Here is a 57,671-nt window from a genome sequence, read left to right as displayed (position 1 = left end):
TGTAAGTTCCATAAATCATACCTACTGTACTAAAGTTAGCAAAAGAAGCTAAAAATGTTGTTGCAACCGCAATCGTATGCGGTTGTAAAGACTTTAAGTTTGATTTTAAATCCATCATTGCAACAAATTCATTCGTCGTTATTTTGATCCCCATTAGTTCAGCTACATACATAGCATCACTGCCTGATAAACCGAGTAAAAATGCAAATGGACTAAAGATAATGGAGAAGATTTTTTGAATTGTTAAGCCTGTTACAAAAAAACTTAAAATCCCGTTTAAACATGCTGTTAAAGCTACATAACCAATTACCATAGCTAAAATAACGATAACCATATTCATCCCGACTAACATACTGTTTGAAATAGTAGAAAAGAAATCCTTTTTTTCATGTTTTGAAGGTGTATATACCAAATCATCTTCTTTCGTCACTTCGACAGGATTTAAAACATTGGCTAAAATTAATGCATTAATACAGTTTAAAGGAATGGCACTGAAAATATATGTTGCCGGCACCATAGATAAATAAGCACCGAGAATGGATCCGCTGACGCTACTCATACTCATAATTCCAAAAGTCAACAAACGATTTTCTTTTAACACAGATAATTGATCACGAACAACCGCAAGTGCTTCCGTATTTCCTAAAAACATCATTTGAATGGAAAAGAAGCTTTCTAGCTTTGGTAAACGAGAAATCTTTGAAATAATTGCACCTACTTTATCAATAATCCAAGTTAAGATTCCGAAATAAGATAGAATATCGAAAAAAGTAATAACAAAGATGATAGGAAGTAATGCACTAAAGAAGAAATCAATGTGTGGACTGTCCATAGCTGAAGGAAATGCAAATCGAATACCTTCATTCGCACATGATAGTAGCCAACTGAAAAATGACGCAATTTTATTAATGATAATACTGCCTAATTTTGTGCCTAACATAAACCACGTAATAAAAAGCTCCAATATGATGAGAATAACGATTGGTCTCCATTTTATTTGTTTTTTATTAGGCGAACATAGGAAAACGATTAAGATTACAATGAAAATCCCTAACATATTCAATATGAAATGCATGTCAACAACTCCTTGAGGCTTATTATTTGTATATAAAAAAGCCTCTATTCTTCCAAATTTGGATTATGATCAGAAGTTATGAAGAATATAAATTATGTTTGGGATCCATGTATTTTAATTTGCTTTATTTTAAGCAATCGCAGTAATTATAAAACAATTAGCTATTTTCAATTGTTTTGTTGCATGTTAAACGTAAGCAAATTTAAACATCGCTTATAAATAAGAACGATGAGTTGGCCATGAACCTTGAAGTTTCCGAAGCTGTATAATTTGTCCTGTATGATAAGCATCGTGTAAAAGAATATTCATATATTGTTGCCAAATTGGTAGAGAAGGCTTTGGTTGATCTAGTTCTGCTTCTTGAAAAGATGTTAATGAAGATTGTAAGGCATCATGTACTTGAAGCGTTCGTTTCACTGTTTGCTGCCAAGCGTCATCATCATTAGGTCCACCTTGGATAAACGTCTCATCATTATTTTGTGGAGCAACAAATGTGTCATCTTCATGTAAGCGGGAAAGTAGGCGCTCTTTAAAGATTAATAAATGGTTCACATTTTCCCAAATCGTATTACTGGCAGCACCTTCTGGTTGCCAACATGCTTGTTCAGCGGTAAGATTCTTTAAAGCTTCTGATATTGGTGGGTACCATTCTTCTTCGTAAAAAACTTGTTGGACTCCATTTTGCAACATTTCTTTTCTTCCCATTCGTATAGCCTCCTGTTTATTTTTCTTAATAAAATCAATTCTCTTTTCTCTTTAATAAACCTTCTCTATAGCTGAACAAGAGAAGGAAATGCAACGTATAACAGAGCCATTAAAAAACTTCATTTTTAATAATCAAGGTTTTAATTGAGTCAGAATGAAAAAGAGTATAAACCTTTTTCTATTTGCTCATTGATTAAAGCATTTTTTAAAGTCGCAATATAGTTCTAAAAATATAGAAGGATAAATTCGATAAAAATAGAATTTAATATATAACAAACAAGGAGGGGATGGAATGGAAGTCTTTCACGTAACGAGTAGAAAGAGGGAGACATACAACGTTCAAATGAGATATTCGATACTTTTCGAATGCGCGCTTGGCATTGCAGCGATTACTCATAAAAGGTTAATTGATACACTTGAAAAGTCTCAAAGTGAATGGGAAGAGATTAAACAATCATTAACAAAAGAGATGAGAGAGCAATTACAGTTTGTAGAAGAACATAATACGTGGAAAGCGTTGCTTCAGTTGTTGTATGAAGAGGATTTTCAGGATTTATCGCAGTTTCATGCTAAAATCGATTGGCTTTCAGAAGAAGATTTCAAGTATATATGTTTACCGTTTTTAGGAGAGAAGTACCAAGAAAAAAGAACTTTAGCGGCAAGTGGAAACGTAACTGCAATACATGAACTAATGAAACTGACACAAGAACATCAGTTTTTCTCTACTTATATTCGTTTTATATGTGATGTTGATGTACAAGTGCTGAAAGCCCATTTAATCGCTGTTATGACAGGTTGGTATGAGAGCGTTATTAAGAAAGAGGAAGAAGAAATACTTGCTATATTCAAACGCGACTATGAAGCAAAGAATGAAATGAATAAAAAAATGAAACCGGAAGAGTTTGTCGAGTGGGCCACTGGTGGAGTGAACTATATGCCAGAGCCAAGTGTTCATCACGTACTTCTTATTCCGCAAGTGACGTATAGACCGTGGAATATTGAAGCAGATATTGAAGATACGAAAGTGCTTCATTATCCAGTTGCGAATGAAAGCATTCATCCTGAAGATCCGTTTGAACCAAATTATTTTTTAGTTCAAAAGCATAAAGCACTTGGGGATGAAGCAAGATTACGCATTGTAAAAATGTTGTTTGAAAAAGAACGTACATTGCAGGAAATTACAGAAAGATTGCAACTTGGTAAATCGACAGTACATCATCATTTGAAACTTTTACGTGCAGCGAAGTTAGTGGATATACATGACGGGAAATATGTATTAAGAAAGAAAGCAGTACAGTCGTTAGCGAAAGAATTAGATGCGTTTTTAAATAGATAATATGCAACAAGAATGTACATAAAGGGAGGAATTTAAGAGAAAAGTTGGTGTATGAAATTGAAAAATGTATTGAGAAATCGTTGGTTCTTTTTTATGTGGATTGGTAGTGCAATCTCAGAATTAGGAGGGGGTTTCGGAACGTTATGTAATTCAATTCTAGTATATGAGTTAACAGAATCGGAAATGGCTTTAAGTAGTATGTGGCTATTATATTTCATCCCATCACTCATACTGCAATTATTAAGTGGCCCATTTATTGATAAATGGAGTCGGAAGTGGATTATGATTTTTTCACAATGGATACGAGCGTCCGTATTCTTATTACCTTTGGTGATGCTAGTTTCAGGTAGTATAGAAGTTTGGCACATTTATGTTGTTCAAATAGTAGTGGGACTTATTACACCGCTTTATACACCTGCAAGTCAAGCAATTACACCGAGCATTGTAAGGAAAGAACAACTTCAAGATGCAAATGCGTACATTGATGGAATGACTCGCCTTATGATGTTTCTTGCGCCGGTATTAGGCGGAGTAGTCATTCATTTAATTGGAACAGAACTTACATTAGCTTTCGTATGCATGTGTCTATTTGTTAGTGGCACTTTCTTACTTTATATAAAAGAAAATAGAACAACACAACCCATTCGGAAAACGTGGCTAGAACAATTTCTTCACGGTTTTACATATTTTTTCACAAAACCAATTATCGTTTGGCTCTGTATATTTTTGACTTTCGTGCAATTTGGAGTAGGGGTAACGATGGTTACAAATCTTCCCTATATAAAAGTCGAGTTGTCCGCTGGATACGCGGAGTTTGGTTATTTTATGGCCGGATTCCCACTTGGCTATGTAGTTGGATCCATACTAGTTGGTAAAGTAATATATAAAAGCCGGCGTGTACTTATGCTTGGAGGATTGTTTATAGGGGGACTCACATACATTTCTTTAGGGTTTAATCATAGTATTGTTATAGCGATAATAATTGAAGTAATAGCAGGTGTTTGTATTGCATTTTTCAATGTTCATAACACAACGATATGCCAACAATCAGTCCCGAACAATATGATAGGACAAGTATTTTCAGTGCGATTATTTTTCATACGATCCGCTATGCCGTTAGGTGTGTTATTAGGAGGAATATTGAGTGAGGTGTGGGGAGTTAGAGCACTATACTTTATTATCAGTTCAATAATATGTGTTACTTCTTTAATAGGAATATTACTTCCGTATTTCAAATTTTTAAATGAGGCAATTGAAGAGAAATCAGCATGATTCAAAAAATTTAAACTTTATAATTGAAAATAATTATCATAATCAACTATAATAGAAGAATACTAGTATTCGTATTACAAAGAGGGAGTGGGATATATGTTTATTGAAACGAAAACATTTACAGTAAAAGAAGGTACATCAAATATAGTTGTAGAACGTTTTACTGGAGAAGGTATTATTGAAAAATTTGAAGGCTTTATCGATTTAAGTGTTCTTGTGAAAAAAGTAAGACGCGGCGACGAAGAAGTAGTCGTTATGATTCGCTGGGAATCTGAAGAGGCTTGGAAAAACTGGGAAACTAGTGAAGAACACTTAGCTGGACATAGAGCAAGCCGTGGTAAACCAAAACCAGATCATATTATTAATGTGGATCATGCGGTTTATTATGTGAAATCATCGAAAGCGGCTTATCAGCAGTCGTAATATATATGTAAAGGTAGAGGATATTTGTTTATTAATAAACAAATATCCTCTTTTTTGATTTATAGTAAAATATGGATGTGATATATGTTTATTTGTTTAGTTATAAATGGAGGTAAATGAAGTGAAAAGAATATTAATAATGGCAGCTTTAGTAACGACATTATTATCAGCGTGTAGTAATAATAATGTGAAAGAAGAAGTATCTAAGAATGAGGAAGAAAAACGTGAAAGCAGTGCAAAAATAGTAGAGCAGAAGGAGTATATCGTTATTGATAAGAATTATTATGAAATATTTCTAAAAGATGCTAGCTCAAATAAAGAAGATAGTGTGAAAGTAAGTTTAAATGATTTAAATCCAACAAAATGGAAGGCACCTGTAAGAAACGGTATCCCAGATATAGGTGATCATATCTCTTTGGAAAAAGAGGAGGGCAAATACACACCTACATTAGTAAAAGATCTTGTTGGTGAAATAAAGTATGATGGTACAATTAAATATAAAATTTTAGAAGCAACTAATAAATCAGTAAAGTGGTTACCGCTAAATAAAGAGAACGATGGAGGGGTTGTTCCACCAGAGATGGTAAAAATAGTGAACGCTTCGAAAATAAAAGCTGGAGACATTGTAACCATTCAAGATAAAACAAAAAGCAGTAAAGACGCAATTGTATATGAACTGACAATTGTTGAATAAGTATGTAGAAGATTAAAGGGATAAGAGAAGTAATATATATAGGTAACGAATAACTCTATAATAATGTGTTTGGAGGTTACAAATGTTAGAAGCACAAATATTTATTAAACATGAACAACATAAAAAATTAGTGAAAACAATAGTAGCTGAAATCTTATCTATAGATAAGATAACTGGATGTATGCTCATCGGATCTGTCGCAAGAGGTGACGCATATCCTGATTCGGATTTAGATTTCTATATTCTTTTAGAAGACGGACAAAAGAAGAAATTTCATTCTGAAACGAGAGAAGATATTTTAGTTGAATATAAGAGTGCGGATTTTAATCTAATACAAGTAAACTTTAAAAACAATCCGATGGAACTATACTCATTTTTAGAAGGGGAAATTTTGTTTGATAAGAGCGGTGAGTTGAAAAAGTTAAAGGAAATAGCTACATATGAATTTGAAAACTATCGTGTTTCTAACGACAAAGTGAAAGGCATTTCTCATTGGTTGCATAGTTCGTTAATTAAAATTCAATCTGCTTTGAAAGCAAATGATGAGTTAAAGGCTTCATACATAGTTCATACGTCAACTTGGACATTGTTAGAAGGGATATGGGCTGTTAATAATAAGCCAGTACCTCCAGCTGGGTCTGTTTTAAGGTATATTCAAACGTTGCCGAATAAGCCAATTCATTTAGATGAGTTACTTAATAAACTATTTTTAGGAAATACAACAGAGCGCATCCCTTCAGCAAATTTCCTGATTGAGTGGGTTTTACACAATATGACAACTAAATAATGAGGCTATTTTATATAGGTAAATTAATATTTCACGTCGAACGGTTGATGTAATTACAGTCATAAAAAACGTTCTAGGCTATGAAGAAAAGTATTAGACTATAAAGCATAGTCTTAGACGGAACGCTTGAATATCTTACCTTACATATTTAAGTGTTATGAAAATGAGTCTACATACCCTCTGATTAAAAGGAGATGAGTGAATGAAGTTAAATCATTTGAATTTATGTGTAGATGATTTATCAGAAGCGAGACATTTCTTTGAAACATTTTTTGATTTTCAATTTTTGGAGCAAAAGGGAAAGGCACTAGTAGTGATGAGTGACGAAAGTGGATTTATACTTGTGCTGAGCGATCCAAAAGCATTTAAGGGGAATAAGGAAGTTACGTATCCAGAAGCTTTTCATATTGGTTTTTTAGTGGATACTTCAAATGAAGTTGATCAAGCATATAATCGTTTAGTAGCTGGCGGCATTGAAATAGACAAGGAACCGTATGGGATGAGAGGTAGTAGTTATGGTTTTTATTTTTCAATGTTTAATGGGTTATTAATTGAAGTGTCTTGTCTTGACTATAAAGATGGTAAGAAAGCTCGATAGCAATCAATAAGAGAAATTGAATAGTGCAGTACAGTGATATAAATAGGAGGTTACCGCTATGACATCTGTATTTAAAGATATGGCGTTCCAGCTGAGAACGGAACGACTCGACCTGAATATGTGGGAGGAATCCGATGCAGTCTGGCTTAGAGAACTAATTGGTGAACGTGGAGTGGAAATGCCAACCGTTGAATCTGTTCGTAACGATCTTATTGAGAAGCGCAAGAAAGCAGCTGAAAATGGTATTTCTCTTCTCACTATTCGTAGACGAGACGAAGGCGATTTCATCGGTTACTGTGGCTTAATTATCGGTCGTTCTACGCTTGAAGAGCCGGAGATTGCATACGAGTTGTTCCGCAGTGCTCATCGCATGGGATATGCGACAGAGGCAGCATCAGCGGTGCTAGAGGCTGCGATTGCTACGGGACGCCAAAGACTTTGGTCAACTGTAGGTGCTTGGAATACTGCATCTTTCCGGGTATTAGAGAAGATAGGATTTAAGCGGCATCACAGTACGTTTGGTGAACGCGGTGAGATTGTTTGGAATGTACGCGATCTGTAGAGACCTGACCAAATTTGAAATAATAAGAAATGTAAAAGAAAGCCCATATGTTACATATGGGCTTTTCCTTATTATAGTAAATATTGATTTTGTATTTATTTAAGTGTAATAGTCTATCTATTACCTTAGTTTTTTACATCATCATATAATTCCAGCGCCTCTTTCACATTCAATCCATTCTTCACAATACCATGAATCGCTTGAATCATCGCAGCAGGATGTTCAGATTGCCATATGTTTCGGCCCATATCTACCCCGATTGCGCCTTCTTGCAGTGCGTTGTACGTAATGTTTAATGCGTCTTCAATGGAATCTAGTTTTGGTCCACCAGCGATTACGACTGGGGCAGGGCAAGTGCTTGTGATTTTTTCGAATCCTTCGCAGTAGTACGTTTTAATAATGTCAGCACCCATTTCAACGCATACACGGGAAGCGAGTGCAAGAAAGCGCGCTTCTCGTTTTTGTAGTTCTTTTGCAACTGCGGTAATGCCGAGTACTGGCAGACCATAATTGTGAGCTTCTGAAACTACATTTGCGAGATTTGTAACTGTTTGTGTTTCATAGTCTGATCCCACGAAAACAGAAACGCCGACGCCAATTGCATTTTGTTTCACTGCTTCTTTTACAGGGGTAACAATTGTTTCATTCGCTAAATCTTTACCGACGACAGTCGCGCCGCCTGATACACGCATAACCATCGGTGTGCGGCAGTTTTCAGGAATACAGGAGCTAAGTACACCTCGCGTTAAAAAGAGGGAATCTGTATAAGGAAGTAAGTTTTTGACGGTCTCAAGTGGCTGTTCAAGCCCGTGAATTGGTCCTAAAAAGTAGCCGTGATCTATCGCTAACATAACCGCTCTGCCATCAGGTAAAATAGTATTTAATCGATTTTTAAATCCCCAAGTCATTTGAAATCACTCCTTCGTTAATGTTGGATTTTCCGTTTGAACCGTATCTTTATTTGGTAAATGTGGTGACTTTATAAAAACAGCTTTAAAAGGTTTGTCAGAATGGTTAATCAGATAGTGAGATTCATGAGGGCGAACTTGCAGGACATCACCCTGTTTAATCGGAACTCTTTCGTTATTTACATAGAAATCTATTTCACCTTCTAATGCATAAAAGACTTCTTCGCACGTCGTATGATAGTGATTTTGAAACTCTTGCCCAGGCTGAATAACAACAAGGCCAAGATCAATATTCGGCCCTTGTATTAAATATTTCGGCCCGTTATCACCGAAGCGATAGGAGAAATCATTTTCATTCGCTTTTAACATATAGTTCACTCCTTTATGTAATGTGTTACAGTGCACCAGGTGCAATCCACATATGAGTAGTAAGTCCTTTATCAGCTAAAGCGAGCTGACTGTCATACACAGTTTTCCATGTTTCATAGAACTCCTTATATAATTCGTGATTTTCAGTAATTGGCTCGAATGTGTGCTCCCACTGTATAAACTGTTCAGCGGTTTCTTCCATTGAATTATATATTCCAGCACCAACTCCAGCAGCAATCGCAGTTCCTAAAGCAGCTGCTTCTTTCACAACTGGTACTTTTACAGGGATACCGAGTACGTCTGATAGAATTTGTGGCCATAGTTTCCCTTTAGCGGCACCCCCAGCAAAAACGACTTCAGAAGGGAATGTCCCTGTGAGATTTTCTATTAATTTTAAGTTGCCAAGTGTAACAAAGGCGGCATTTTCTTCAATAGCACGGAACAGTTCTTTTTTTCCACATTTGTCAGCGTCTAAACTTAAATTTAAAAAGGAAGGTGCGGCATGACGCCAAGAAATGTAGTTCATTACGTTTGAAAAAGTAGGGATAATGCCATATGAGCCGACAGGTACATCATTCGCTTGTTCTTCTAATAATTCATAAGCATCTACACCAAGTTTGTCAGCAAGTTTCTTTTCCTCTTGGCAAAAAGCGTCTCTAAACCAGCGCATAACAAGTCCTGGGAAAAAGGCAATCGTTTCATATTGCCATAGGTTCGGAACGACGTGACAATTTACCCGAATCGCAACATGTGGATCTGGTATCGGCTCTGTAACATTCATCTCTTGTTGCCAAAAACTACCTCCGCATATTAATGTTTGATTAGGCTTCACGACTCCCGTTCCGAGTGATGCCATTTGAGCATCTCCGCCCCCGGCGACGATAGGGATTCCTTCATGTAATCCGGTTAATACTGCACAATCTTTTGTAACATTACCAATCACAGTGCCAGCTTCATTTACTTTTGGAGAAAAAGGCAATATGATATCGCATTCTTTAGCGATATCGTTATCCCACACTCTATTTTGTAAATCAAAAATACCAGACGTGCATCCGTTTGAGGCATCGATTTGCAGTACACCGCTTAATTTATATAAAATCCAATCGTTTAACATTGTAAAAGAGTGAATATTATTATAGACGTCTGGTTGATGTTTTTTAATCCAAAGTAGGCGAGGTAAAGCACCTAATGAAAAAGTTTGACCAGATTTTGTATATAAATCTTCTTCGAGATGTGTCCGGATTTCTTTTAGTTCACTAACCTCGGCAGATGCGCGTCCATCAACATTTGCACAAGCCCATATTTCTTGCCCATCTTGATCGTATAAAACAAATCCTTCTCGCATACTTGTCGCGCTAATAGCAAGAATAGAAGAGGCAGGAGTATTACTTTTTTGTAGAACTTCTTTCGTGCACTGTTGTACAAGCTGCCAGTTTTCTATTACATCAAAATTCATAGAACCTGGGTAACGAGGGTCAGATTTATGAATCCATTCTTTTTGACTTACTGCAATTTGATTACCATGTAAATCAAAAAGAACTGCTCGAATGCTTCCTGTACCAGCATCGAAAGCTAATAAAGTAGACATTAAGAATCACCGTCCTTTCGTAATAAAGAGATCGCAGTATCTTCATCGGTAATTAATGTATGAATAAATTTCCCTTTTAAAGCCCCATAAATGGCGTTTATCTTTTGAATGCCTCCAGCGACACCAACGACATGTTTCATTTTACGCAGAATAGAGAGTGGTGTGCCGATTAGGCGATTGTGATGCGGAAGCTTTAATAAATCACCATTTGTATTATAAAACTGTCCTAAAATATCGCCCGCCCCGTTTTGACTACGAATATATGTCATTTCCCGTAACGTTAATTTTTCTTCTTTTACAATAGTTGCATCTTGAGATAGTCCTCCAATACCGACAACAGCCGTATGGGCAAGTGAAGCGACATGAAGCATATCTTTTACACTCGGTTCTGATAGAATACTTTGTGCCATTTCGGTTGTAGACGCTAGAAACGGCGTAGGAATAATGTGAAGATCGCCTTGCATGTAGTGTAAATAGTTTTGTTTTCTAGGGAGATAGTGATTTACTCCACCTGTTAGCGTTACGATTGAAAGGTTAATAGAGCTTTCAAAATGAATGTTTTCTAGCATTTTGCTAATTGTTTCGCCCCAGCCTATGCCGAGTAGATCGCCTTGTTGGAGCTGAGTTTCTAAATACTGTGCAGCAGCTTTGCCGAGGGAAGTAGCATAATTGTCTATTGGAGTAGGGATAATGAATGCATCTTTTAAGTGGAATTTTTTTATTAAGTCACGTTCAATGCTCAAACAGTGTAAACCAGTCCCTTTTACATGAAATGTAACGATGCCTTCACTTCGCGCCTTATCTAATAACCGGACGACTTTATTTCTTGAAATATGAAGAAGTGAAGCGATCTCCTGTTGTGTTAATTGGTCTTTATAATAGTACCAAGCTACTTTTGTTAATAAATTCTCTTCAAAGTTCAGCTGTGTCATACTCTTCATCCCTTTCAACAATTGACCACTGCTTAAACATATGTGCTGTATATTTTGTTTATTCCAGTTGAAACGATTAATAATGCCTAGAAAAAAGTGTTCTAGATATAAAAAAAGGAATATACAATGCTACAAAACAAGTAGAACAAATAATCATTTTCTCAAAAAATGTTCTGGATAAAGTGAAACTTTAATCAGTGGGGATTTTGTTCATCCCCCACTGATTATTAGTTGAACCAATCGGGCATTTACTGGCAGTTTATCTCCCACCAAACTTCTTTGCTCCAGCTGAATTTTTAGGTGGGAGCTTTACTGCCAGTTAATGCGGGATAAAGGCAGGTGACATCATGTGGAGAACGCACCTTTATTACAAGTGAAAAAAATGAGTAAGGCGTTTTCAAATCAACTTGTATTAAAAGAAGTGAACATTCAAGTAGAGCGCGGAGATATATATGCTTTAGTTGGAGGGAATGGTGCCGGGAAATCAACATTAACGAAAATATTAACGGGGTTATATTCGTATGATGATGGAGAAATGTATGTAAAAGGAACGAAGCAACAGTTTTCAAATCCGTCAGAAGCACACCGAAAAGGTATTTATTTAATACCGCAAGAACCGCTCATTTTTCCCCATATGACTATTGAAGAAAATATATGTATCGGGTTAAAAGAAAAGAAAAAGAAATTAAGAGTACAGATTCAGCAATTGATTAGCATCCTAGGATGGGGTATTGACCTTAATGAACTAGGAGGATCATTATCGATTGCGCAGCAACAGTTAGTAGAAATCGTTAGAGGATTAATAAGAGAAGCCGAGATTCTTATTCTAGATGAGCCAACATCGACATTAACAACTCACGAAATAAAGAGTCTTTTTGTGTTGATGAAAAGATTACAAGAAAAAGGAATTGGGATGATTTATATTACGCATCGCTTTCCAGAAATCTTTGAAATTGCCAACAAAGTAGCCATATTACGTGATGGAATGATTGTAAGCCAAGGTAATGTATGTGACTATACATATGACATGCTAATGGGGGGATTATTACCAAAAGGGTATAAACAAGAAGAGAAAAGAGATATAGTGCAAGAGACAAAAGGAACGAAGAAAATATTAGAAGTAATTGATGTAACGAGCCACGCATTCGAAAATATATCATTCACTGTACATGCGGGTGAGATTGTAGGTATTGCTGGCATTATAGGATCAGGTAGAACTGAATTAGCAGAAGTGATTCTTGGATTGAAAACTATAAAATCAGGTTCTATTTTATTAGAAGGAAAATCAATTGATATATGCTCTTTACATAAAAGGCTACGTGAAGGGCTAGTTTACGTGCCAGAGGATAGAGCGAGGAATGGAATTTTCTCAATTGCTTCTGTTAAAGAAAATATTGCAGCAGCAAGTTTACAGCAAAATAATCGCTTTTTTATAAATCAAGAAAAAGAAAGCGCTTTAGTTAATTCGTTTATAGAACAGTTCCGAATTATTGCACCGAATATGAATGAAGAACTCGCATCTTTATCGGGAGGGAATCAGCAAAAAGTCGTGCTTGCAAAATATCTTGCGTGTAATCCGAAAATTATTATTCTTGATGAACCGACTCGCGGAATTGATGCGAAAGCAAGGCTTGAAGTGTATGAGACGATAGAAAAAATGAAGAGGGAAGGACTCGCAATAATATTAATCTCTTCAGATGTTGAGGAAATTGTTCAATTGGCAAATCGTGTATATGTAATGCGAAACGGAAAATTTATTTCTCATTTGGAAAAAGGACAAATGAGTGTAGATGAAGTTACACGCCTTGCATACGGAGGTGTAACGGAATGAAACGTATGTTAAAAATGCATGAAACGTCTATCATACTGTTACTACTAATTTATATAGCTATTGTCGGAATGATAAACCCTAGTTTTATTCAATTTAACTCGTTATCTTTAATGATGAAATCAAGTGTTATTTTAGTCGTGCTAGCAATTGGTCAATCTTTCGTCTTATTTACGAAAAATATAGACGTATCAGTTGGCTCGATGATGGGGTTAAGTGCAGCAGTTTGCGGGATGATGTTAACGAATGGGTATAGTGCATCCATGTCTATATTTGCTGCTATTACACTTGGCGCCATTATCGGTTTCGTAAATGGTATTGGAGTTGCGAAGTTTCGAGTACCAGCTATTATTATGACATTAGGCATGTTAGGAATTATTAGAGGTGCGATGTTAATTTTCACAGGCGGGAAGTGGATTGAAGATATTCCAAACGATTTTAAGCAGCTGTCATCTATCGTCATTCTTGGCTTGCCGATAACTGTATGGTTTGTTCTTATTATTTTACTACTACTATATTTCTTTTTAATGAAAGTACCATACGGAAGATATTTCTATGCAGTAGGTGATAATGAAGATGGTGCGAGACTTATTGGGATACCAGTAAATAAGGTGAAGATATATGCGTTTATTATATCGGGCATAAGTGCTGCACTCGCTGGTTGTATATTTGTTATGAATATTGGGTTCGTTCCGAATCAAACAGGCACCGGAATAGAACTACAGGTTATCGCAGCTGCTGTACTAGGGGGAATTCATTTAAAAGGAGGAACGGGTTCTATATTTGGAGCTGCATTAGGAGCGTTATTTTTAGAGGCGATAAGTAGTTCACTCGTCTTTTTAAAAATACCAGCATTTTGGAATAATGCTATTTCAGGTTTTTTACTACTACTTATTATCATATTGGATAGTGTAATGAAAAAGTGGAAAGCAGAAAGGAGAATGAATCTATGAAGTATTTTTACAGATGGGAAGGTGTTCTAATCGTATTACTTCTAGTAGAATTCATTTTCTTTAGTTTTATAAATAGTGATTTCTTAAACGTTAGTAATCTCCTTTTTAGTACAAATGATTTTCTGTTTATAGCAATCGCAGCAATTTCAATGACTTTCGTTATTGTAACAGGAGGAATTGACGTATCGGTTGGCTCAATAATGGGGCTAACTTCGATTTTGATCGGTGTACTTTGGATGAACGGGATACCTATTTTGTTTGCTGTTATACTTGCTCTTATATTCAGTTGTTTAGCAGGCGGTTTAAACGGACTCATTATAAAAATGACGGATGTAGAACCACTCGTCGTTACACTCGGAACGATGTTTTTATACGGCGGGATTGCACTCGTCATTTCAGGAGGGGCAGGCGCTTCCGGATACGAAGGGATAAGTGGTTTACCTGGGGATTTTGTACAACTGGCAAATGGTAGTTTTATAGGAATACCTAATTTATTATGGCTACTTATCGTATTAACAATGCTATTTACTACATTGTTTCACCGAACAATATATGGGCGCCACGTAAAATTAACGGGGGCGAATGAAAATGCAGCGAAATATACCGGGATTAAAACGAAGAAAGTAGTGATTATCGCTTATATACTTTCTGGGTTAGGAGGTGGATTAGGGGGAACGTTCTTAACTGCCTATTTCGGTTCCGCACGTGCTGATATTGGAAGTGAAACAATTTTACCAATCATTACAGCAGTCGTATTAGGCGGGACACTTATTACAGGGGGAAAAGGAAGCATTATCGGTACTGTACTGGCGAGTATTTTTATTGGGCTCATGCAGTATGGCTTGCAAATGACGGGTTTAACAAATGAACAATCCAACGTAGTAATTGGTATTATTCTTATTCTTTCAGTTATTATGAGACATTTCAAATTACATCAATTCACACTGGGGAAAAGAAAGAACTTGCATAAGGGGGAAATGTCATGAAGAGAAAACTAGGGATTGTATTCATTGTATGCATTTGTTTAATCGGTTTAATCGCTTGTTCTAGTCAAACGGCAGATAAGAAAAAAGCGGATGATGTGAAATTTGCATTCATTCCGAAACTAACTGGAGTTGGCTTCTTTACATCGGGTGGTGAAGGGGCAAAAGAGATGGGAGATAAACTAGGCGTACAAGTGAAATATGATGGACCGTCTGAAGCAAGCGTATCAGGGCAGGTAAAATATATAAACAATTTTATTAACCAAAACTATGATGCACTTATGGTCTCTTCTACTTCAGTAGATGGTTTATCCCAATCACTGCAACGTGCTAAGAAAAAAGGGATGACTGTTTTAACATGGGATTCTGATGTGAATCCGAAAGACCGTTCCTTTTATATAAGCCAAGGAACACCAGACCAACTTGCTAACTTATTAATTGAAATGACTTCCAAACAAATTGGAGATAAAGGAAAAGTAGCCTTCTTTTATTCAAGTCCAACAGTAACGGATCAAAACCAATGGGTAACGAAAGCGAAAGAAATTATTAAAAAGAAATATCCGAACTGGGAAATTGTAACGACGCAGTATGGTGAAAATAATGCGCAAAAGTCTTTGTCAGTAGGGGAGAACATTTTAAAAACGTATCCAGATATTAATGCAGTCATTTGCCCAGATGCAACGGCACTTCCGGCAATGGCACAAGCAACTGAAAACTTGAAAATGGATAAAAAAGTCGTTGTAACTGGTTTCTCTACACCAAACGTTATGCGTGATTATGTCAAACGAGGAACAGTACAACAATTCGGATTATGGGATGTAAAACAACAAGGGGCACTCGCAACGTATGTAGCAAATGAAATTGTAGTAAAAGGGAAGAAGTTAAAAGTAGGAGATAGCTTTGAAGTAAAAGGAATCGGAAAAGTGAAGGTAGAGCCAAACTCCATTCAAGGATATGATTATGAGGCAGAAGGGAATGGAATTATCGTGTTACCAGAAAGAGTTGTATTTACGAAAGATAATATTGATAAGTATAATTTTTAGTAGACAAATAAAAACGTCCGAATATATCGGACGTTTTTTATTTCTGCATTAATTATGAACAGTTTCTTTTTCGTTTAATCCAAGCGTACGACCAGTCGAAGTGTGAAGGTCTTGGAACAATCTTGGATTTTCTGTTAGTGAAATGCCGTAAGAAGGAATCATTTCTTTAATCTTTTCTTCCCATTCTACCATACGGCTTGGGAAACATTTTTCTAATACTTCAAGCATGACGTGTACGGCAGTAGATGCACCTGGTGAAGCACCTAGTAATGCAGCGATTGAGCCGTCAGCTGCACTTACAACTTCTGTACCGAATTGAAGTGTACCTTTACCACCGGCATCAGTATCTTTAATTACTTGCACACGTTGCCCAGCAACTACAATGTCCCAATCTTCACTTTTTGCGTTCGGAATGAATTCGCGTAATTCTTCCATACGTTTTTCATGTGATAACATAACTTGTTGAATTAAGTATTTTGTTAGTCCCATTTCTTTTACACCAGCAGCTAACATCGTTAAGACGTTATTCGGTTTTACAGAACCAATTAAGTCAAGGTTTGAGCCAGTTTTTAAGAATTTAGGTGAGAACCCTGCGAACGGTCCAAATAGTAAAGCTTTTTTATTGTCTATATATCTCGTATCAAGGTGAGGTACAGACATTGGTGGAGCACCAACTTTAGCTTTACCATATACTTTCGCATGATGTTGTTCTACAACTTTTTGGTTTTTACATACCATAAATAGTCCACTTACTGGGAATCCACCGATATGTTTTGATTCAGGAATGCCAGTCTTTTGTAGTAGAGGTAGGCTACCGCCACCGCCGCCGATAAAGACAAATTTTGCAGTATGATGTTCGATTTTACCACTATTCATATCGTGTACTTTTACTTCCCACAAACCATTCTTCGTGCGTTTAATATTTTCGACACTATGTTTGTAGTTTAGCTCGACATTTTTCGTTTTTAAGTAATCAAACAACATACGTGTTAATGCACCGAAGTTAACATCTGTTCCAGAGTCAATCTTCGTTGCAGCCATCAATTCATTAGATGTACGTCCTTCCATAATGAGTGGAAGCCATTTTTTTAATGTTTCAGGAGCATCGGAAAATTCCATACCTTGAAACAGTGGGTTTTTTGAAAGCGCTTCAAAACGGTTTTTTAGAAACTCAACATTTTTTTCACCTTGTACTAAACTCATATGAGGTAGAGGCATAATAAAATCTTGTGGATTACGAATTAATTTACTTTTTACAAGATATGCCCAAAATTGTCTTGAAAGCTGGAATTGCTCATTCACTTTTACAGCCTTACTAATATCTATAGATCCGTCAGATTTTTCGGAAGTATAGTTCAGTTCGCATAGCGCAGAATGCCCTGTACCTGCATTATTCCATTCATTAGAGCTTTCTTCCCCGGCACTTGCGAGTTTTTCAAAAACTTTAATTTCCCATTCAGGTGCTAATTCTTTTAGTAATGAGCCTAACGTTGCACTCATAATTCCTGCACCAATTAAGATAACGTCTGTTTTTTGCTGCATGTTGCTCATGATAATCTCTCCATCCCCTATATTGGCAAAAAAGAGTAGGTGTTTACTTGTATCTAAGCCGTAAAAAGAAAACACCGCCTAGGCCCCACCTAGGTATTTACCTTTTTTGTCTCAATTGTATAACCATCTCATACTCTATTATAATAATTAATAGACTAAAATATCTAGTGTTATCTGATAATTTTAAACTATTTAACGTTTTATTCGCCAAAAATCTTATTTAACAAGCTCTTTTAAGGTGGTAAATAGAAAAAAATTACAGTTTGAAATTATCTCGAAAAAGCTTACATATCCAAAAATGGGTAGAAATGATACCTTTTTATGGAATTTTTGCCCCTTTAATTGTATGATTATTCTGTAAAATAAAAAGGAGGGATACAGATGCGTACACAAGAACAAATCGCAAACTTATTTCGAAATTTTTCAATAAAGGAATGTAAAGGGTCAAGTGACTTATATGAATACTTAGCGATAAAAATAGCTGAAGATGAGGAAGTACTTACACTATCTTCCTACGCTCAAGCAGGTCAACCAGTCCCAAACTTATTATTAGGTGCAGTACACCATTTATTACTAGCAGGGAAAGAACATCATTTAAAAACGTATTATAGTAGCTTAGTTGAACATGCTAATACGGATTTAGACCAAGCTTTTCATCATTTTAAAGATTTCTGTAAAATGTACAGAGAAGAAATTATTACGTTATTACAAACGAAACTTGTTCAAACGAATGAAGTAAGAAGATGTGCATATTTATATCCAAGTTTCAGTTACATATTTAATAAAGTGAACAAACCGTTAGCGTTAATTGAAATTGGGACAAGTTCTGGATTACAACTATTTTGGGATCAATATAGCTATTCGTACGGAACAGATGAAACATACGGAAATATAAATTCGAATGTACATGTAACTTCTGAAATAAGAGGGAAGAATGTGCCTCATTTATTAAAAGAAAGTCCACCTGTTGTAGAAAGAATCGGACTAGATTTACATGTAAATGATTTACATAGTAACGAAGATTATTTATGGCTACGTGCACTTATTTGGCCAGAACATAAAGAAAGGCTTGAACTGTTTGACCAAGCTGCATCTTTAGTAAAAAATAAATCTGTTCAATTAATAGAAGGAGATGGTGTAGAGCTATTACCATCTATTATTGAACGAATAAGTAGCGATGCTATTATCTGTATTTTCCATACACACGTCGCAAATCAAATACCTGAACAAGTAAAACATAAGTTAGAAAAACAAATCCAAGAAATCGGTGCAAAACGTGATGTATTCCACCTATATAACAACATGTGGGACCGGGACCTTCATATTAATTATTATATTAACGGAAACGAATATCGTGAAACGGTTGGAGAAACAGAAGGGCATGGGAGATGGTTTAGCTGGAAGATTGGAAATGAGAGGCTTATTTAGATTAATAGGGATATTCTCATATTTAAAAGATGAGGAAATAGGTTTAAGCATAAACTAAATGGCTAAAGAATAAATTTATTATTTATATACAAAAAATGCTTCGGAGAAATCCTAAGCATTTTTGTATTACATTCAAATCCCATAATGAATCATGTACTTCTTTTCTGCTACAGCTTGTACAATTTTTGAAGCTAATTCATTCAGCTCATCAGATTTTTTGAAGAACTTTGAAGATGTAACTGTTTCATAGAAAATTGCTAATGAATCAGGAGGAATAATTGTAATACCCCAATATGCTAAACCATATTCCTGATTTTTTACTGTATGAAAGTAGGTTTTCATAATTGATAAATTTTGACTTAAATTACTGATAATATCATCATCAACAGAAACACAATCATATTTCTCTGGTGTATAATCGTTGTAACTTTTTTGAGAATCAAATTCTTCAATTATTCCAAAATCATGGACACATGCCATCATTATCGTCCTTTCAAATTTAATAAAATGATTTCTATTAAAGTAAAATGGTCATTCGTTTAAGTGTAATAGAAATAGTTATGTAGTTCATAAAATATCGTCGGTTCTCCTTCGGGAAGACAGTTTATTTATCGATAAACTTATCGGGAGTCCAAGTGGCGATTTCATTCCCAGGTGCAGCAACTACAAGCCATTGCTCACATTGCATACCAGCTTGCCAACGTTCATAATGATCATGAAAACCATTTACAAAAATAATTTTTCCACTCTCTAATGTAATAATTAAATGAGGGCTTTCTAAGCCGAGTTGTATATCGGTAACTTTTTGTCTTCTTATCTCAAATATTCTCTCATATTCTTCTTCCTCAGAATAATCTTCAAAGTCATCTTCATTTAATGGGTATCTTTTTGTAGATTTATTAAATAAAAACCATTTTGATTCGATATTGATATATAATTGTCCGTCATAATCAACGGAGTCGTGAAAGTTTGTGAAATGAATCTTTATAGTGCCTGAAGAAATACCAAATTGTAATCCATCAACTTGTGATCCGATAAAGAGATTTTTCAATACTTTTTCAGCATAAATTTTATCTTCTTTATTCATTCTTGAAATCCTCCTTTGTATAAAAATATACCTTATATTTTTATTGTAATAAATAAATTTTCATGTAAAATGAACCTTTTGTGAAAAACGAGCGAATATAGTGTGAAAGATCATGAGAGGGGATTGTAATGTTGGATGAAGTACAATTGAAAGAATGGCTATATAAAATGGAGTCTGGGGACCAAGAAGCCTTTCAAATTATTTATGAATATACATGTAAAGATATTTATAGAACAGTAGTATTTTTAGTAGGAAGTCAAAACCAAGATGTAGACGATATAGTTAATGAAGTGTACATCAATATGTGGAAGTCCATAACAAACTATGATATGAATCGTTCATTTCGTTTTTGGTTACATGGATTAGTTGTTACGCAAGTACAGGATTGGCGTCGGAAATCGTGGCGACGATTTCGAATCTTTGAAAAGAAGAAAATGTATGAACAAGATCGGTCTTACATAATGGATGAAGCTATTTTACATAAAGAAACAAGAAGTGAACTAGTAGAAGTTGTACAAAATTTATCTTATAAACATCGTGAAGTAATTATTATGCGTTACTTCCATGAATATAGCTTAGATGAAATTGCTGCACTTCTTCAAATTCCTCTTGGTACAGTGAAATCTCGACTGCACACAGCACTAAAACGATTAAGAATAGAAATCGAACAAATGCCAAACGAAAGGGAGGAAGAAGTAAATGGATTTTGAAAGATATGTAACGAATGAACTTAAAAGAAAAGCAGAGAATCTAGAGCCGTCTCCAAATTTAGAGAATAAAGTGCAAAACTCTTTTTATAAATACCAACAGTCGAAAATGAAAAGGAAGGTTTCTATGAAGAAAAAGTTATTATTTGGCTTTGTAGCTGCGGCTATTTTAATACCAACTGGTACTTTTGCAGGTACAACATTAATGGATAAAATTGTAGGGACACCAGAAAAAGCAAGACAAGATATGGGAATGACTGAGGATGGTTATAATGGCGTAATGGAACGTATAGAAATTGCTAAAAGTATATTTACAGAAGAGGACTTTGATAAGTATGTAACTTTATTACAGGAATCGTACTATTTCTATAAAAAAGTAAGTGTCGTAGAGAATGGAAAAAGACAATATACAGCAACCGATCGTCTAAATGCTGATGAAGAAACGAGAGATAGAGAGGTAATGGAACAATTACATATATATGAAGAAAGAATAGATCAACATTTTACCTATACATTTGAACAAGCTGAACAAATAACTGGTTTTCCAATCAAGCATCCAACGTATATTCCGGTTGGACATCAATTAGTATTGGAAGAGGTAAAAGCTGAAGCAACACTAGGAAAACCTATGCCGCTTATTACAATGAGATATGAAAATCAAAATGTAAAAAAACAGCCACATACTTCAGATGCAGAATTAGGTTTTACAATTCATCAATTAGAAATTGTTGGAGGAGAATATAAAGATTACTTTATTGATAGACCATTTGATAAACCATCTGAAAGAGGACCTAATTTTACTGGAGATATAAAGAAATATAAATTACATGGCTATGACGTTACATTCGGTGAGTATAAAGAATCGAATGTGCGGGCTATGAAAATAGTGGTACCTGGAAAAGAAGGGGAAAATGCATATCAAATCTATATAAATGGTAGTATGCTTTCTAAAAAAGAGCTTGAGAAAGTGTTATTTTCGATGGTTGAATAGTTATCCGACATAAGTGGTTGATAATTATATTATGTAAACTTTTTTTGCAAAACATCCATTTTAAAAAATGGATGTTTTGCATTTAGATAGATTAGGTGGAGTGTATAGTTTTCTATATGTTTTAGTAATTGTAAGAAAACTATTAAGTATGAAGAAGGGGATAGAACGTTTATAGGAGATATGGAAAGTTATAATATATAGAATTAAAAATAAGAATTTGATAGTATTGGAGTAAGGAGTTTTAATAACAGTATATTAAGTCGTATTAATATGTTGTTGCAAATGTTTTGGTATGATATTAAATTTTATTATTTTTACGAAAGCATTTGATAGAATTCAAAAAAATATAATGGGGGTTAATATGAAAAAAGTAATTGGCGCAGCAACAGCAACTGTTTTCGGATTGGGAGCATTTACTACAACTGCTACTGCAGAAACGATCGTAACAGCAGATGTACTCAACGTACGTGAAAAACCGACTACGGAATCAAAAGTTGTCGAAAAAGTAAAAAACGGGGAAGAATTAAAAGTCATAAATACTGAAGATGGCTGGTCAAAAATTGAGTTAAATGGTAAAGAAGTATTTGTAAGCTCGGAGTTTACAAAAGATATTTACCATGTAACAGCAGATTTGTTAAATGTACGTTCTGAATCAAACACAGAATCAAAAATTCTTGGCAGACTGAAAAAAGATGATGTAATTGAATCAACGAACCAAGTAAAAGATGGATGGCTACAATTTGAGTATAAGGGAAAAACAGCTTATGTAAATGTTTCTTTCTTATCAAGTAAAGCACCAATTGAAAAAAAAGCTGACGAGAAAACGAAGCAAGTAACGAAAGTACAAAAAACGGTTAAAGCTAAGGAAGAAGCTAAAACACAGAAGATAACAAAGGCAAAAGAAACAATAAAACCTAAGGAAGAAGTGAAAGTACAAGAAGTAACAAAGCCTAAGAAAGAAGTGAAAGTACAAGAAGTAGTAAAGCCTAAGGAAGAAGTGAAAGTACAAGAAGTAACAAAGCCTAAGGAAGAAGTGAAAGTACAAGAAGTAGTAAAGCCTAAGGAAGAAGTGAAAGTACAAGAAGTAGCAAAGCCTAAGGAAGAAGTGAAAGCACAAGAAATAGCCAAAGCTAAGGAAGAGGCGAAAGCACGAGAAATAGCAAAGGCTAAGGAAGAGGCGAAAGCACGAGAAATAGCAAAGGCTAAGGAAGAAGAGAAAGCACGAGAAGCGATAAAGGAAAAAGAACAGTCTAAAAATAACACGCAGTCTGCTAAACGTGAATTAACGGTAGTAGCGACAGCGTATACTGCTGATCCAAGTGAAAATGGTACATATGGTGGACGCGTTTTAACTGCGATGGGGCATGATTTAACGGCTAATCCGAATATGAGAATTATCGCAGTTGACCCGAAAGTAATTCCTTTAGGATCTAAAGTATGGGTAGAAGGTTATGGAGAAGCTATCGCTGGAGATACCGGAAGTACAATTAAAGGTAATCGCATTGATGTTTTAATGGGTTCAAAAAGTAAAGCTATGAATTGGGGAAGACAAACTGTTAAAGTGAAAATTCTATAATAAATATAGTATATAACATAATGAAAATAAGACTGACATATTCTGTCGGTCTTATTTTCGTACCATAACATCATTAAGAATCGCATCAAATATATCTTTTTGCGTGAAGTTATCTGTAAAAATAGTTTCTCTAGCAACTTCAATTGTATCGTGCGGATTATACCATTTTAGTAATGAATCCTCACTGAATTCATGCCGTTTTTCTCTTGTATTATGTCGTCGAATAGTTTCCTCTAATGATAAATCGAAGTAGTATGTATAAGCGTTTCCTTTAAAATAATGTATTAATTCTTTCAACATTTCACCGTATTTACGACTGTTTAAAATACCTTCTAAAATAACAAACTCACATTTTCCTTTTCCGTACTTCGTAATTTCAAATAGTAAATCATGTGATAAATTACCCATCGTGTCGTGTACTCTAAGCATATCTCTACGGACAACATCCTGAGATACTAAAAGTGTGCCTTGTCCGAAATGTTCTTGTAGTTGCTTTGCGATTATTGTTTTACCACTTGCGGAGTTTCCTCTAAGAATGATTAAAGTTGATTTAAGTATAGGATTAGACATAATGTATTCCCCCAACGCGAATGATTATATAGAAAATTTTAACAAATGAAACGTAGAAAGTGTATAATTAATATGATGCAAATAAAAAAGGTGGGGGCTAAATGGAAGCGAAATTAAATAAGGCGCAGCTGATTTGGAAACGAACATGGTTTTGCTATCTAGGGGCATTTATAATTGTACAATTGCTGTTTATTATTTGTGAAGTAACTGCATGGGCACCGAACTTTAAACCTGGTGGAGAATTTTTAAATAGAATTTTAAATTCTCAAATTTTCACGGAATGGTTCATTCCATATGAAATCTCTCATTTTAATATGTTTACAGCTTTTTTTGCGATTACATTGTTACCATACGCATTAATAGGGGCAATTAAAGATTTCACAGCAAGAAAAAATATAAATAATTAAAAAGAGGTACTTTATGCTATTTCAAAAAGAAACTGTATCGTTTAGGTACGTAATAGAAGATGATGCACCTATCATTTCAAAATGGTTAACGGACCCAGAAGTCTTGCAGTATTACGAAGGACGAGATAATCCGCAATCTGTAGAAAAGGTGCTTGATCATTTTATACATAGTCCAAACAGTAATGAAAAAAGATGTTTAATAGAATTTGATACCGTTCCGATTGGTTACATACAAATGTACCCAGTTGATTCAGAGTGGAAAGCGTTATATGGCTATAAAGAATCACAAAATGTATGGGGAATGGACCAATTTATCGGAGAACCGGCCTGTTGGGGGAAAGGAATTGGAACTAAACTCGTTCAGGCAGCAATTACATATATTATGGAGAATGAGGGAGCAGAAGTAATCGCAATGGACCCGAAAGTTAATAATGAACGTGCGATAAAGTGTTATGAAAAATGTGGATTTAAAAAAGTAAAGATTTTAAAGGAACATGAACTGCATGAGGGGAAATTAGAAGATTGTTGGATGGTGGAATTTAAACACTTATAATGATTATGCAATGGCTTATACAAACAAAGGGAGTTGTATAAAATGAAAAAAGCATTAATCGTAATCGATGTGCAAGCAGGTATGTATACAGCAGGAATGCTAGTACATAATGGGGAGAAGTTTTTACAAACATTACAAGAGCTTATTGGGGAATGTCGTTCAAATGATATTCCGGTGATTTATGTTCAACATAACGGACCTAAAAATCACCCGTTAGAAAAAGGTACAGATGGCTGGAAGATCCATGTGGAAATTGCGCCGCAAGAAGGGGACAGTATCGTTGAAAAAACGACGCCAGATTCATTCTATAAGACAAACTTAAACGAAGTGTTACAAGAAAAAGGAATTAATCATGTTATTATTTCTGGAATGCAGACGCAGTATTGTGTGGATACAACAACGCGCAGAGCGTTTAGTGAAGGGTATAAAGTAACGTTAGTAAGTGATGCGCATAGTACATTCGATACAGAAGTGTTACGAGCTGAAGACATTGTGAAACATCATAACGTAGTGTTTGGAGCGTTTGCTGATGTTGTTACGTTAAAAGATTTGAATGTGACTGTCTCTAAATAAGAGGCAGTTTTTTATTAGAAGCAATAGTGACAAATAATGTCGGTAAGTCGATATTATTTGTCGAAACGTCAATATATTGAAATAATCGTTGATATATTTCAAGTTACGATAGATATATTTGAAAAATCGTCGATATAATTTCACGTACCATAATAAAAACAGAAAAAAGGAGCACCACATAATTAAAAAAGGCGCTCCTGCATCAAAATTTTACTTCTTCTTATCTTTATCCAACACATTCTGTTCTTCCGCAAACTCCGTACCATATGCAAATCGTCGATTAATATGAATATTATCGTTGTGGTGCCTTGTGTGGGAGCCAGAGAAGCGATGAACGATTACTTCTGATAATGTGAAGACAATCGCGGAAAGGATGCTTCCCCATGCAATTTGCATATAGTTGTCTAATAAAATATTACCGAAAATCCATACGCTTAAATATGTTAGTAAAAAATCCGACATAATGGCACCAGTATTGCCAATTCGATTTAAAATAATTTTATCAACGAACATATAAGATACGATTGTAACGAAGAGACTGAACGAAATAATTTGGACGAAAGTTGCTGGGAAAAATAAAGCGAGTCCAATACTAAATGCGATAATGCACGATATAAACTTAATTAGTACTACAGTAAAACCATTCAATATTTACACCTCCGATTTATACATAGTTTTACAATAAATTTAGGAGTTCATACATTGTAACGAATATATTTACGTAAAACTTTTTCATGTCCTAATTTTATCTAAATATTAAAAAAACAAATAAAAAATGTTATAGTAAAATGAGAGTATATGACATTTTTAGGTAAGGGGGAATCCTGGGTGTGGATTACTTCAGAAGTAGAAATTCCAGATGAGTTAATTGATCATCTGGAACAAGGAAAGTTAGTATTATTTGTTGGAGCGGGAGTTTCTATGAAAGGGAAATCAAACTTACCGAATTTTGATGATCTTGTTGATGAAATTGCGAAAACGTTATATGTAGAAACGCGTGAAATAACAGAACCGCATGATTATTATCTTGGAAAAATAGCGAAAACAAAAGATGTACATCAAGTTGCAAGAGACCTAGTTCATATAGAAAAGTCAAAGCCGAATCCGCTTCATTATGCGATTCCGAGGTTGTTTCCTTTAGATACGGAAGTCCGCATTGTAACGACAAATTTTGATCGACATTTTACAACTGCAATGAAAGAAATGAATAGAGAATTAAACGTATATTACGCACCTGCGTTACCTACAGGTAGAGCGTTTAAAGGACTCGCTTACATACATGGCAATATAGAACAAGAGAAAGAAGCGTTAATTTTAACAGATGGTGATTTTGGAAGGGCTTACTTAACGGAAGGATGGGCAAGAAGATTTTTAGTTGATTTATTCTCGAATTATACCGTTTTATTCGTTGGGTATAGCCATAATGATCCAGTAATGAAATATTTAGCGACTGGTTTACCACCAAGTACAAGGCGTTATGCATTTGTCGCACAAGGGGAAAATACGTACCACTGGGAGCATTTGGGAATACGGCCGATTGTATATCCGAATAAAGGTAATAATCATCAATCTCTTGTTAAAGCAGTGAAGCGATGGGCGGAATTAATGGGGGATAACTATATTACAAAACGAATGCGAATTCGTGACATTGTAACAGTTCCACCGTCAGTAGAGCAGGAACAATTATCATACATAAAACAGTCAATTAAAAAAATTGAAACGGTCCGCTACTTTGTTGAATTTGCTCACGATTATGAATGGGTGGAATGGCTTGAAGCAGAAGGGAAATTACAAAATTTATTCTTAGTTACATCAAACTATAATGAGGTAGATGAATTACTTGCAGAATGGTTAGTGGAACAATTTCTTTTTAGTCATCAAAAAGAATTATTTCAATTAATTTTTAAAAATCATTCTAAAATATCTCCTTTATTATGGAGGACAATTTGTAGCTACTTAAACGAAACGAAAATGAAAATGGATCCGTTATTGTTTGCAAGATGGACACTTCTTTTATTAGAAACAGCTGAAAAAGATAGTAAATCAATTGAAAAAATTTCTAACTTACTGCAAAAATGTTCTTTCCCTGAGCATAAAGAGATTGCTTTATTGTTACTAGCGTTTATTTTGGACGGAAAACTTAAATTGAAGCGAGAAAGAAGATGGGGAAATGATACGCAAGAATCAATAGAACTTGAGGAATCGAGTCGTTTACCAGTGTCTACATTTTCTTATGTGGAGCAAATTTGGAATGAGAAGATGAAACCGCATATTTCCTATTACGCCGTTCCAATTATGATGATGGGAATAGAGAAGATGCGAATGTTATCACTAAGGCAAATGGCACTGAAGAAAAGGGATAAGGAAAATGTGGAAAAAGAATTCCAGCAAAATGATCTTGCATTTTTAATTCAAATTGTAAAAGAATGTTTAGCCTATTTATGTGAAAACAATGAGCAAAAAGCAAATTATTATATTACAGAAATGATAGAAGCAAACAGCATACTTCAAAAACGAATTGCAATTGATGCGATGAATAAAAATATATTTGTTGGCGCCGATGAGAAAATTAAATGGTTGTTACAGGAAGGTATTCTTTTAGATGTCACGTATAAACACGAAGTTTTTCAACTAATAAAAAATCATTTCGCACTCTCTTTAGAAAAAACAAAGGAAGAAGTCGTTCAAATTATACTGAAGGACCTTGCAGAGGAGAGGACATTTGATGTTTGTTTAGTCTTAGATTTATTATTCACTTGCGATTCGAATAGTCCATCTACGGCGAAAGGTTATGAGTTAATGAAGCAAAAACATCCTCACTTTCATTCTGATCGATACAGTGTACAAAAGAAAGAGACTACAGAACAAAGTATTACTTGTAATGTAACTGCTGATGGATTATTGCAGCTGAAAGACGAAGAAATTATGAAACAAGTTCGTCAATTTTCTCATGATGGTGTTTTTGAACAACGTCATTTTTTAGAGATGTTATCGAAAGCATGTAAATTGAATACAGAATGGAGTATTTCATTTGCTTATCAATTAGTTGGAATGCACGAAATAAGTAATGAAGTATGGTTTGTTTGTATTAGAGAGTGGCGAAATAACCGAGGACTGACAAATGAACAAATCCAAAAAATTATTCCGCTATTGCAGAAATTTGTTAGGAATACTTCTTTTCATTGGTTAATTAGTAGTTTTCTATATGAAATTAGTAATCGATTAGAAGAGTTAGAGGAAAATAGTATACGCAATGTGAAACGGTTTGCGTTTTCGGTATTCCCTCAAGTAATGAAAGGTGATACAGATTTTAAGCTGGGAAAACAAGATTTTTACAATGAATCAATCCAGCATCCTGTTGGGAAAATGACAGCTGTATTATTAAAATTGTTATCATATGATCATTTATACGATCGTAATGTGTATGAATATTTATTTTTATTTGAAGAACAAGTAAGAGTTAGTTCAGAACGGACAAATTTTATGTTAGCTCGTTTAGTAGCAGATATTACATTTCTTTATCATATTGAGAAGCAATGGTGCCGAAAATATTTGTTACCGTATTTAGATTTAAAGAAGGAAAATGAAATTACGAAATATGCATGGGCAGGCTTATGTTACACGCAAATAAATTTACCTTTATTTACAGAAATGAAGCGATTTATTAAGTATGCGGTAGAACATTTGGAAGTATTACATCCGCATACGAGGGAAGCTTTCTTGAAATGGCTTAGTTTTGTATTTATTAAATGTGTACTGTATTGGGAGCAAAAAACAGATTGGTTATACCCTTTACTGATACGAGAAAATGAAGAAAATAAAATTAAATTTATGCAGTTTTTATGCTATTACGTCAAAACGTTAAGTGCAAAAGAACAACAAAAATTTTGGGCAGCTTGGCTTAGTATATTTTTGCGAGAACGACCGAAAATGGGTGAAATCACAGCTAGAGAATATGTAATGCTTTTACGTATTATTTTATTTATGGATGAAATAGTAGAAAGAGGATTATCTATCATATGTAAAACGTTTTCGGACGTGGATGGAAAAGGAAATCAAATAGAGTTAAAACAGTTATTTAATGAAATACTTCAAAAGACAAAGAGTATAAAAATGTATAAAGAATTGTATGCAAATGTCTTTTTCACTTTACTGCAAACGCTTCAGGAAGCCGATTTACTTGAAGCTGAAATCATTCAAATAAAAGAAGTATTAATCCGGTATGGAGTAGAAAAATGTGTATTAAATGCAATAGATAATGAGATAATTCGCATCGGAATTGTTATGGAGAATTTACAAGAAGAAATGTAGGACAAAAGTGGAATTTTAAAAAATATATAAAAAGTTGTTGACAGTGTTTTGAAAAGCGTTCTATAATACGAATCATACTTATTCAATTTCAAAAACATTTGAATAAACAAAGTGCAATGAAGAGATCACAGTAGTGGTTAGTCTTACTGTAACAGAGAGCTGGTGGTTGGTGTGAACCAGTACAGGGATAATCATGAATTACAGTCTTGGAGCATCTTTTTCGTAGTAAAGATAGTATTGTCTTTATGAAGAAAAAGCGGTCAATTGATCGTTAACAGTGAAGAGAGGTAGACAGAAATTTAGTCTACAACTAGGGTGGTACCGCGATAAATATCGTCCCTACTGATTTATTCAGTAGGGACTTTTTGTATTTTAGTGGTCCAACTTGAAAATTAAATATTCATGCGTTGAAAGGAAAAGCAGTAGTTGTTGTTTCCCTGTAACAGAGAGCTGGTGGTTGGTGCGAACCAGTACAAAAACAAGAGCGAATTACAGTCCTAGAGCATCTTTTTCGTAGTAAAGATACTATTTGTCTTTATGAAGGGAAAGACGGTCAGATGATCGTTAACAATGAAGAGAGGTAGACGAAAGAAGTCTACAACTAGGGTGGTACCGCGATAAATATCGTCCCTACTGATTGGATCAGTAGGGCTTTTTTGTACAAAAAAAGTGGTTTTTTAGCTAGTAGATAGTGTCTTTGTACTAATTATTAGTTTAAAATAAGAAGAGGTATCGATTCCACTTTAAATTTGTATAATTGACCAGTTCAGAAAATAGAGAATTTTTCATTCTCTTACTATACTTTTAAAACATTAGAGGAGGATTTCCAAATGGCAAATCATGAATTAGATCAATTACGTAAACAGGTAGATGAAATTAACTTACAACTATTACACCTTTTAAACAAACGTGGTGAAATCGTTCAAAAAATTGGGGAACAAAAGCAAGTACAAGGTACGAAACGTTTTGATCCAGTACGTGAGCGTGAAGTACTTGATATGATCGCAGAGAATAACGAAGGACCATTCGAAACGTCAACAGTTCAACATATTTTCAAAACAATCTTCAAAGCTAGCTTAGAATTACAAGAAGATGATAACCGTAAAGCATTACTAGTTTCACGTAAAAAGAAACAAGAAAATACAATCGTTGATGTAAAAGGTGAATTGATTGGTAACGGAACACAAACGTTCATCATGGGACCTTGTGCAGTTGAAAGTTTAGAGCAAGTTCGCCAAGTAGGGCAAGCGATGAAAGACCAAGGATTAAAATTAATGCGCGGTGGTGCTTTCAAACCGAGAACATCTCCATACGATTTCCAAGGTTTGGGAGTAGAAGGATTACAAATTTTACGCCAAGTAGCAGATGAGTTCGACTTAGCGATCATTAGTGAAATTTTAAATCCGAACGATGTTGAAATGGCATTAGACTACGTTGATGTAATTCAAGTTGGTGCACGTAATATGCAAAACTTCGATTTACTACGAGCTGTAGGTAAAGTTAACAAGCCCGTATTACTAAAACGTGGTTTAGCAGCAACAATTGATGAATTCATTAACGCAGCGGAATACATCATTGCACAAGGTAACGACCAAATTATTCTATGTGAGCGCGGTATCCGCACATACGAAAGAGCAACACGTAACACATTAGATATTTCAGCAGTACCGATTTTAAAGAAAGAAACACATTTACCAGTTATCGTTGACGTTACGCATTCAACTGGACGTAGAGATTTATTATTACCAACAGCGAAAGCAGCACTTGCAATTGGCGCAGATGCAGTAATGGCTGAGGTTCATCCAGATCCAGCTGTTGCATTATCAGATTCTGCACAGCAAATGGATATTCCTGAATTCCATAGATTCATGGATGAGTTAAAAGGTTTCAAAAATAAATTATCTTAATTCCATATCATATATGCGCTGAAGAGGAAACAGTAGTGCTTATCTCCCTGTTAAAGAGAGCTGATGGTCGGTGAGAATCAGTACAAAGGTAAGCATGAATTACAGCCTTGGAGCATCTTTCCCGCCATTTATGGAGGGAAAGACGGTCAAATGATCGTTAAAGAAGAAGAGAGGTAGACAGAAATGTAGTCTACAACTAGGGTGGTACCGCGATAAATATCGTCCCTACTGAGCGCTCAGTAGGGACTTTTTTGTACAAAAAAATAGTAAAGGGGCAAGAGAAATGAGATACATTACAGCTGGAGAATCACATGGGCCGCAGTTAACAGTTATTTTAGAAGGTGTACCAGCAGGTTTAACATTAATAGCGGAACATATTAATAAAGAATTATTAAGAAGACAAAAAGGGCACGGACGCGGAAGACGCATGCAAATTGAAACCGATACTGTTGAAATTGTAAGTGGTGTTCGTCATGGGGTGACACTTGGCTCGCCGATAACGTTAATCGTAAAAAATGATGATTTCAAACATTGGACGAAAGTAATGGGTGCAGAGCCAATTTCGGAAAAAGAAAGTAAAGAAATGAAACGTACAATTACAAAACCACGTCCAGGACATGCGGATTTAAACGGAGCAATTAAATACGGACATCGTGATATAAGAAACGTACTAGAGCGCTCATCGGCAAGAGAAACGACAGTTCGTGTAGCTGCTGGTGCGGTTGCGAAACAAATTTTAAAAGAATTAGGCGTAGAAATTGCAGGACATGTACTTGAAATTGGTGGAGTACAAGCAAAACATATTTCAAACTTAGCAATTGAAGAAATTCAAACAATTACTGAAAACTCACCAGTTCGATGTTTAGATAAAGAAGTAGAACAAGAGATGATGGATGCGATTGATAACGCAAAAAGTAGTGGAGATTCAATCGGTGGTATAGTTGAAGTCATTGCAGAAGGTATGCCAATTGGCGTTGGTAGCTACGTTCATTACGACCGTAAACTAGATGCAAAACTTGCTGGTGCGATTATGAGTATTAATGCATTTAAAGGTGCTGAAATTGGCGTTGGCTTTGAAGCGGCAAGACAGCCAGGCAGTAAAGTGCATGATGAAATTTTATGGGATGAGGAACAAGGATACACGAGAAAAACGAATAATGCCGGCGGTTTAGAAGGCGGTATGACAACAGGTATGCCAATTGTTGTAAGAGGTGTAATGAAGCCAATACCTACATTATATAAACCGTTAGCAAGCGTTGACATTGATACGAAAGAAGCATTCCAAGCGAGTATTGAAAGATCTGATAGTTGCGCAGTACCAGCAGCAGGTGTAGTAGCTGAATCTGTCGTAGCATGGGAACTTGCACATGCCCTTGTCGAACAATTCGGAAAAGATCGTATGGATTTAATTCAGCAGAACATTACGCAACATAACAAATACGCAAAAGAATTTTAATAAAAGGTGGTTTTAACATGCAAGTAAAAGATCAACTATCATCATTACAACCATATAAACCAGGTAAATCACCTGAACAAATGAAAGAAGTGTACGGAGATCATTCGTTTGTTAAATTAGCATCGAATGAAAATCCATTCGGCTGCTCACCACGTGTTTTAGATGAGTTGCAAAAATCGTGGTTGGAACATGCATTATACCCTGACGGAGGTGCTACAACGCTCCGTCAAACAATTGCAAATAAGTTACATGTGAAAATGGAACAAGTACTTTGCGGTAGTGGTTTAGATGAAGTCATTCAAATGATAAGCAGAGCAGTACTCAAAGCAGGAGATAACATCATAACGGCTGGTGCAACATTCCCGCAGTACCGCCATCATGCAATTATAGAAGGTTGCGAAGTGAAGGAAGTTGCGTTAAATAACGGTGTATACGACTTAGACGAAATTTCTTCAGTAGTAGATAACAATACAAAAATCGTATGGATTTGTAACCCGAACAATCCAACAGGCACATATGTGAATGACCGAAAATTGACTCAATTCATTGAAGGGATTAGTGAAAATACGTTAATTGTCATTGATGAAGCGTACTGTGAATACGTAACAGCAAAAGATTTCCCAGAGACATTACCGCTTTTAGAAAAACATAAAAACATTCTTGTACTTAGAACATTTTCTAAAGCGTACGGATTAGCTTCTTTCCGCGTTGGATATGCGATTGGACAGGAAGAGCTAATCGAGAAATTAAATGTCGTACGTTTGCCATTTAACGTATCTTCATTAGCGCAAAAAGCAGCGACGATTGCTTTTGGTGATGACGAGTTTATTGAACAAATAGTTCGTGTGAATACAGAAGGTTTACGACAATACGAGAGTTTCTGTAAGGAAAATGAAATTCCATTTTATCAGTCACAAACAAATTTCATCTTCTTGCCAGTAGAAAATGGTGGAGAGATTTATGAAGCTTGCGCACACGCAGGGTTTATTATTCGTCCGTTCCCAAATGGTGTCCGTATTACAGTCGGAACAAGGGAGCAAAATGAAGGAGTGATTTCAGTGTTAAAACAACACTTTGAAAATAAAAAAAGAAAGTCTCGAGATGAGGCAAATGCGTAAAAATGTAGTATTAATTGGAACAGGTTTAATAGGAGGCTCTCTTGCATTAGCAATTAAAAAAGAGCACGATGTAACGATAACAGGTTATGATATATTTCAAGAACAAGTAGAGCGTGCAAAAGAATTACATGTAGTAGATGAAATAGCAGTAGATTTACAGCATGCATGTGAAGAGGCACATTTAATTGTTTTTGCTTCTCCTGTTGAAGAAACGAAGAAGTTATTACACAAATTAGCGTTATTTAGTTTACGAGAAGATGTTATTGTAACCGATGTTGGTAGTACAAAAGGCACGATTATGAATGAAGCGGAAGCATTGTTTTCAAAGGAAGTTTCTTTCATTGGTGGACATCCAATGGCAGGTTCTCATAAAACGGGAGTTGAAAGTGCAAAAGCGCATTTATTTGAAAATGCATTTTACATTTTAACACCGATGAATCATGTGCCAAGTGAACAAGTGGAAGAACTAAAGTGTTGGTTAAAAGGAACAGGATCTCATTTTCTTGTTTTAAATACAGAAGAACATGATTATGTAACAGGGATTGTTAGCCATTTTCCGCACCTTATCGCGGCAGGATTAGTAAAGCAAGTAGAGAAACATGCAGGAGATAATCCGCTCATTCATCAACTTGCTGCGGGAGGTTTTAAAGACATTACACGCATTGCATCTAGTAGTCCGAAAATGTGGAGTGATATTGTAAAGCAAAATCGTGAGCATTTAATGGTATTATTAAAAGAGTGGATCTCTGAGATGGAAGGTTTATATCATACAGTCTCTACCGGAGATGCGGGCGAGATTCAAAACTATTTTGCAGATGCGAAAGAATACCGTGATTCTTTACCAGTACGAAAGAGAGGGGCAATTCCTGCCTATCACGACTTATATGTCGATGTTTTAGATAAAGTAGGGGCATTAGCTCATATTACGAGTATTTTAGCCCGCGAGGAAATTAGTATTACGAACTTGCAAATATTAGAAGCACGTGAAGGATTACTTGGGGTATTACGTATTAGCTTCCAAAGAGAAGAAGATCGTATGAAAGCAAAGCTAGCGCTTGGAGAAGAAAAATACCAAACTTATGAAACAATTTAAATGAGAAGGTGAAAATGTGAAGGAAAGAATAATAAAACCTGTAAATAGCGGATTGAATGGCAATATTACAATCCCGGGTGATAAGTCCATTTCACACCGCGCTGTTATGTTCGGCGCGATTGCAGAAGGAAAAACGACAATTAAAGGTTTCTTGCCTGGTGCAGACTGTTTAAGTACAATTTCTTGTTTTAAAGAAATGGGAGTAGACATTACGCAAAACGGTGATGAAGTCACTGTAGTTGGTAAAGGATTAGAAGGTTTACAAGAACCGAAAGCTGTATTAGATGTTGGTAATTCTGGTACAACGATACGTTTAATGTCAGGGATTTTGGCAAATACACCATTTTTCTCTTGCGTACAAGGTGATGCATCTATCGCAAAAAGACCGATGAAACGTGTAACAAATCCGTTAAAACAAATGGGTGCAAACATTGATGGCCGCGAAGAAGGAACATTTACTCCATTAACAATACGTGGCGGAGATTTAAAAGCAATTGAATATATTTCTCCTGTCGCAAGCGCACAAGTTAAGTCAGCTATTTTACTTGCAGGACTTCGTGCAGAAGGTGTAACAACTGTTACAGAACCACATATTTCCCGCGACCATACGGAAAGAATGCTTGAAGCGTTTGGCGTTAAAGTAACTCGCGAAGGAAAAACAGTGAAACTAGCAGGTGGCCAGAAGTTAACAGCGACAGATGTTCAAGTACCAGGTGACGTATCATCAGCTGCATTTTTCTTAGTGGCAGGTGCGATCATTCCAAATACTAAACTAGTATTAGAAAATGTAGGGATGAATCCAACACGTACAGGCATCATTGATGTATTAGAAAAAATGGGTGCTACATTTACTGTAGAAGCAATTAACGAAGGTGCATCAGAACCAGCTGCAAATATTACAATTGAAACATCTTCATTAAAGGGAATCGAAATTGGTGGAGATATTATTCCAAGATTAATCGATGAAATTCCTGTTATCGCTTTAGCGGCAACGCAAGCAGAAGGAATTACAGTAATTAAAGATGCGCACGAATTAAAAGTTAAAGAAACAAACCGTATTGATACAGTTGTTGCAGAATTAACGAAACTAGGTGCTCGCATAGAAGCAACTGACGACGGGATGATTATTTACGGGGAATCAGCTCTAAAAGGGAATACAGTTAATAGTTATGGTGATCACCGCATCGGAATGATGCTTGCGATTGCTGGATGTATCGCAGAAGGAAAAACAACAATTGAAGACGCAGAAGCAGTAGGTGTATCATACCCTACATTCTTCGAAGAACTTCAAAAGTTAGCTAAATAAAGTAATGAGTAGCAGATACGGAATGTATCTGCTTTTTTATATTGGATTCGTGTTGTTAAGTCGATATAATTTCATTCATCGAACTTTAATTTTTAGAATTATGATACAATTTAAATGAGGAATGGAGGAGAAATATATGAACGTTGTACGATTAAAAGAAGATAAATTTAGAGAAGTATTACGCTTATCAGAATACGCTTTTCAATATAAAGTAGATGAGGAACGTTTACAGCAACAACTTACAAGAATGAAGGAAAGTCATGAAATATACGGTATTATGGAAGGGGAAAAGTTAGCAGCAAAACTACACCTAATTCCGTTTCATATATACATAGGCAAAGAAAAATTTAAAATGGGAGGCGTTGCTGGGGTAGCGACGTATCCAGAATATAGAAGAAGTGGTTATGTGAAAGAATTGCTTCAACATTCACTTCAAACGATGAAAAAAGACGGATATACAGTATCGATGTTACATCCATTTGCTGTTTCATTTTACCGTAAATATGGCTGGGAACTTTGTGCGAACCTTCTCGTATGTCATATGACGAAGAATGATTTAGTTATGAAAAAACCAGTGAATGGAACTGTGAAACGTTTCAATAAAAAAAATCATCCAGAAGAGGTCGAGAAGATTTATGAAACATTTGCAGAACGTTTTTCCGGGATGTTAGTTCGAGAGAAGAACTGGTGGTTACAAGCGGTCTATGATGACTTAACATTAGCGACTTATTACGATGAAAATAAAACGGCAGCTGGTTACATGTTATATAAAATAGAAGACTCTAAAATGACAGTAGAAGAATTTGTACCACTGCATAATGAAGCACGAAATGGTCTGTGGAACTTTATTTGCCAGCATGATTCTATGATTAAAGAACTTGAAATGACAGTAAGTGAAAACGAACCGTTGTTATATACATTGCAAGAGCCACGTGTGAAGACGGAAATAAAACCATATTTTATGGGAAGAATTGTAGATGTAGAGCAGTTCTTAAAACAATATGAGTTGAACTGGAACAATGTACAGCAAGAAGTGATCTTACATCTTACAGATTCATTTGCTCCGTGGAATAATGTAACAGTGAGGCTTGCAAATCATGAAATAACAATTGTAGAAGAAGTAATGAATAATGGAATCAAACTAGATATAAATGCATTATCTACAATAATGTTTGGCTACAAACGTCCGTTAGAACTTAAAGAACTAGAATTAATTAGTGGAAGCGAAGAGGAAATACGAGTGTTAGAGAATGTAGTACCAGTGCGTAAGCCGTTTATTTATGATTTCTTTTAATTTGCATGTATGAAGGTGGGCTATCCCAAGTGAAATTTCGGGATAGCTTCCTCTTATATTGTGAAATTTTGTCGGTAAGTCGATATATCATGAAAAACGTCGATATAACTTCATTTAAAAACAGCAACTATACTTTGTCACACACTTGACTTTTAGTGCATCTAATTTATAATTAAAAACGGAATGAATTTTCATTCCTGAAATTGAGGTGAAAAAATGGCTAAAAATAAACAAGAAGACATTTTTGATGCGGCAATACAACTTTTTGCAGAACGAGGTTATGATGGTACAACAATTCCGATGATTGCTGAAAAAGCAAAAGTAGGTGCAGGTACCATTTATCGCTATTTTGAAAATAAAGAAGCACTTGTTAATTCTTTATTTACGAAAAGTGTTTTACAACTATCAGAGTTAATAAAAACCGATTTTCCAGTCAACGCAAATATTCGTGAACAGTTTAGCCATACGTACAACCGTTTATTTGAATTTGCGAGACAAAATGCAGATGCTTTTCTTTTTACAAATTCTCACTGTGATAGTTATTTTCTCGATGAACATAGTAATGAAATATTCGAGGACTTTATGGGCTTCTTTATGGACTTGATAGAAGATGGAATCGAAAAAGGTTTTCTTCGTCCATTACCACCAATTGCTTTAATTATCATTGTATATCAACCGATTGAAAAATTAATTAAAGTAATGGAAACAGGGCAATTAGAATATACAGAAGAATTGGTAAAAGAACTGGAAGAAAGTTGTTGGAATGCTATTAGAATCATTTGATTCTATAGCGTTATAAGGACAGGAATGAACATTCATTCCGTATTATCAAGAGTAATGGAGCTAAAAATAATTTAATAGAATTATAGGAATGAACGTTCATTCCGAAAAAAGTGTTTTTAAAAGAGTAGGAATGAATATTCATTCCCTTACAATTTTCATAACGGGAGATGATTAAAATGAGCAAGCTAAAAAATTGGAGAAGTTTATCTTTTCTATTATGGATAGTTATTACTATTACAATGATCGTAACGATGCCTAATATGGATAAATTAGTGAAAGAAAAAGGGCACATTACGATTCCTAATACAGAACAAAGTAGTATTGCTGACAAAATGATAAAAGAAATGGATAAAGACGGGACTGAAAAGTATGACATTATAGCTGTTTTTAATAGTGGAAGTAAAACAGCTTTAACAACTAAGCAAAAAGAGGAAATAACAAAAACAATCGAAGCCCTGCAAAATGAAAAAGAGCAATTAGGAATAAAGGAAGTTGTTTCACATTTAGATAATAAAGACTTGGAGAAACAATTAGTTTCTAAAGATAATACGACTATTTTAACGCAAATATCGATAGATAAAAAACATGGTGAAATATCGAAAGTTTCAAATAATCTTCATGAAAAAGTGCAAACGAAAGAGGTAAAAACGTACTTAACAGGAAGTGACTTAATAGCGGGTGATTTTCTTAAATCTTCTCAAGAAGGAGTGAAAAAGACTGAAGTTATTTCAATCATTTTCATTCTTGTAGTATTAATCATTGTATTCCGTTCACCTGTTGTTCCGATTGTTTCTCTTCTTACAGTTGGGGTATCGTACTTAGTTTCAATGGGGATTATTGCTCATCTTGTAGATCAATTTAATTTTCCGTTTTCAAACTTTACGCAAGTCTTCGTAGTAGTCGTTCTGTTTGGAGTGGGAACAGACTATAACATTTTATTATTTACGAGATTTAAAGAAGAATTAAGTAAACAAGAAAACGCATTTTTAGCTACGAAAGAAACATTTAAATCGGCAGGTAAAACCGTATTGTATAGCGGGATAGCGGTACTTATTGGTTTTGCATCACTTGCTTTAGCAAGTTTTAAATTATATCAATCTACCTCAGCGGTAGCAATTGGTGTTTTAGTATTACTACTCGTTTTAACCACTTTAAATCCATTTTTCATGGTACTTTTAGGAAAAGGAATGTTTTATCCAGTTAAAACATTTAAAGGTCATGAAGACAGTCGCTTATGGGGATTCTTTGCGAAAAACTCAGTAGCAAGACCATTTGTAGCTTTAATTATTGTATTCGTGATATCGATTCCTTTCGTATTAAAATATTCTAATACACTTAATTACAATGATTTATTTGAAGTAGACAATAAGTACGAATCAAAGATGGGGATTAACGTAATAGAAGATCATTTTCCGCCTGGCTTTTCTTCACCAAGTACGTTAGTGATTCAATCAAACAAAAAATTAGATGAAGGAACGTCTCTACAAACTTTAGATGAGTTAACTGATAAAATTTCGAAAGTTAAAGGTGTTTCAGAAGTATATGCACCGACACGTCCAACTGGAGATAAGATAAAAGAATTATATATAAATAAACAAGCAGGAGAACTAAATTCAGGATTAGGAGATGTCAATGGTGGCATAAAAGAAATCAATGATGGATTAACGGATGCTAAAAATAAAATGGGTGGTAATGACTCAGACGGCCTCTCAAATGTTCAAAAGTTAATTGATGGAACGAACGAGGCGAAAAATGGGGTATCGGCATTAGGAACAGCTTTAACTCAATTATCAAATGGTATAAACGACGGTGCACAAGGAGCGCAGCAAATTGAGAGCGGGTTAACTTCAGTAAATGAAAATATAAGTGTATTATCTAATGCAACGTCGCAGCTGCATGCTGGCTATGCACAGTTAGAAAAAGGTTTAAGTTCTTACGATAAATACTTCGGAAGTATTTCTCAAGCGATTGACGGTGCGAAAAAAGGATACGAACAAATTGAAATGTTAATGACCAATTTCGTTCAAACGAAACCGGAATTAGCAAATGATCCGAACATACTGCAAACGATAGGAATTGCTAAAGAGGCTCAAAAGCAATTAAGTGTACTATCAAAAGAATTAAATGAATTAGCGACGCAGCATAAAGCAGCTATGGGTTCATTTAAAGAAGCGAATCAATCGTTATTGAAAGTTGATAACGGCTTAAAAGAAATGAGTAATGGAGTTAATAAGTTACTAAAAGGAGCAACTGAGCTTAAAAATGGATTAAATGAAGGTGCTTCAGGTTCAAAACAAATTGCGAACAAGTCATCTGAGTTACAAACTGGATTAACAAAAATAAATGATGGGCAAGACCAGCTATTAACCGGACTGAAAGACTTGCAAGAAAAAATGGGGCAATTACAATCCGGCTTATCTAAAAGTACAGAAGGGCTTGGAAAAGTAAGTAACGGCCTGAATGATGCACAGAAATATTTAGGCGAGCTAAATGAATCAAAAAGCTCTGAGAAGTTTTATATTCCAAAAGAAGTTTTAGAGGGAGAAGATTTCCAAAAAGCTTTGAATACGTACATGTCACATGATAGAAAGACTGCTAAAATGACAATCATTTTAGACGTAAATCCATATTCAAAAGAAGCGATGCCGATTATTCAAGAAATCAATAAAACGATAGATGGTACTTTGAAGGGGACGGAATTAAATAATACGAAAACAGCAATCGGAGGAACAACAGCTAGAAACGTTGATTTAAAAGAAGTAACTGGGCAAGATTTCTTACGTACAGCTACAATTATGTTAATCGGAATTGCGATCGTATTAATCGTGATTACACGTTCATTATTAAACACAATCTTTATTATTGGATCGCTAATATTAGCGTACTTTGCATCGCTAGGTATAAGTGAACAAATTAGTACGCATATTTTAAATGTAGATTCATTAAGCTGGAATGTTCCATTCTTTAGTTTCATAATGATTGTCGCTTTAGGAGTGGATTATAGTATTTTTGTAATGATGAGATACAATGAGTTAGAAGGGGACCCAGCGACGAAAATTGTAAATGCATCTCGTCACATAGGGGGAGTCGTATTATCAGCGGCACTTATTTTAGGTGGTACATTTGCTGCATTAATCCCTTCAGGTGTATTGACGCTTATACAAGTAGCATCCGTAGTTGGCGTTGCGTTGTTACTATTAGCTATCATTGTTATGCCAATATTGTTACCTGCTTTAATAGGGTTAACGAGTAAAATGAAAAATTATACAAAGAAATTAAGCAAAAGAAAATAAAAGAATTCCCTTTTAAAAGGGAATTCTTTTATTTAATAAATTTGTCCATCACGTCTTTATATTTTGCAAACTCTTCATCTTTCATATCGCCATTCATTTGTAAAAGAAAATTGCCTTTTCCGTGTGTATGAGAGAATAACATAGGAGCAGAGTTTCCTAATTCATCGTAATATTTCTTAACTTTTTCTAGGTCTTCTTTCTTTGTAATTTCGAATAATCGACCGCCTTTATCTTCACCAAGAGCTGGTACGACAATACGTTTTCCTTCTTTTTGAAGGTTACCAAATTCTTTTTGCGGAAGATCAGTTGGATTTTCTACTTGGAGACCAGCATTTTTAAACTCAGTGATAATCGAATCGACAGTTACTTTTGTTTCTTTTTCTCTTGTTTTGATTCAGTGGATGTTTTTGTATTGTTACTACTACATGCAGTTAAGGAAGCAATTGATAAACATAATGCTCCAATTATAAATATTTACTTCAAAATAAAACCACCTTAAAGTGTGTATGTAACTTTAATATAATTAAAAATAAAGGTTTTATTCAGGTTTGAAAACAAAGGAATAGCAATCAACCGTTGCTATTCATCCAGCTTCTACTATATAATAGCTATAGTCTACAATAATTGAGTCGTTATATGCGATTTTTAAGACAATCGGTGAGAAAACGCTGAAATAAGCGGTATTAGTAGGAGGACACAAATGATTACAGTAAGTAACGTTAGTTTGCGTTTCGCGGATCGCAAATTATTTGAAGATGTTAACATAAAATTCACGCCAGGTAACTGCTACGGTTTAATCGGAGCGAACGGTGCTGGTAAATCGACATTTCTAAAGATTTTATCTGGAGAAATTGAACCATCAACAGGTGATATACATATTACGCCGGGTGAGCGTCTAGCAGTATTAAAACAGAACCACTTCGAATATGAAGAGTTCCCAGTATTAGAAACAGTAATTATGGGTCACACGCAACTTTACAAAGTAATGCAAGAGAAAAATGCCATTTACATGAAAGAAGACTTTAGTGATGAAGATGGTATGCGTGCTGCTGAACTTGAAGGTGAGTTCGCTGAGCTTAACGGTTGGGAAGCTGAGTCAGAAGCTGCAATCTTACTAAAAGGACTTGGTATTGGTGAAGATCTTCATGATAAGAAATTGTCAGAATTAACTGGGTCAGAGAAAGTAAAAGTATTACTTGCTCAAGCATTATTCGGTAAACCGGACATTCTATTACTAGATGAGCCTACCAACCACTTGGACTTAAAAGCAATTCAATGGTTAGAAAACTTCTTAATGAACTTTGAAAATACAGTAATCGTTGTATCCCATGACCGTCACTTCTTAAATAAAGTTTGTACGCACATGGCTGATCTTGATTTCGGTAAAATTCAACTTTATGTTGGTAACTATGACTTCTGGTATGAGTCAAGCCAATTAGCTTTAAAATTAACACAAGATGCTAATAAGAAAAAAGAAGAGAAAGTAAAAGAGTTACAAAACTTCATTGCACGCTTTAGCTCAAACGCATCTAAAGCGAAACAAGCAACTTCTCGTAAAAAACTTTTAGATAAAATTACATTAGATGATATTAGACCATCATCACGTCGTTACCCATTCGTTGGCTTCACACCAGAACGTGAAGTAGGAAATGACTTATTAACAGTTGAAGGTCTTTCTAAAACAATTGATGGCGAAAAAGTGTTAGATAATGTGTACTTCACTTTAAATAAAGGTGATAAAGTTGCATTTATCGGTCGTAACGATATTGCGATGACAACATTATTTAAAATCCTTATGGGTGAGATGGAGCCAGATAGTGGTTCATTCAAATGGGGCGTTACAACATCTCAATCTTACTTCCCAAGAGATAACTCTAAATACTTTGAGAACAGTGACTCCAACTTAGTTGATTGGTTACGCCAATTCTCTCCACAAGATGAGTCAGAAAGCTTCTTACGTGGTTTCTTAGGCCGTATGTTATTCTCAGGTGAAGAAGTTAAGAAGAACGTTTCTGTACTATCTGGAGGAGAAAAAGTTCGTTGTATGCTATCTAAAATGATGTTAAGTGGTGCAAACGTAATCACTCTTGACGATCCAACGAACCACTTAGACCTTGAGTCTATCACTGCATTAAACAACGGCTTAATCGCATTCAAAGGTACAATGTTATTCACATCTCATGACCATCAGTTCGTACAAACAATTGCAAACCGCATTATCGAAGTAACGCCAAACGGTGTAATCGATAAAGAGGCTACTTACGATGAGTTCTTAGAAAATGAAGAACTTCAAAAACAAGTAGATGCAATGTACAAAGGTCAATAATAAATATAAAAAACCCTCGCTCTCGTTATGAGAGCGAGGGTTTTTTATAATCATTATTTTTATGGATTATGAATAATTATTCAACAATAGCTTTAGTGAAGGGGGGAGAGATTTTGATATTGCATATAGAGGAATGGCTAAGGTATGAATATACTTGAAATACGTGAAGAGATTTAATATACATAGAAAAAAACACATGCTTTCAAATATGAATTTAATTATATTACATTAATGTTCCAGAACTGGAGACATATTTATTTGCGAAGCAGTGAATAAAGGTATATAGTATGTGATGTCATAATTAGTGGATGAATCTTGGGAGAAAACAGGGAATGTTACAAATTTATTTTGTTAAATAGAAACCAAGGTCAAAATGTCTGGAAAGAAATAGTTGAATAAATACTAGCTTCAAATTATAATTACTAGTATTCTTCATATAGTTAAATAGATAAAATCTATTTGAAGATAAAAAATTGAATAGAGAGACAGACTTATAAAAAAATAAGCCTTGGATGATCAAAAGAGGTGGAGAAATGAAACAATTCTTATTAAAAAGCAAAAGTGTGCTAAGCAATCATTTTGGATTCTTTCTGTTTGCCGTTATTTTATTTTGGCTCAAAACATATGCAGCTTATGTAACGGAATTTAATTTAGGAATTTCAAACACAATCCAAAAATTCTTGCTGTTTTTCAATCCGCTTAGTTCAGCAGTTCTATTTTTAGGACTTGCATTATTTGCAAAAGGGAAACGATCTTATATTTGGTTAATTATCATTAATTTGTTATTGTCGATTCTTTTATACGCAAACGTAGTATATTATCGTTTTTTCAGCGATTTTATTACGTTCCCAACATTAACACAAACGAATAACTTTGGAGATTTAGGTGGTAGTATTATTGCGTTGCTACATCTTTATGATCCGCTATATTTCTTAGATACAATTATTTTAATTGTATTAGTAGCAACGAAATTTGCAAATCCAAAACCAATTCGTGTTGCGAAACATAAAGTATCTCTAGTATTTGTAGCAGGTATTTTATTATTCAGTGTTAACTTAGGACTTGCAGAATCTGACCGTCCTGAATTATTAACAAGAACATTTGACCGTAATTATATTGTGAAATATTTAGGGGCATATAACTATACAATTTATGATGGTATTCAAAGTGCGAAAGCATCAACAGAACGAGCGTTAGCTGATGGAGATAATATGACAGAAGTAAGAAATTATTTAACATCAACTTACGCAAGTCCAAATCCTGAGTATTTCGGTAAAGGAAAGGGAATGAACGTAATTTATATTCATTTAGAGTCATTCCAAAACTTCTTAATCGATTATAAATTAAATGGTCAAGAAGTTACGCCATTCTTAAACTCATTCACAAAAGATGCGAATACGCTTTACTTTGATAACTTCTTCCATCAAACAGGACAAGGAAAAACATCTGATGCGGAGTTTATGTTAGAGAATTCAATGTTTGGTTTACCACAAGGATCTGTCTTTACAACGAAATCTCATAATACGTATCAATCAGCACCAGCAATTTTAGGACAACAAGGATACACATCAGCAGTATTCCACGGTAACTATAAAACATTCTGGAACCGTGACGATGTTTATAAATCATTTGGTTTTAATAAATTCTTTGATGCTTCATACTATGATATGAATGAAAAAGATGTAGTAAACTATGGATTAAAAGATAAACCATTCTTTAATGAATCCATTCCGTTATTAGAAACATTGAAACAACCGTTCTATACGAAGTTTATTACGTTATCGAATCACTTCCCGTATCCAATTGATAAAGAGGAAGCGACAATTGAACCAGCGAACACAGGTGACTCATCTGTAGATACGTATTTCCAAACAGCACGTTATTTAGACGAATCTGTAAAAGGTTTCATCGATTACTTAAAACAATCTGGTTTATACGATAATTCTATTATCGTTATGTACGGAGACCATTACGGTATTTCAGATAATCATAACGCAGCAATGTCAAAAGTAATGGGTAAAGAAATTAACTCGTTTGAAAATGCACAGTTACAGCGTGTACCTTTAATCGTTCGTGTACCAGGTGTGAAAGGTGGCGTACAACATCAATACGGTGGTGAAATTGATGTCCTTCCAACTCTTTTACACTTACTAGGAACAGATACAAAAAATTATGTTCAATTTGGTTCAGATTTATTATCACCAGATCATAAACAAGTTGTTGCGTTCCGTAACGGCAACTTCGTAAGTCCAACTGTTACTGCATTAAACGGCAAATACTACGATACAACGACTGGAAATCCAGTAGAATTTACAGATGAAATAAAACAAAATGAACAAATGGTTCAAAACTCGTTAAAATACTCTGACCAAGTCGTAAATGGTGACTTATTACGATTCTACACACCAGAAGGTTTTACTCCAGTAGATCGTTCGAAGTATAACTATAACAATCGTGATAAAAACAAAACGAAGGTAAAAACGGCTCCGGAAGGGGAAGCTAAATAAATATTAAAAAGCGCTACTCATATGAGTAGCGTTTTTGTTTGTAACTAAAATTATATCGGCATTATATAGAATCATCTTTAGTTTTTTGCTTCCTCTTTCCAAAGAACACTACACCGACAATGATAAGAATGATGAATACCCATTTCATTAAAGGGTTACTTTCAAAAAATGCAGCAAACCATTTCTCGTCTACAATCATTTTCGCAGCGGTATAAGCTAAAACTGCTGCTCCAATAGTAATGATGACAGGAAAACGATCTACCCATTTTAAAATTAATGTACTGCCCCATACTACTACAGGAATAGAAACTAATAACCCGATGATTACTAAAGAGAAATTGCCATGCGCAGCTCCTGCAACAGCAAGAACATTGTCTATACCCATTAATGCATCAGCAATAATAATAGTTTTAATAGCAGACCAAAATCCTTCTTCTGCCTTAATATCATGATCTTTGCCTTCAGCAATTAATTTGTAAGCAATCCATATAAGGAGTACACCACCAATTAGAAGTAACCCTGGTATTTTTAACAACCAAACGACAACTAAGGTAGCGAGGGCTCTAATGGCAATTGCCCCGATAGTGCCCCATATAATAACTTTCTTTTGTTGATCTTCCGGTAATCGCCTTGCTGCTAATCCAATTACAATGGCATTATCACCAGCTAATACTAAATCAATTACAATAATGGCAAGCAAGGCTGACAAATATTCAGCTGAAAGAAAATCCATATATAATCACCCCTTAAGAGTAATATGTGCTAAAGTGTTGATAATATAAAAATAGGATTGAATTTGTATATTCAATCCCTAATTTCTTACTGTATTTAGATATATATGTTTTAATTTCGTATAAGTCGCTTGTGCAATCTTTTTTGCTTTTCGTTTCTTTTTCTTAATTTTCTATTCATCTTTTTGATCCGGTTTTCTATATGAGAGAATTTCCAAAACGATAAAAAAAGACTCAATAACCTACTAGAGGAAATCAAGTCTTTTTCATTACATACGATTATCATGCCAGAAGTTTAATGGGAAGTGTTCATTCTCATTATAGGCTTCTAATTCATATCCTTTTTCTTTCAGCCCTTTAATAATACCAGGTACTGCTTTTACGGATTGTGGATGAATGTCGTGCATAAGGATAACTTCTGTTGGCTTGTTTGCACCATTAATAACGTTTTGTACAATTTTAGCTGATGCAGCGTCAACAGGCATTGTGTTATATCTCCAGTCTAATGAATCAATTGTCCAATCCCAAACTTTTAGCCCATTCTCAACAACTTTGTTACGAAGAGCTTCGTTTAATCCTGGCATTGAGCCGTAAGATGGACGAGTTAATACTGGCGATTTACCTAGAACGCCAGCGATTAAGCCTTGGTCTTCCTTCATCTCATCTACATAATGACCTTCTGTGTAAAGTTTCTTGTAGTTATGAGTCATACTGTGCATCCCAACGTAGTGGCCTTCAGCATCTTCGCGTTTTACAAGGTCAGGGAAAGCTTTTACATTTGAACCAATAAGGAAGAATGTTGCTTTTGCATTTTCTTTCTTTAACATATCTAAAAGCTCAGCTGTGTATTTTCCAGGACCATCATCAAATGTTAAATAAGCTACTTTTCTAACTTGCCCATTATATTGTTTTGGAGCTTCTTTCGGTGCAAGAGATGATTGAATTTCACTTACAAGTTGAACAGATTTTGCGTCATCCTCTGTACTTGCTAGAGCAGTATGTGTTGAACCTAAAGCCGCTTCGTATGTAAATAATACCCCCGCGCAAATCAACATAGCCCTTTTCACTAAAGTTGTCATTCGAATTCCATTGTGCATAATTTTCCTTCTCTCTATAAAAGTTCTACTCTACTATATTAGCAATTATAGGTATGGAAATGCAAAAAAATTTTTTTACAAGTGCAAGAAAGTTTGTCAAAAAGTATGCAAGATTTTAAAGGAATGTCATTTTTAAAGAAACGTCATAAAAAATTGGATAAATTGAATTATGAATTGGAAACAATACAAGGGATATTAATTTTAGGAGGTGCTTTAATTGAATTATAAAAAAATGCTTTCTATATTTATGACGAGCATATTCACAGTAGGATTGTTAATCGGGTGTAATCCAGCTCCAAAGGATGAAAAGGAGCCAGATCCAACGGAGGAACCTTCTGAGCAAAGACAAGAGGAAAAGAATGAAAAACAAGATCCTGCTAAAGAAAAAAATAATGAGTTAAACAAAAAGGATGAACAAGAACCAGATCCAACAGAAGAGCCATCTGAGGAGCAAAAGAAGAAAAAAGAAAATGAGTAGTTGCAGTTTAATGAAATATGTAGCGTGATTTTGTAACAAAAATTTTCTGGAAATATACAAACCACTTTTCTATATAAGAAAAGTGGTTTGTATAAAATTATGTATGAATTTAAGTATTTCATGTATATAATTTTTGTTTTAAAGCAACTTTCTAATTAATGTCTTTTAACATATCTATTGCTCTTAAAATGAAGATTGGCCACGCATTAATCCTTCTTTACAAACTCTTCAAGTATTAAATTTAATTAAATTCTTCTATTAATAATACAGGCTCTTTATTGGTTGAACCTATATTAAAGCGAGTCTGTAGGTCGTATTCTAGCATGAGATGAACTGCTTTGTTTTTTCATCTCTGAATTCCCAAACTACTAACGAAAGAGTCATATCAATACCGACAGAGCCAACAGCTACTGTTATGATTTTGACATGACAAATAACTCTCTTTAAGGAAGAAATAGTTATTTTATCTCTATATTTTTATAATTAATTCTATATGAATTTAATACTAAAGTCCTACTATTTATAAACTAATAGGTCTTTCAACTAAGGCAGTTCTCACACTAATGAGGGATGTTAAAGGAAATATATGTAACCTATAATGATTCATATAAAGCTTTGGAAAATGAAAAGGAGGAGATTTGCATGAAGAATTGGGTTCAATTTAGAATTGCAAGACCAACAGATAAATTTGAAGAAGTTATAAGCTTTTATGAGACGGGGTTAGGGTTAAAGCGTATAGGAGAATTTCACAATCATGAAGGATATGATGGAGTTATGTTTGGATTACCGGATGCCGAGTATCATTTGGAGTTTACAATGCATGTTAATGGAAGTCCATGTCCGGCACCGACAAAAGATAATTTACTAGTTTTTTATATGCCTAATAAAGATGAAATTGAAAAAATAGTGAATCGATTAAGTAATATGGGCTACCATGAGGTGGAACCAGAAAATCCGTATTGGCTAGAGAAAGGTACCACAATAGAGGATCCAGATGGTTGGAGAATTGTGCTTATGAATGCATTTGAATAAAGAAGCTCTTTTCGTATGTAATGGAGTGTAACAAAATGGTTTAGACATAAATCCCTACAACATTTGTAGGGGTTTTTAAATAGGGAGATTTAGTTAAGAGAGTAATGAAAATGTAAAAAGTATTTTGGCTAAAAATAAATGTAATAAATATGATTCATGAAGGAGGTATAGAAGTATGACATTAAAGTGTTTTGATGAGTTTGCTAAAAATGTTGGGAATACACCTCTCATTAAATTAGAATGCGAAGAAACGAAGGATCTTTCTATCTATGCTAAATGTGAATGGCACAACCCTACAGGATCGATTAAGGATAGAGCAGCACTTGGAATGATTCGAAAATATTTACAAGAAGCGGACAAAAAACAATATATTTTAGAATATAGTGGTGGAAGCTTAGCGAGATCAATCGGGCGTAATTGTTATTATTTAGGAATTCAATGTACGTTAGTTTTAAGTTCCGGAACTGGTAAATCACTACTAAATGAACTTGAGCATTATAGAGCTAACGTGATTTTAGTTGATAAATGTATGGGTTTTTACGCAGTAATTGAAAAGACAATTGAGATTAGCAAACAAAAACCCGAGTTATACTTTTTATTCCAACATTATAATAATGCAAATCTATCAAGTCATATAGAAGGTACAGGCCAAGAAATTATTGCGCAAATGAACGGAAAACCAATACACGCATGGGTAGCATCTGCTGGTACTAGTGGAACTCTAATGGGGGGTCTATAAAGCAGTAAAGAATTATACAAAAAATGTTGAGCTACATTTAGTAATGCCTGCTGAATTGCCTTATGGTTCCGAACAACCACCAAATGATTTAAAGAAATATGCTGGTTCAGGTGGGTTCGGCTTAGGGAGGAAACAACATTTCATAGAACAGGAAGATAATTTGATAGAAAAACAATGGACTTATTCATATGAAGAAACCTTGTATGAAATGGCACGTTTTTATAATGAAACTGGTATGAAAATAGGAACGTCTGCGGCAGCGAATTTATTAGCCGCTAAAAAAATTGGAAAAGAAAAAGGTACGAATTTTAATGTAGTTACAGTTTTTCCGGACGCAGGCTCTATAGAAGAGTGGTCAGATGTAAAGAGCTTACAAAAAATAAAGAGAGAATTAAACAAATAAAAGTTCTTTCATAGTCTATTTCTTACACCATGGGAAATGGATAAAATGAAAACCTGTATATGTAAAATGTACAGGTTTTTCGTGGGTGTTTTAGTTATTTGTAGAACTATAAAATTTCACATACCGTATTTAAAAAATAAATATAGGAAAACTAAAAAGTAATGTAGAATATATCGTATATACATATATGAAGTCAACATAAAAGTTAAAGAGGTGGATATATGTTACTTGAGGAAGTAATGCAGCAACTAGAGGAATATGGAACAGAACAAAATTGTAAAACGTATAAAAATCACGGAGCGAAAGAGCCACTATTCGGAGTTAGTTTTGCCAATTTAAAATTGTTAAAAAAGAAGATAAAAAAAGATCATGATTTAGCAATTTTATTATGGGAAACAAAAAATATGGATGCAATGACTTTAGCAACAATGGTATTAGATCCAAAGGAAGTTACGACAGAACTGCTAAATAAATGGGTACAGGAAGTTGATTATTATTGTTTAATGGACGTTTTGATGACGGCTATTTGTACGTCGCCAATTGCGATAGAAAGAATGGAAGAATGGGCAAAATCTGATGATGAATGGATTGGAAGAGCAGGCTGGTCTTTATTAGCAAATATAGCGATTAAAAATAAAACGTTATATGATGATTTCTTCTCACCGTATTTAGAAGAAATTAAAGCAAATATACATAATGAAAAAAATAGAAAAAAAGAAGCGATGAATAGTGCTTTAATTGCGATAGGTATTCGTAATGAACACTTAGAGCGAAAAGCGATTGAAATTGCACGTGAAATTGGAAAAGTACAGGTTAATCACGGGGCAACATCATGCAAAACACTAGACGCAGAACCGTATATAAAAAAAGCGAGAGAAAGAGCTGAAAAAAGAAAGTGAAATAAGAAAAGGGGAACGGTTATGAAAGCAATGGAAGCGGCAAAAAGCATAATTACATCACAATTTCCGAATTGTGATGTAGCTTTACTTGGAGGAAGCGTTGCAAGAGGAGAAGCCACAAAAACATCTGATCTGGACATTGTAATAGTTGATCATAGTTTAACGTCTTGTTATCGAGAATCTTTCTATAGTAATGGATGGCCTGTTGAAGTGTTTGTACATAATTTTGAAACGTATAAAACCTTTTTTAAAATGGATTGTGATCGCGGGAGACCTTCATTGCCACAATTAGTTTCAGAGGGGATTGTATTAAAAGGTGACAATGAAATGATTGAGAAATTAAAAAGAGAAGCAAATGATTTACTAAATAAAGGACCAGCTAAATGGACTGAAGAAATGATGAAACAGAAGCGGTATTTTATTACGGATACTTTGGATGATTTTATTGGTGCATCAAAAAGAGAAGAAGAATTGTTTATCGCGAATTTATTAGCTGATTTATTACATGAATATGTATTAAGAGTAAATGGTAAATGGCTTGGAAATTCAAAATGGTTTATAAGGGTACTTAGAAGATATGATGAACAATACGCAGATCAATTTGTAGCAGCATTCGATCATTTTTATACAACGGGAGAAAAAAGAAAATTAATTACTTTTGTAGAAAAAACGCTAGAACAGTATGGAGGAAGAATGTTCGAAGGGTTTTCTATAGGAAAATAAAAAAGGGGATAGCGCAATGAATGTTCCATTCGTTCAATTAAGAGAACTGACACTAGATGATGTAGAAGATCGATATCAATGGTCATTAGATACAAAAGTAACAAAGTATTTAGTTGTACCAGATCAATATCCACCGTTCACTCGTGAAGATACGAAAAAATGGATTGAAGCATGTATAAATCGAAAAAATGGTTATGAACAAAGAGCCATCACTGCAGAGAACGGCATACATATTGGATGGGTAGATCTTAAAAACTTTGATAAAACAAATAAAAATGCAGAACTGGGAATCGCGATTGGTAATAAAGAATACTGGGGTAAAGGGTATGGAATAGCAGCCCTATATAGTATGTTATATCAAGCATTCTTTGCATTTAAATTAGAAAAAGTTTGGCTACGTGTAGATGAAGATAATTTTCAAGCTAGAAAGAGTTATGAAAAGGCTGGTTTTGTTTGTGAAGGACTAATGAGAAATGATCGATTACGTCAAGGGAAGTTCATTCATCGTTATCGTTATAGTATGTTAAGAGAAGAATACGAATCTTTAAATGGTTTATTATAAAAGTATTATGTTAACTTAAAGGGGCTGGAGTAATATGATTCGATTACTTGCGAAAGAAGATGTGAAAAAATATTGGGATTTACGTTTACAAGCATTACAAGTAAACTCAGAGGCATTTGTAACAACTTATGAAGAGGCGATTTGTCAGGAAAATCCTATTAAGCGAGTGGAAAGTAATTTAACAGCTACTACTAGTTGTACATTCGGTGCTTTTAATGAGGATCATAAATTAGTTGGAGTTGTCACTTTACTAACAGAGGAAAAAGAGGCGTATAAACATAAAGGTCATATCGTTGCGATGTATGTAGATGCAAGCAATCGAAGAAGTGGCCTTGCACGTGAGTTAATACGCAAGGCAATTGAAAGAGCAAGAGAAATGGACTTGGAACAATTGAACTTAGGTGTTGTGTCCACAAACGAGCCAGCAAAAAAGTTGTATGAATCAATGGGCTTTAAAACGTATGGGATTGAAAAGAGAGCTATAAAGATGAATGGTGTGTATAGTGATGATGAACATATGGTGCTGTTCTTTTAATGGAGGGAGTTTAGTATGAAAGATCTCCGTTTAGAAAAAAATATGAACTCGCAAGTAGCGATTCTATATGCGATGGTTGCTGATACATTTAAACGATTGCAAAAGTTAGTAGAAGGTACTGATGAGAAAGAACTGTCCTTTAAAGGGTCAGAAAATAATGAAAATAGTATAGGACAGCTACTTCAGCATTTAGCGGTGGTTGATTTACACTGGGTGTATCGTTTAAAAGGAGAAGAAATTCCACCAGCACTTGAAAATAAGTATGGACCTTTGCTGAATGAAATAGGAGAATTGCCAAGTTTAAGAGAGTACACATTGCAACAATTAATGCAAGACTACGAAGCTGTGCAACATATGTTTCATGAGGAATGTATGAAACTAACAGAAAATGATTTAACACGGGACGTTTTTTATGAAAAGGGAGAAAATGCGACTATAAGGTGGGGGATATGGCATATAGCCGATCATAATCGGTACCATCAAGCTCATATTAGTCAGTTAAGAACACTATATAGAGCTAGAATGCATGCAAGATGAAGATTTCGAATTTTAATTATATTTAATTTGTTGTATAGTATAAGAATAAACTAAACAAGGGGTTTTATAATGAAAGCTATTGCAATAGGGATATTGGCATCATTTTTCTTTGCCTTTACCTTCGTTTTAAACCGTGCGATGGACTTAGAGGGTGGAAGCTGGATTTGGAGTGCATCATTACGGTATTACTTCATGGTTCCAATGCTTTTGCTTATTGTCATGTATAGAGGAAACTTAAAGCAACTCTTTCAATATATGAAAAATAATCCGAAAGAATGGTTAGTGTGGAGTATCGTTGGATTTGGTCTCTTCTATGCACCACTTAGTTTTGCCGGAGCTTTTGGACCTGGTTGGCTTGTTGCCTCAACATGGCAAATTACGATCGTCGCAGGGATTTTGTTAACACCATTTTTTGCAGTAGATCCATTACATAAAAAACTTCCAATGAAGGAATTAGTTATGTCGGGTATTATTTTATGCGGTGTTGTACTTATGCAAGTAGAACATGCTTCTTCATTAGGAATTCGTGAAACCGTTTTATGTGTCGTTCCTGTACTTATTGCAGCGTTTGCGTATCCTCTTGGAAATCGAAAAATGATGCAAGTTTGTAAAGGGGAATTAGATGTATTCCAGCGAGTTCTCGGTATGACATTAGCAAGTTTACCATTTTGGTTTTTATTATCAGGTTATGAAGTATCAACAGGCGGACTACCGTCAAGTAGCCAAGTTTTTCAATGTTTTATTGTAGCTGTTAGTTCTGGTTTAATCGCGACCGTACTATTCTTCTTTGCGACAGATCTTGTAAAAGATGATCCACAAAAACTAGCAACAGTAGAAGCAACTCAGTCTGGTGAAGTTTTATTTGCGCTAGTAGGAGAACTTATCTTGCTATCTGCGCCAATTCCGTCATCTTTATCTTGGATTGGCATGAGCCTCGTTATTGTTGGAATGATACTACATAGTTATGTAGCGGTCGTTGTGAAGAAAGAAGAAAAAATAACTGCGTAATGAGATTAGCTCTTTATATAAAGAGCTAATCTTTTTTCATAGAAAGGAATGAAGATATGAATTTGCAACACGTTGAACAAATTGAGAAAAATCCCATTTTAAATGTACTACAGTATGCAGTTGGACCAAGTGAAACTAGCTTAAAGAAAGCAGTTGTATTTTATGAAAGGAATACAGGCACATTGTATAGATATGAAGAAAAGGCTTGTATAGGTATTGAAATATTCGGCGCAAATAAAGCGAAAATTTGCCACATAGCAGTCGCTCCATAATATCGTAAAAAAGGAATTGCGTTGCAAATGATAAGGGAAGTAGTAAGAATACATCAATTGACTTATGTAGAAGCAGAGACAGATAAAGAGGCAGTAGAATTTTATAAGAAAATTGGTTTTAAGGTTAAAAGTTTAGGAGAAAAATATCCGGGGATAGAAAGATTTCATTTGTATTTTAAAAATAAAACATAATGAAATAATCTTAGAATATAATATCCGGAAGACGATTTGAAGAAATAGTTCGTTTTTTATTTATCTCGCTATTGGTGGGTAGTAAAGCTCCCACATTAAAATTCGGCTGGAGTAAGGGAGTCAGTTAGTTGGAAGCCTTGCAGCCCATAAATGCCCGATTGGTACGGGCTTATAATCAGTGGAGGATGCACAAAACCTCCACTGATTCAAGTTTCATTTTATCTGTTCTAATTTTAATAGTAGCTAGTTATTCGTTTTTGGCAAAAATGTAAGAAAGGTCGAAATGTTTAGTTGATGCAAAGGAAGGAAGCAAAATATGAGTAAATCTATAAGTAATGGAACAATTGAGAAGAAGCGTGCAGTCTCATTAGATTTAAAGGGGTACAATGTTACTATTAATCGTACTTGCTCATGCACCGCTTTACTTATATGCTGCAGATCCTGGAATTATGCATAGGGTGGAAAGCGGTAATTTCTTTGATCAAATTGTAAACCTTTTTGGTATATTCATAATTGATAACCGTGCACGGGCGATGTTTGCCGTATTATTAGGCTACGGTTTGGTTCTAGCGCTTGAAGGGCAAATATCAAAAGGGATAGATGAAAATCAGGCTGTAAAAATAGTAAGAAGACGCTCTTTGTATTTAATACTGTTCGGGATTGTGTTAGCGGTTTTAATTGGTGGGCAAGATATTCTTATGGCTTATGGTGTAGCGGGGATTCTTGTTAGTCCACTATTAAAGTGTAAAATGAAAACATTAATTCGAACATTTACGATTATCACTATATTGTATATCATTTTTATTCCAATAATATGGGGATTTAATATGCAAGCAATAGGCGATTACGGTTTTTCACCAGATGTTTCAGCAAAAGACACGTATCTTAGTACTACCATGTTACGATTACTTTTCTTTCCTGTTATACCTGTTCTCATCCATGTTATGTTCCCGATAATTCCTTCTGTAATTCTTGGTTTGTGGATTGCTAGATATCGGATACTAATAAAACCAGAGCAACATTTGAAAAAATTATATTTTATAACAATTATAGGATTATCAATTTCCTTAGTAGGTGCTTTGCCACTATCTTTTGTAGGGACTATATGGTATCCAAGGGTATTTGCAGCTGGAATGATAAATGGAATCCATATTGTAACTGGAATTGTTGGAGGATTAGCATATGCAACAGGTTTCGGAATAATAGGGAGTAAATTAAAAAATCTAGGGTACTGTAGCCTTGCATTGATCGCTTTAGGAAAGCGTTCATTAACATTTTTTGTTTTGAATGAGGCACTGCTTGTTATACTTTTATCACCTGTAGCATTTGATTTAGGAGGGCATGTAAGTAACACTCTCGCTGCATTGATAGCTATAAGTATTTGGATATCGTCTGTCATATTAGCTACAATAATGGAAAAAAATAACCTCAATGGACCATTAGAGATTTTATTGAGACGTTTAGTATATAAAAATAAATAAATTAAAAGACGATCCGAGTATTATATGATCCCCTTATAGTAGACAGGAAAAAGAAAGCACATTAACCAGTTTACTATGGAGGGGATTTT

At 34.8% G+C, this 57,671-nt stretch carries 50 protein-coding genes, 4 pseudogenes and 3 other annotated features (1 of these 57 running past the window's edge); of the genes and pseudogenes, 40 read left to right on the top strand and 14 right to left on the bottom strand.

What is annotated here, in order from left to right; genetic code table 11:
- A protein-coding gene (locus ACYVEC_RS27705) for a NupC/NupG family nucleoside CNT transporter (RefSeq protein ID WP_063225341.1) crosses the window boundary here: on the bottom strand, positions 1 to 1,075 show its 5' portion. The gene continues 119 nt to the left of window position 1, outside the view; 1,075 of the gene's 1,194 nt are visible here — the first part of the coding sequence; its start codon is at positions 1,073 to 1,075; its stop codon lies beyond the left edge, outside the window.
- A gap of 213 nt (positions 1,076 to 1,288) precedes the next feature.
- Positions 1,289 to 1,780, bottom strand: coding sequence for a DinB family protein (locus tag ACYVEC_RS27700; protein ID WP_000532728.1), 492 nt, complete (start codon positions 1,778 to 1,780; stop codon positions 1,289 to 1,291).
- A 292-nt stretch (positions 1,781 to 2,072) separates the two neighbouring features.
- Between ACYVEC_RS27700 and ACYVEC_RS27695 the strand changes: the two genes are divergently transcribed.
- The 7 genes from ACYVEC_RS27695 (at position 2,073) to ACYVEC_RS27665 (ending at position 7,452) form a co-directional block, all read left to right on the top strand.
- Positions 2,073 to 3,116 (top strand): ArsR/SmtB family transcription factor, encoded by a 1,044-nt coding sequence (locus tag ACYVEC_RS27695; protein ID WP_063225342.1) that lies wholly within the window; start codon positions 2,073 to 2,075, stop codon positions 3,114 to 3,116.
- A gap of 51 nt (positions 3,117 to 3,167) precedes the next feature.
- Entirely contained in the window at positions 3,168 to 4,388 is a 1,221-nt protein-coding gene (locus tag ACYVEC_RS27690; RefSeq protein ID WP_460509303.1) for an MFS transporter, read from the top strand.
- 96 nt (positions 4,389 to 4,484) lie between these two features.
- Positions 4,485 to 4,811 (top strand): heme-degrading monooxygenase HmoA, encoded by a 327-nt coding sequence (gene hmoA / locus ACYVEC_RS27685; protein ID WP_000469503.1) that lies wholly within the window; start codon positions 4,485 to 4,487, stop codon positions 4,809 to 4,811.
- A gap of 106 nt (positions 4,812 to 4,917) precedes the next feature.
- Entirely contained in the window at positions 4,918 to 5,505 is a 588-nt protein-coding gene (locus ACYVEC_RS27680; protein WP_080468787.1) for a hypothetical protein, read from the top strand.
- 82 nt (positions 5,506 to 5,587) lie between these two features.
- On the top strand, positions 5,588 to 6,292 hold the full coding sequence (locus ACYVEC_RS27675; RefSeq protein ID WP_063225345.1) for a nucleotidyltransferase domain-containing protein: 705 nt from the start codon (positions 5,588 to 5,590) through the stop codon (positions 6,290 to 6,292).
- Positions 6,293 to 6,494: 202 nt separating this feature from the next.
- A complete protein-coding gene (locus ACYVEC_RS27670) occupies positions 6,495 to 6,890 on the top strand; it encodes a VOC family protein (RefSeq protein ID WP_063225346.1) in 396 nt (131 codons plus the stop codon).
- Positions 6,891 to 6,948: 58 nt separating this feature from the next.
- Positions 6,949 to 7,452, top strand: coding sequence for a GNAT family N-acetyltransferase (locus tag ACYVEC_RS27665; protein ID WP_048555034.1), 504 nt, complete (start codon positions 6,949 to 6,951; stop codon positions 7,450 to 7,452).
- A gap of 125 nt (positions 7,453 to 7,577) precedes the next feature.
- Here the strand turns inward: ACYVEC_RS27665 and lsrF are convergent, their stop codons facing one another.
- From lsrF to ACYVEC_RS27645, 4 genes are read right to left on the bottom strand one after another with little or no spacing between them, the layout of a single operon-like run.
- On the bottom strand, positions 7,578 to 8,360 hold the full coding sequence (gene lsrF, locus ACYVEC_RS27660; RefSeq protein WP_460509298.1) for a 3-hydroxy-5-phosphonooxypentane-2,4-dione thiolase: 783 nt from the start codon (positions 8,358 to 8,360) through the stop codon (positions 7,578 to 7,580).
- 6 nt (positions 8,361 to 8,366) lie between these two features.
- Positions 8,367 to 8,729, bottom strand: a complete 363-nt coding sequence (locus ACYVEC_RS27655) for a cupin domain-containing protein (protein ID WP_000909986.1) — start codon at positions 8,727 to 8,729, stop codon at positions 8,367 to 8,369.
- A 25-nt stretch (positions 8,730 to 8,754) separates the two neighbouring features.
- Positions 8,755 to 10,317 (bottom strand): autoinducer-2 kinase, encoded by a 1,563-nt coding sequence (lsrK, locus tag ACYVEC_RS27650; RefSeq protein WP_063225348.1) that lies wholly within the window; start codon positions 10,315 to 10,317, stop codon positions 8,755 to 8,757.
- Positions 10,317 to 11,267: a sugar-binding transcriptional regulator gene (locus ACYVEC_RS27645; protein ID WP_142332799.1), complete on the bottom strand. Its 951-nt coding sequence runs from the start codon at positions 11,265 to 11,267 to the stop codon at positions 10,317 to 10,319. Before ACYVEC_RS27645 ends, lsrK begins: the two co-directional genes overlap by 1 nt.
- 331 nt (positions 11,268 to 11,598) lie before the next feature.
- Here ACYVEC_RS27645 and ACYVEC_RS27640 point away from each other — a divergent pair, with 331 nt between their 5' ends.
- The 4 genes from ACYVEC_RS27640 to lsrB are packed head-to-tail and all read left to right on the top strand — an operon-like array spanning position 11,599 to position 16,056.
- Positions 11,599 to 13,080, top strand: a complete 1,482-nt coding sequence (locus ACYVEC_RS27640; protein ID WP_063225350.1) for a sugar ABC transporter ATP-binding protein — start codon at positions 11,599 to 11,601, stop codon at positions 13,078 to 13,080.
- Positions 13,077 to 14,030: an ABC transporter permease subunit gene (locus tag ACYVEC_RS27635; protein WP_460509295.1), complete on the top strand. Its 954-nt coding sequence runs from the start codon at positions 13,077 to 13,079 to the stop codon at positions 14,028 to 14,030. The genes ACYVEC_RS27640 and ACYVEC_RS27635 overlap by 4 nt, the downstream gene beginning before the upstream one ends.
- Complete coding sequence (locus ACYVEC_RS27630; RefSeq protein ID WP_063225352.1) at positions 14,027 to 15,016, top strand: ABC transporter permease; 990 nt, start codon at positions 14,027 to 14,029, stop codon at positions 15,014 to 15,016. Before ACYVEC_RS27635 ends, ACYVEC_RS27630 begins: the two co-directional genes overlap by 4 nt.
- Entirely contained in the window at positions 15,013 to 16,056 is a 1,044-nt protein-coding gene (gene lsrB / locus ACYVEC_RS27625) for an autoinducer 2 ABC transporter substrate-binding protein LsrB (protein WP_063225353.1), read from the top strand. Before ACYVEC_RS27630 ends, lsrB begins: the two co-directional genes overlap by 4 nt.
- Before the next feature lie 48 nt (positions 16,057 to 16,104).
- Here the strand turns inward: lsrB and ACYVEC_RS27620 are convergent, their stop codons facing one another.
- Positions 16,105 to 17,607, bottom strand: a complete 1,503-nt coding sequence (locus ACYVEC_RS27620) for a malate:quinone oxidoreductase (RefSeq protein WP_063225388.1) — start codon at positions 17,605 to 17,607, stop codon at positions 16,105 to 16,107.
- A 381-nt stretch (positions 17,608 to 17,988) separates the two neighbouring features.
- Between ACYVEC_RS27620 and ACYVEC_RS27615 the strand changes: the two genes are divergently transcribed.
- The gene (locus ACYVEC_RS27615) at positions 17,989 to 19,035 is read left to right on the top strand and encodes a DUF2332 domain-containing protein (protein WP_063225354.1); all 1,047 of its coding nucleotides are present in this window, start codon (positions 17,989 to 17,991) and stop codon (positions 19,033 to 19,035) included.
- A gap of 132 nt (positions 19,036 to 19,167) precedes the next feature.
- Here the strand turns inward: ACYVEC_RS27615 and ACYVEC_RS27610 are convergent, their stop codons facing one another.
- Together ACYVEC_RS27610 and ACYVEC_RS27605 are read right to left on the bottom strand one after the other, a co-directional pair.
- Positions 19,168 to 19,515: a hypothetical protein gene (locus ACYVEC_RS27610; protein WP_063225355.1), complete on the bottom strand. Its 348-nt coding sequence runs from the start codon at positions 19,513 to 19,515 to the stop codon at positions 19,168 to 19,170.
- Positions 19,516 to 19,639: 124 nt separating this feature from the next.
- The gene (locus ACYVEC_RS27605; RefSeq protein ID WP_063225356.1) at positions 19,640 to 20,122 is read right to left on the bottom strand and encodes a hypothetical protein; all 483 of its coding nucleotides are present in this window, start codon (positions 20,120 to 20,122) and stop codon (positions 19,640 to 19,642) included.
- Between the two features lie 131 nt (positions 20,123 to 20,253).
- On the opposite strand from ACYVEC_RS27605, the gene ACYVEC_RS27600 reads away from it, so the two are divergent.
- The 3 genes from ACYVEC_RS27600 (at position 20,254) to entB (ending at position 23,396) form a co-directional block, all read left to right on the top strand.
- The gene (locus tag ACYVEC_RS27600) at positions 20,254 to 20,832 is read left to right on the top strand and encodes a sigma-70 family RNA polymerase sigma factor (RefSeq protein WP_063225357.1); all 579 of its coding nucleotides are present in this window, start codon (positions 20,254 to 20,256) and stop codon (positions 20,830 to 20,832) included.
- Positions 20,822 to 21,820, top strand: coding sequence for a hypothetical protein (locus tag ACYVEC_RS27595; protein ID WP_098557424.1), 999 nt, complete (start codon positions 20,822 to 20,824; stop codon positions 21,818 to 21,820). The genes ACYVEC_RS27600 and ACYVEC_RS27595 overlap by 11 nt, the downstream gene beginning before the upstream one ends.
- Before the next feature lie 361 nt (positions 21,821 to 22,181).
- Positions 22,182 to 23,396 carry a cell wall-binding protein EntB gene (gene entB, locus ACYVEC_RS27590; protein ID WP_460509290.1) on the top strand — a complete coding sequence of 405 codons (1,215 nt, stop codon included), beginning with the start codon at positions 22,182 to 22,184 and terminating at the stop codon, positions 23,394 to 23,396.
- Positions 23,397 to 23,447: 51 nt separating this feature from the next.
- Here the strand turns inward: entB and ACYVEC_RS27585 are convergent, their stop codons facing one another.
- Complete coding sequence (locus ACYVEC_RS27585; protein WP_063225360.1) at positions 23,448 to 23,966, bottom strand: kinase; 519 nt, start codon at positions 23,964 to 23,966, stop codon at positions 23,448 to 23,450.
- A gap of 101 nt (positions 23,967 to 24,067) precedes the next feature.
- Here ACYVEC_RS27585 and ACYVEC_RS27580 point away from each other — a divergent pair, with 101 nt between their 5' ends.
- The 3 genes from ACYVEC_RS27580 to ACYVEC_RS27570 are packed head-to-tail and all read left to right on the top strand — an operon-like array spanning position 24,068 to position 25,499.
- Positions 24,068 to 24,373: a YfzA family protein gene (locus tag ACYVEC_RS27580; RefSeq protein ID WP_063225361.1), complete on the top strand. Its 306-nt coding sequence runs from the start codon at positions 24,068 to 24,070 to the stop codon at positions 24,371 to 24,373.
- 13 nt (positions 24,374 to 24,386) lie between these two features.
- Positions 24,387 to 24,926: a GNAT family N-acetyltransferase gene (locus ACYVEC_RS27575; RefSeq protein ID WP_063225362.1), complete on the top strand. Its 540-nt coding sequence runs from the start codon at positions 24,387 to 24,389 to the stop codon at positions 24,924 to 24,926.
- A 42-nt stretch (positions 24,927 to 24,968) separates the two neighbouring features.
- Positions 24,969 to 25,499, top strand: a complete 531-nt coding sequence (locus ACYVEC_RS27570) for a cysteine hydrolase family protein (RefSeq protein ID WP_063225363.1) — start codon at positions 24,969 to 24,971, stop codon at positions 25,497 to 25,499.
- A gap of 210 nt (positions 25,500 to 25,709) precedes the next feature.
- On the opposite strand, the gene ACYVEC_RS27565 is transcribed toward ACYVEC_RS27570, so the two are convergent.
- Positions 25,710 to 26,147, bottom strand: coding sequence for a YndM family protein (locus ACYVEC_RS27565; protein ID WP_098557147.1), 438 nt, complete (start codon positions 26,145 to 26,147; stop codon positions 25,710 to 25,712).
- A gap of 150 nt (positions 26,148 to 26,297) precedes the next feature.
- On the opposite strand from ACYVEC_RS27565, the gene ACYVEC_RS27560 reads away from it, so the two are divergent.
- From ACYVEC_RS27560 to ACYVEC_RS27520, 9 genes are all read left to right on the top strand, one after another.
- Complete coding sequence (locus ACYVEC_RS27560; RefSeq protein ID WP_080468790.1) at positions 26,298 to 29,810, top strand: DUF4020 domain-containing protein; 3,513 nt, start codon at positions 26,298 to 26,300, stop codon at positions 29,808 to 29,810.
- A gap of 107 nt (positions 29,811 to 29,917) precedes the next feature.
- Positions 29,918 to 30,154 (top strand) — a binding site (T-box leader).
- A 54-nt stretch (positions 30,155 to 30,208) separates the two neighbouring features.
- Positions 30,209 to 30,445 (top strand) — a binding site (T-box leader).
- Between the two features lie 195 nt (positions 30,446 to 30,640).
- On the top strand, positions 30,641 to 31,717 hold the full coding sequence (locus ACYVEC_RS27555) for a bifunctional 3-deoxy-7-phosphoheptulonate synthase/chorismate mutase (protein ID WP_001273580.1): 1,077 nt from the start codon (positions 30,641 to 30,643) through the stop codon (positions 31,715 to 31,717).
- Positions 31,718 to 31,726: 9 nt separating this feature from the next.
- Positions 31,727 to 31,947: a binding site (T-box leader), on the top strand.
- A 53-nt stretch (positions 31,948 to 32,000) separates the two neighbouring features.
- Complete coding sequence (gene aroC, locus ACYVEC_RS27550) at positions 32,001 to 33,173, top strand: chorismate synthase (protein WP_063225366.1); 1,173 nt, start codon at positions 32,001 to 32,003, stop codon at positions 33,171 to 33,173.
- A gap of 17 nt (positions 33,174 to 33,190) precedes the next feature.
- Positions 33,191 to 34,291 carry a histidinol-phosphate transaminase gene (gene hisC / locus ACYVEC_RS27545; RefSeq protein ID WP_063225367.1) on the top strand — a complete coding sequence of 367 codons (1,101 nt, stop codon included), beginning with the start codon at positions 33,191 to 33,193 and terminating at the stop codon, positions 34,289 to 34,291.
- Positions 34,284 to 35,384 (top strand): prephenate dehydrogenase, encoded by a 1,101-nt coding sequence (gene tyrA / locus ACYVEC_RS27540; RefSeq protein ID WP_098557150.1) that lies wholly within the window; start codon positions 34,284 to 34,286, stop codon positions 35,382 to 35,384. The genes hisC and tyrA overlap by 8 nt, the downstream gene beginning before the upstream one ends.
- A gap of 16 nt (positions 35,385 to 35,400) precedes the next feature.
- Complete coding sequence (aroA, locus tag ACYVEC_RS27535; RefSeq protein ID WP_063225369.1) at positions 35,401 to 36,690, top strand: 3-phosphoshikimate 1-carboxyvinyltransferase; 1,290 nt, start codon at positions 35,401 to 35,403, stop codon at positions 36,688 to 36,690.
- Positions 36,691 to 36,826: 136 nt separating this feature from the next.
- Positions 36,827 to 37,984, top strand: coding sequence for a GNAT family N-acetyltransferase (locus ACYVEC_RS27530; RefSeq protein WP_063225370.1), 1,158 nt, complete (start codon positions 36,827 to 36,829; stop codon positions 37,982 to 37,984).
- 216 nt (positions 37,985 to 38,200) lie between these two features.
- Positions 38,201 to 38,767, top strand: coding sequence for a TetR family transcriptional regulator (locus tag ACYVEC_RS27525; protein WP_001107293.1), 567 nt, complete (start codon positions 38,201 to 38,203; stop codon positions 38,765 to 38,767).
- A 176-nt stretch (positions 38,768 to 38,943) separates the two neighbouring features.
- The gene (locus ACYVEC_RS27520) at positions 38,944 to 42,060 is read left to right on the top strand and encodes an MMPL family transporter (RefSeq protein WP_460509283.1); all 3,117 of its coding nucleotides are present in this window, start codon (positions 38,944 to 38,946) and stop codon (positions 42,058 to 42,060) included.
- 28 nt (positions 42,061 to 42,088) lie between these two features.
- On the opposite strand, the pseudogene ACYVEC_RS27515 reads toward ACYVEC_RS27520, so the two are convergent.
- A pseudogene (locus ACYVEC_RS27515) lies at positions 42,089 to 42,534 on the bottom strand (stress protein).
- 226 nt (positions 42,535 to 42,760) lie between these two features.
- Here ACYVEC_RS27515 and ACYVEC_RS27510 point away from each other — a divergent pair.
- Positions 42,761 to 44,386, top strand: coding sequence for an ABC-F family ATP-binding cassette domain-containing protein (locus tag ACYVEC_RS27510; protein WP_063225373.1), 1,626 nt, complete (start codon positions 42,761 to 42,763; stop codon positions 44,384 to 44,386).
- Positions 44,387 to 44,919: 533 nt separating this feature from the next.
- Entirely contained in the window at positions 44,920 to 46,893 is a 1,974-nt protein-coding gene (locus ACYVEC_RS27505; RefSeq protein WP_063225374.1) for an LTA synthase family protein, read from the top strand.
- A gap of 61 nt (positions 46,894 to 46,954) precedes the next feature.
- On the opposite strand, the gene ACYVEC_RS27500 is transcribed toward ACYVEC_RS27505, so the two are convergent.
- Both ACYVEC_RS27500 and ACYVEC_RS27495 read right to left on the bottom strand, forming a co-directional pair.
- Positions 46,955 to 47,626 carry a TerC family protein gene (locus ACYVEC_RS27500; protein ID WP_275719141.1) on the bottom strand — a complete coding sequence of 224 codons (672 nt, stop codon included), beginning with the start codon at positions 47,624 to 47,626 and terminating at the stop codon, positions 46,955 to 46,957.
- A gap of 267 nt (positions 47,627 to 47,893) precedes the next feature.
- Positions 47,894 to 48,721 (bottom strand): peptidoglycan-N-acetylglucosamine deacetylase, encoded by an 828-nt coding sequence (locus ACYVEC_RS27495; protein ID WP_063225376.1) that lies wholly within the window; start codon positions 48,719 to 48,721, stop codon positions 47,894 to 47,896.
- Between the two features lie 217 nt (positions 48,722 to 48,938).
- Here ACYVEC_RS27495 and ACYVEC_RS27490 point away from each other — a divergent pair, with 217 nt between their 5' ends.
- From ACYVEC_RS27490 to ACYVEC_RS27440, 11 genes and pseudogenes are all read left to right on the top strand, one after another.
- Entirely contained in the window at positions 48,939 to 49,199 is a 261-nt protein-coding gene (locus tag ACYVEC_RS27490; RefSeq protein WP_001106983.1) for a hypothetical protein, read from the top strand.
- A 642-nt stretch (positions 49,200 to 49,841) separates the two neighbouring features.
- Positions 49,842 to 50,231: a VOC family protein gene (locus ACYVEC_RS27485; RefSeq protein WP_063225377.1), complete on the top strand. Its 390-nt coding sequence runs from the start codon at positions 49,842 to 49,844 to the stop codon at positions 50,229 to 50,231.
- A 175-nt stretch (positions 50,232 to 50,406) separates the two neighbouring features.
- Positions 50,407 to 51,373 (top strand): annotated as a pseudogene (locus ACYVEC_RS27480) (pyridoxal-phosphate dependent enzyme).
- Between the two features lie 221 nt (positions 51,374 to 51,594).
- The gene (locus ACYVEC_RS27475) at positions 51,595 to 52,272 is read left to right on the top strand and encodes a DNA alkylation repair protein (protein WP_063225379.1); all 678 of its coding nucleotides are present in this window, start codon (positions 51,595 to 51,597) and stop codon (positions 52,270 to 52,272) included.
- A gap of 21 nt (positions 52,273 to 52,293) precedes the next feature.
- Complete coding sequence (locus tag ACYVEC_RS27470; RefSeq protein WP_063225380.1) at positions 52,294 to 52,995, top strand: nucleotidyltransferase domain-containing protein; 702 nt, start codon at positions 52,294 to 52,296, stop codon at positions 52,993 to 52,995.
- Positions 52,996 to 53,011: 16 nt separating this feature from the next.
- Positions 53,012 to 53,557: a GNAT family N-acetyltransferase gene (locus ACYVEC_RS27465; RefSeq protein ID WP_063225381.1), complete on the top strand. Its 546-nt coding sequence runs from the start codon at positions 53,012 to 53,014 to the stop codon at positions 53,555 to 53,557.
- Between the two features lie 34 nt (positions 53,558 to 53,591).
- Positions 53,592 to 54,092 (top strand): GNAT family N-acetyltransferase, encoded by a 501-nt coding sequence (locus ACYVEC_RS27460; RefSeq protein ID WP_063225382.1) that lies wholly within the window; start codon positions 53,592 to 53,594, stop codon positions 54,090 to 54,092.
- Between the two features lie 15 nt (positions 54,093 to 54,107).
- Positions 54,108 to 54,629, top strand: a complete 522-nt coding sequence (locus ACYVEC_RS27455) for a DinB family protein (RefSeq protein ID WP_063225383.1) — start codon at positions 54,108 to 54,110, stop codon at positions 54,627 to 54,629.
- Between the two features lie 69 nt (positions 54,630 to 54,698).
- A complete protein-coding gene (locus ACYVEC_RS27450; protein ID WP_063225384.1) occupies positions 54,699 to 55,637 on the top strand; it encodes a DMT family transporter in 939 nt (312 codons plus the stop codon).
- Between the two features lie 56 nt (positions 55,638 to 55,693).
- Positions 55,694 to 56,101 (top strand): annotated as a pseudogene (locus tag ACYVEC_RS27445) (GNAT family N-acetyltransferase).
- A gap of 316 nt (positions 56,102 to 56,417) precedes the next feature.
- Positions 56,418 to 57,582 (top strand): annotated as a pseudogene (locus ACYVEC_RS27440) (DUF418 domain-containing protein).
- Positions 57,583 to 57,671: the final 89 nt, after the last annotated feature.

The sequence above is a fragment of the Bacillus sp. MN7755 genome (assembly GCF_054771475.1).
This window is presented reverse-complemented; position numbering and strand designations above follow the sequence as displayed.

Excerpts from the sequence above, each read along its gene's own strand:
- ACYVEC_RS27670 (WP_063225346.1), top strand. The coding sequence starts at position 6,495 with ATGAAGTTAAATCATTTGAATTTATGTGTAGATGATTTATCAGAAGCG.
- ACYVEC_RS27580 (WP_063225361.1), top strand. The coding sequence starts at position 24,068 with ATGGAAGCGAAATTAAATAAGGCGCAGCTGATTTGGAAACGAACATGG.
- hmoA (WP_000469503.1), top strand. The coding sequence starts at position 4,485 with ATGTTTATTGAAACGAAAACATTTACAGTAAAAGAAGGTACATCAAAT.
- hisC (WP_063225367.1), top strand. The coding sequence starts at position 33,191 with ATGCAAGTAAAAGATCAACTATCATCATTACAACCATATAAACCAGGT.
- ACYVEC_RS27570 (WP_063225363.1), top strand. The coding sequence starts at position 24,969 with ATGAAAAAAGCATTAATCGTAATCGATGTGCAAGCAGGTATGTATACA.
- ACYVEC_RS27525 (WP_001107293.1), top strand. The coding sequence starts at position 38,201 with ATGGCTAAAAATAAACAAGAAGACATTTTTGATGCGGCAATACAACTT.
- ACYVEC_RS27530 (WP_063225370.1), top strand. The coding sequence starts at position 36,827 with ATGAACGTTGTACGATTAAAAGAAGATAAATTTAGAGAAGTATTACGC.
- ACYVEC_RS27485 (WP_063225377.1), top strand. The coding sequence starts at position 49,842 with ATGAAGAATTGGGTTCAATTTAGAATTGCAAGACCAACAGATAAATTT.
- entB (WP_460509290.1), top strand. The coding sequence starts at position 22,182 with ATGAAAAAAGTAATTGGCGCAGCAACAGCAACTGTTTTCGGATTGGGA.
- ACYVEC_RS27605 (WP_063225356.1), bottom strand. The coding sequence starts at position 20,122 with ATGAATAAAGAAGATAAAATTTATGCTGAAAAAGTATTGAAAAATCTC.
- ACYVEC_RS27470 (WP_063225380.1), top strand. The coding sequence starts at position 52,294 with ATGAAAGCAATGGAAGCGGCAAAAAGCATAATTACATCACAATTTCCG.
- ACYVEC_RS27620 (WP_063225388.1), bottom strand. The coding sequence starts at position 17,607 with ATGAGCAACATGCAGCAAAAAACAGACGTTATCTTAATTGGTGCAGGA.
- ACYVEC_RS27700 (WP_000532728.1), bottom strand. The coding sequence starts at position 1,780 with ATGGGAAGAAAAGAAATGTTGCAAAATGGAGTCCAACAAGTTTTTTAC.
- ACYVEC_RS27460 (WP_063225382.1), top strand. The coding sequence starts at position 53,592 with ATGATTCGATTACTTGCGAAAGAAGATGTGAAAAAATATTGGGATTTA.
- tyrA (WP_098557150.1), top strand. The coding sequence starts at position 34,284 with ATGCGTAAAAATGTAGTATTAATTGGAACAGGTTTAATAGGAGGCTCT.
- aroC (WP_063225366.1), top strand. The coding sequence starts at position 32,001 with ATGAGATACATTACAGCTGGAGAATCACATGGGCCGCAGTTAACAGTT.
- ACYVEC_RS27575 (WP_063225362.1), top strand. The coding sequence starts at position 24,387 with ATGCTATTTCAAAAAGAAACTGTATCGTTTAGGTACGTAATAGAAGAT.
- ACYVEC_RS27465 (WP_063225381.1), top strand. The coding sequence starts at position 53,012 with ATGAATGTTCCATTCGTTCAATTAAGAGAACTGACACTAGATGATGTA.
- lsrK (WP_063225348.1), bottom strand. The coding sequence starts at position 10,317 with ATGTCTACTTTATTAGCTTTCGATGCTGGTACAGGAAGCATTCGAGCA.
- ACYVEC_RS27495 (WP_063225376.1), bottom strand. The coding sequence starts at position 48,721 with ATGCACAATGGAATTCGAATGACAACTTTAGTGAAAAGGGCTATGTTG.
- ACYVEC_RS27595 (WP_098557424.1), top strand. The coding sequence starts at position 20,822 with ATGGATTTTGAAAGATATGTAACGAATGAACTTAAAAGAAAAGCAGAG.
- ACYVEC_RS27475 (WP_063225379.1), top strand. The coding sequence starts at position 51,595 with ATGTTACTTGAGGAAGTAATGCAGCAACTAGAGGAATATGGAACAGAA.
- ACYVEC_RS27690 (WP_460509303.1), top strand. The coding sequence starts at position 3,168 with ATGAAATTGAAAAATGTATTGAGAAATCGTTGGTTCTTTTTTATGTGG.
- ACYVEC_RS27615 (WP_063225354.1), top strand. The coding sequence starts at position 17,989 with ATGCGTACACAAGAACAAATCGCAAACTTATTTCGAAATTTTTCAATA.
- ACYVEC_RS27610 (WP_063225355.1), bottom strand. The coding sequence starts at position 19,515 with ATGGCATGTGTCCATGATTTTGGAATAATTGAAGAATTTGATTCTCAA.
- ACYVEC_RS27635 (WP_460509295.1), top strand. The coding sequence starts at position 13,077 with ATGAAACGTATGTTAAAAATGCATGAAACGTCTATCATACTGTTACTA.
- lsrB (WP_063225353.1), top strand. The coding sequence starts at position 15,013 with ATGAAGAGAAAACTAGGGATTGTATTCATTGTATGCATTTGTTTAATC.
- ACYVEC_RS27695 (WP_063225342.1), top strand. The coding sequence starts at position 2,073 with ATGGAAGTCTTTCACGTAACGAGTAGAAAGAGGGAGACATACAACGTT.
- lsrF (WP_460509298.1), bottom strand. The coding sequence starts at position 8,360 with ATGACTTGGGGATTTAAAAATCGATTAAATACTATTTTACCTGATGGC.
- ACYVEC_RS27680 (WP_080468787.1), top strand. The coding sequence starts at position 4,918 with ATGGAGGTAAATGAAGTGAAAAGAATATTAATAATGGCAGCTTTAGTA.
- ACYVEC_RS27560 (WP_080468790.1), top strand. The coding sequence starts at position 26,298 with ATGACATTTTTAGGTAAGGGGGAATCCTGGGTGTGGATTACTTCAGAA.
- ACYVEC_RS27510 (WP_063225373.1), top strand. The coding sequence starts at position 42,761 with ATGATTACAGTAAGTAACGTTAGTTTGCGTTTCGCGGATCGCAAATTA.
- ACYVEC_RS27630 (WP_063225352.1), top strand. The coding sequence starts at position 14,027 with ATGAAGTATTTTTACAGATGGGAAGGTGTTCTAATCGTATTACTTCTA.
- ACYVEC_RS27675 (WP_063225345.1), top strand. The coding sequence starts at position 5,588 with ATGTTAGAAGCACAAATATTTATTAAACATGAACAACATAAAAAATTA.
- ACYVEC_RS27520 (WP_460509283.1), top strand. The coding sequence starts at position 38,944 with ATGAGCAAGCTAAAAAATTGGAGAAGTTTATCTTTTCTATTATGGATA.
- ACYVEC_RS27505 (WP_063225374.1), top strand. The coding sequence starts at position 44,920 with ATGAAACAATTCTTATTAAAAAGCAAAAGTGTGCTAAGCAATCATTTT.
- ACYVEC_RS27555 (WP_001273580.1), top strand. The coding sequence starts at position 30,641 with ATGGCAAATCATGAATTAGATCAATTACGTAAACAGGTAGATGAAATT.
- ACYVEC_RS27455 (WP_063225383.1), top strand. The coding sequence starts at position 54,108 with ATGAAAGATCTCCGTTTAGAAAAAAATATGAACTCGCAAGTAGCGATT.
- ACYVEC_RS27655 (WP_000909986.1), bottom strand. The coding sequence starts at position 8,729 with ATGTTAAAAGCGAATGAAAATGATTTCTCCTATCGCTTCGGTGATAAC.
- ACYVEC_RS27450 (WP_063225384.1), top strand. The coding sequence starts at position 54,699 with ATGAAAGCTATTGCAATAGGGATATTGGCATCATTTTTCTTTGCCTTT.
- ACYVEC_RS27665 (WP_048555034.1), top strand. The coding sequence starts at position 6,949 with ATGACATCTGTATTTAAAGATATGGCGTTCCAGCTGAGAACGGAACGA.
- ACYVEC_RS27500 (WP_275719141.1), bottom strand. The coding sequence starts at position 47,626 with ATGGATTTTCTTTCAGCTGAATATTTGTCAGCCTTGCTTGCCATTATT.
- ACYVEC_RS27585 (WP_063225360.1), bottom strand. The coding sequence starts at position 23,966 with ATGTCTAATCCTATACTTAAATCAACTTTAATCATTCTTAGAGGAAAC.